Consider the following 57671-nt stretch of genomic DNA (forward strand, 5'->3'; position numbering starts at 1 on the left):
GGTAACTATATCTAACTTTACGGTAAAGGTATAAAAAAGAAAGCCACAATTAAGTGGCTTTTTATGTTATTTATTTCTATTTCTCTTTACTCCATTGTGAATTAAAAATATCGAAACTAATAGGATTAGTAAAGTTATTATAACTTGATGGGGTTTAACTTCCTCTGTTGTCATGATCATAGCGAATAATACAGAACATGATGTTATAGTTAGTGTTATTCCTAACATAACTTGTAGGACTTCCATTATTTGTTGTAAAGAAGAAATGTATTTAACGCTCCTTGATATCCAAAAAGATATAGATTCCATACAACATAAACATCCTTGAAATTGACAACAGATGCAGACAAGGCAATACTTCCATTCTCTTCAATTATGCCTATATTTTCTACCCAAAGTGTTTGAGTGTCATTGCCTGTCTTTATTTCGATTTTGGTATATCCTCCTTGATTTGCTGTATATACAGTTACTTTTGAATTTACATTTTTAAGGTCATGTTGTACATTCCCTTTTTTGTCACCTTTTATGAAATGTTTATATGTTACATCATGTTCTATTTTACTACGAAATTCATTCCCTGATCCATATTGACTGAATAAGGTCTTAATGTATTGTATATTATTCTTATTTTCTTCACTTTGCCCCCACATAAACATAGGACAAAGGAGTATTAGTGTAAGTAATTTTGCTTTCATATAATACTCTCTCTTTTTACTTGGCTTACTTCCAAAATAGATTAATGCTCCACCAATAATCGTGGGCAATAAGAAGTCTGGAACAAAAGATACTTGTCCTCCTGCTGATGTCATAAATGAGCCTAATATTATTAGAACTCCAATGATTACTAATACAATTTTCATAATGAATTTTGTTTTGTTCCATGCAGTCCCGACATGGGTTTATAGAATAGAAAAAGCGTGGAACTTAACTATATTCGTCTTAGAGGTCTTAGGATACCTGTGGCACAAATAAGTAAGCCCACGCCATTAAATATAGCATGAGCATTGGCTACTTACCCTTGTGCCTTGTTGAAAGTTCCTAAGTTTCTAAGACAAGAATAAAAGCTAACGCTTTTTTTAGTTTAATATGTCAATACAAAGCTAATAACATATCGTTAAAACCAAAAGATTTGACGTTAAAATTTGTGCAATAACTTATTTTTCACTATCTTTAAACATCTGCTAATCTTGAGTTTATGATAGGTAAAGACTTCAAATCCATCATCGAAATATTCACAACTTTTCCAACGGAACAGGCTTGTATTGAACATTTAGAAAAAACTATATGGGATGGAAATATTGTATCTCCATTTGATGAAACATCGAAAGTTTATAAGTGTAAAAATAATCGCTATTGGTGTGTTAATACAAGAAAGTATTTCAATGCTAAGACTAATACTATATTTGAAAATACAAAAGTTCCATTAGTAAAATGGTTTGTTGCGATCTATCTTAATGCCACTCATAAAAAAGGTATTTCATCTTTACAATTATCCCAATATATAGATGTTACACAAAAGACAGCTTGGTTCATGCTCCATCGAATAAGAAAGTGTTATGGACAACCACAAGAAGATGCTCAATTACAAGGAGAAGTAGAAATTGACGAAACTTTTGTCGGAGGCAAAAACAAAAACCGACATTGGGATAAGAAGGTAAAAAACTCACAAGGGAGAGCCTTTAAAGACAAAACTCCCGTTTTCGGAATGTTGCAACGTGGAGGAAAAGTAATAGCTAAAGTTGTTTCTGATACCAAAGCGCAAACTTTAAGACCTATTATTGATAAACATATTGTCGAAGAATCTACAGTTTATACAGATGAATGGTTTTATGGTAATTTACATGAAAAATACACCCATAAGCAAGTGTTTCACGTAGCTAAAGTTTACGCAGTTGGCGATGTTTATACGAACACGATAGAGGGTTTTTGGAGTATCTTAAAACGTGGATATATTGGTGTTTATCACTACATATCAAGAAAACATTTACAACGATATGTGGATGAATTTTGTTTCAGATATAATACACGAGATTATTCCCAATATCAAAGATTTAATTTACTTTTGTGTAATACGAAAAATAGGAGATTGAAATACAAAGATCTGATAAATTAAGTTTGTTATTATGCATTATGAAATATTCAAATTTGAATCTGACGAAAATCCATTTAATGAGATAAGAACAATCGAGATAGATGGTAGAATTTTATTTTGTGCATCAGATGTTGCAAAAGCACTTGGGTATAAAAACCCAAATGAGGCTGTTGCAACTCATTGTAAACCAGCCAACATAGAGAATCACTATGTTGCCCACCCCAATGGTATAGGTGGTGTTTTTATGAAGTTTATCCCAGAAGGTCAGATTTATAGATTAACAATTAAATCAGAACTACCTTCTGCTGAAAAATTTGCAGATTGGATTTTTGATGAAGTTATACCTTCTATTCGAGAAAGAGGATATTATGGAAAAATAGATAGATTAGAACTTCCAAACTTTATAAAAAGGTATCAAGATAATTTCCATAAAATAGACAGGGGATATTTTTCTGTAATTAGCGAACTGTTTGTTACATTAGGACAAGAACTTTCAAAATATGGATATGATATCCCTGACAAAGGAATTGATGGTAAAGGATTTTATCCTGATATTTCAGTCGGGAAAATGTTTTCTGATTATCTAAAGAAAATAGAGCATCCTCTTCGTAATTCATATAAGAAATATAAACACTCATTTGTTGATGAGAGGATTGATGTAGATGCAAAAATGTACCCTCTTGACTTATTGCCCGAATTTAGAAGATTTGTCTTTAATATATGGTTGCCGAAAAGAGGTCCTATTTATTTTAGAGAAAAAGATCCTGTAGCTTTAGATTATCTACCTAAACTTTTGGAAAAACCAAGCGATAATGATATTCAAGAAAATGTTTCTGATGTTATAGACAAAGAACTGAAAGTAATAACAAAACATAATCCAAAAACAAAAAGGGATAACTAACTATCCCTTTTATTTTTCAAGTTTTACCGTAAACTAATATATAGTTACCTTAATTTTTAACGCCTTTGCCGCCTGCATGCTTTGTCCGTCGAAGCTAAGGCCGCTCTCAGACAATGCTTCGCAAAAAGGACCGACCTCGCCGTATGTGCGGGGTACCCGCTTAGCGAAGTGAACGCCCGGAACAAAAAGCTGTTTGAGCATAGCCTGACTTAAAAGTCAGCACAATCTTTTGTGCGAGTTATTTTTTGTTCAGTGAACAAGCTAAATGGCGGGTCGCACAGCAGGCGCAGTCTTGATTTTTTGGTTCGTTTTGCATCAAGGCAAAATGAACGAAGGCAAGCATCGGTAAGATGCGCGGCAGTAAATTAATAAGTATAATTTTAACGAACAATAAATCTGTCAGATGTGTCAGGTTTTTATAAAATGTGCCTTTGAAGCATCTTAGAGTAGATGTTAATTCTATCAGAGTGTAATTGTATGCCTCTGCTTAGTTTACAATTGTACATAAACTATGATTAAGCAAAAAACATCATAAATAATACACTTTTTAAATTATTTTCACACAGAAAGCGAACAATAGGACATTTTGGGCGAAAAATGGACTGTAAATATCCGGTAAGTAAACTCCATCTTTGTAATCGAAAAGATTATGAATTCCGATGTTTAGGATCAAGACAGTACATATGGTTATCTTATTTGTAGTGTTTATTATAGCTGCAAATATATGGGAGTTAAGGAAAGACCTGTCTCCGCAGGAAGATTATATCGCCACTTTAAAGGAAATCGATAAAAAAAGCTTCCCTGATAGTATAAAGCATAAATATACATGTGTTTTGTTTTACAATCCGGAAAAAACATCCGATGTAAAAATGGAATCGGAGTTAAGCATGCTCAACAATCCGCCAAATTCCCCTATAAAATACTACAAGATACGAAGTGACGAAGCATCCGAGTTATGTTGTGGTCTTAACATATCGGGTACACCTTCTGTTTTGCTTTTTAAAGACGGTGTAGAAGTTAGTCGCATTATGGGTACAGTGTCTCAAACAAATCTGAAAATGATAATAAAACGATTAGAAAAACAGGTATGAGTATGATTTATCAAAAAACGCTGAAACAAAGTTTCTGTCTCGAAGGAAAAGGTTTGCACACGGGGCTGGTATCAAAGGTTACATTTCATCCTGCCCCCGAAAACCACGGGTATCAAATAAGAAGAATCGACCTGCCGGATATGCCTGTTATAAATGCTGTTGCCGAAAATGTTGTAGAATCGTCGCGCTGCACAATAATCGAAGAAAACGGAGTGTCGATTAGTAGCATCGAGCATGCAATAGCCGCTTTGTATGCCTGCGAAATAGATAACTGCCTGATTGATGTTAGTGCCACCGAATTTCCGGCTTTGGACGGAAGTTCTATCTTATATGTGAGCAAAATAAAAGAAGTAGGCGTCCAGCAACAGGAAGCGCCCCGAAAATATATAGACATCAGCAAAAAGAAAACAAGGGTTATTGACAAAGGCACAGGTGCATCGCTAATTCTTGTTCCCGGCGATAGCTTACAGATTAAAGTGGAGATAACATATAACTCTTTTCTTTTAAGAAAACAAAGTGCCGTTTTAAGCAATATATCCGATTTTGCACGGGAATTTGCTGCATCAAGAACCTTTGTATTTATGAAAGATATAAAGCCATTATTAGACAAAGGTCTTATTAAAGGCGGAAATCTGGATAATGCAATTGTTATACATGATACTCCAATCGACCAGAAAGATTTTGATGAATTGGCTGATTTAACAGGTGCTAAACAACGGGATGCTAAAAAAATAGGATATATAATGAATAAACCATTATTATACCCTAACGAGCCTGCCCGTCACAAATTATTAGATCTTATTGGTGATTTAGCTTTAGCCGGCGGATTCATTAAAGGTACTATTGTGGCCGTTTGCCCCGGACATAAAATTAACAGTGTGTTTGTAAAAGCTATACGCAAAAACTTTCTTGCCGAAACAAGAAAGAAAAACAGCCGACAAACACTGAAAGAAAAAGAAGCTTTAATTATCTGATTATGAGTAAATTTGCTTTATTTCTAAACTTAAACAAGTATGTATTACTTGGGTTGGTTGTCGGGGTAGTTTTAGGCTTTCTGCACTGGTACTTCTTCGGATGCTACTGGGGTGTATACCCAATGTCGTCCGAGTGTTGGTTCAACTGTACAGCAGGCAGTTTGTTTGGTGGATTTATTTTCAGCTTATTCGATAAACGAAATTCAGATTATTAGCGGTTCATAAGATAGGATAAACCATTTTTTCATTGAGAAGAGGTGAGGTTGTTAGCAGCCTTTTCCTCTTCTATTTTTTATCCTTCGGATCTATAATCTTAGTATCCCTCAACTCTACAGGATTCGATTTTTTCTTCAACTTCATATTCAGAAACTCGACTAACAGCGAAAAAGCAATTGCAAAATAAATATACCCTTTAGGTATCTCTCCCACAGTTGACCCGAATATCGAAATATGCGACAAGTGAGCAGCCTCAACAAGAAGCATTACACCTATAAGTATAAGGAATGATAAACCTAAAATTTGTATGGTAGGGTGTGTGTTTACAAAGCGGCTTACAGGCCCCGAAAATAGCATCATAACCATTACCGCAGCAACTACAGCTGTTACCATTATAGCCATTGCTCCTCCATAGCCAAATTCGTTGAAACTGACTAACCCTACAGCCGTAAGTACGCTATCGAACGAAAAAACAATATCCAGCGCAACTATTTGTACAATAACAGAAGCAAATCCGCTTGAAACCTTTCGACCTTCGCCCGATTCTTCTACACCTTCCAGTTTATGATGTATCTCTGTCACACTTTTATATAGTAGGAATAAGCCTCCTAAAAATATAATTACACTTTGCCCCGAAACCGCCCCATCAAACCAAGATGTATCGAAAGAAAATATCGGCTGTGTCAATTTCATGAGCCACGATATGCAGAACAACAATAAAATTCGGAATAGCATAGCAATACCTAAACCCAATCGTCGGGCTTTAGGTTGTTGATGTTCGGGAAGTTTTGATGACATTATCGACAGAAACACGATATTGTCGATACCCAACACTATTTCCAGAAAAGCAAGCGTTAACAAAGCAATCCACGCGCTTGGCAATAAAAAAACTTCAAGAAAATCCATATTTATCAAATTCAATGTACGCCGAAAAATCTCACAAATTTATAAAAAGATATATTGCCAACTTAGTATGTTGTAAAATATCTTTATTTACGTTTAAAAAACAGGCATACTCATTATTGCAAGATATGCCCATTTTGCTTCTGTCTTTTCTAAAGCTACGCTATTGTTATGGTATTGTCTAGATAAACATCCTGAATTGTGTGAAGCAATTCAACTCCATCCTTCATCGGGCGCTGAAAAGCTTTACGTCCGCTTATTAATCCCATACCTCCTGCACGTTTATTTACCACAGCTGTGTATACGGCATCACTCAAATCGGATGTGCCATGAGATTCTCCACCCGAATTTATTAGCCCTACACGCCCCATATAGCCATTAACTACCTGATAGCGGCACAAATCGATTGGGTGATCGGTTGCCAATTCCGAATACATTTTCGGGCTGCTTTTCGCAAAGTTAATAGCAGTAAAACCACCGTTTACTGTCGGCAGTTTTTGTTTCACAATATCTGCTTTTATAGTCACCCCCAAGTGATTAGCCTGAGCAGTAAGGTCGGCCGCCTCGTGATAGTCTACCCCATCTTTTTTAAATGCGGGATTCCGCAAGTAACACCACAATATTGTAGCCATACCTAACTCGTGGGCATATTCGAAGGCTTTGGCTATTTCAGTAATTTGTCGGCGACTCTCTTCCGATCCAAAATAAATAGTTGCTCCCACAGCTACAGCGCCCATATTCCATGCTTCCTTAACAGTACCAAATAGTATCTGATTGTAAGAATTAGGATATGTTAGTAATTCATTATGATTTATCTTTACAATGAAAGGTATTTTATGCGCATACTTACGAGCCACGGAGCCCAATATTCCATAAGTAGAAGCTACTGCATTACAGCCTCCCTCAATGGCCAGTTTCACAATGTTTTCGGGGTCGAAATATATTGGATTAGGAGCAAACGAAGCTCCTGCGGTATGCTCTATATCCTGATCGACAGGTAATATCGAAACATATCCGGTGTTTGCTAAACGTCCGTGTCCTAACAACCGTTGCAAGCTATTAAGCGTTTGCAAGTTTCTATCCGAATCGATCCAAACGTCATCAATTGTCGTTGGCGAAGGCAGATGAATAAGCGATTTGTCGATAGTTTTACTTGTATAATCTAATAAATAACCGGCCTTATCGCCTAATAATTCTATAATTTCTTTAGTTGCCATACTATTAATTTTTTATTTACATATTATTATTTTTAAACATTCTAAATAGGCTTTTGTTTAAGGAAAGCAGGGAATTAAAAGCAATAAAAGATTATTTAACATGAAAAATTTACAAACAGACAACTTTAAGCACTTTTTTTGACAAAAAATATTATTATCTTTGCCAGCCTGTCTAAGTTTGAAATGTAATAATCAAAATTTATTTATATGCTACATGAATTTACTCTGTCTCGAGGAAGGGCAATGATAAATTTCACAATGAAATATTGTGATACGAAGCAAAAACTCCTTAGTAGTTACGGATTTAAAAAGGTAGTCGAAGCTTTTGTCAGAAAATTAAAAACTGACGATTTCATCATTTACAGCCATTATATTGAAGCGTTTAAAACCGAAGAAGATTTAGTTGAAGCATTAATTGAAGCATTCAAACTCCTCACGGTATTCAATACTGAAGAGGTTATTGCGGTTGATAATAAGTATGCTATATTTTTCGATGACAAAGATCTATTTCTGGAAGTAACCGAATTGTTGTTTAAATTCTGGAAAAAACTGGAAAGATACAGTATCGTACGCAATAAAAGACTAGGAGAAGGTTTACAAAACGTTCGTTTCATACAGGCAAACGATATGTTTAACGAGTTAATCCTATCTACCGGACGTCGCATTCAAGAAACTGTTAATGGATATGAACAACGAGTAAACAGACAGGCAACGGCAGGAGCTAATGCAAGTTTAACGCTTAACGACGTAAAATGGAATTGCCCTATCGAGTATAAAGGCTTAACAAATATTCCATTTATCAGTACTGTTGTTATACAGCCTCCTTTTGTTTCGTACACAAAGAAAAATACCCGTGACGGTATTTTTCATGAGCATAACCAAAACCCACTTTCAAACATAATCCTTAATGAGGACGATTGGTTTGTGTACCCTGCAAAAGTAGGAAGTATGCTTACTTTTGTTTATTTCCATAAAGATTTTATGGTTCATGGAGTAGGTTTAGCCAATCTTTTCGAATTAGCAAAAGAAAACGAATACATCGGTAAAAAGCCCGATATTATATATGTATTCGGTTATCCTGACGGCGTGGAAGAAAAACGTACATTCTATTATAAAGATAAAAAGAACGACATACTTATCGGATACGCTAACTACTGCGACGATATAGACTATTTCGGATATATGAAGAAAATGCTTCTTACGCTTCATAACGTGAAGCAAATAGAACAAAACCGCTTACCAATACACGGTGCAATGGTTAACATTGTACTTAAAAACGGTAAAGAATCGAATATCATCATCATGGGTGATAGCGGTGCCGGAAAATCCGAAAGTCTTGAAGCATTCCGTACTTTGAACGAAAATTACATACGTCATATGCGTGTAATATTCGACGATATGGGATTCCTACAAAAAGAAGAAGATGGTACAATAAAAGGATATGGTACCGAAATCGGAGCCTTTGTGCGTATTGATGATCTTGATCCTATGTATGCATACGAGCAGTTAGACCGTGGTATATATACCAACCCCGATAGGGTTAATGCTCGTGTAACTATTCCTATCTCTACGTACGAAGTGATAATGAAAGGTTATGAAGTTGACATCATGCTATATGCTAACAACTACGAAGACACTGATAAAAAGATATTGTTTTACGACGATTTAGGCAAAGCCATACAGGTGTTTGAAGACGGAGCCCGTAAAGCTAAAGGTACAACTACCGAAACAGGATTGGTTAAATCGTATTTTGCAAACCCATTCGGACCAGTACAGGAGAGAGCCGAAACCGAAGTTCTTGTACGCCAATACTTTCAGGATATGCAAAACAACGGGGTAAAAATTGGAGAAATGCATACCTCGCTGGCTATCGACGGCAAAGCAAAGAATGGACCTCGCGAAGCTGCTGAAGAATTATTCTCATTAATTAATGATGCCGATTAAGAGGACAAAAACTCTTTATCATAAAGTAGTAATAATAAAGGTGTCTCTAAAACCAGAGACACCTTTTGCTTTTTACTGAATAGACTATTTCTTCATTTAAATTATATTTCGATAAAAGAAGATACCGATTGCACATGTAAATATTCAAAGATCGACTTCTCGATATATAGATAAAAACTTCAGAAAATAATCCATAAAGCAGCTGGTTATTAGTTCTCAATTTCTTCGTTCATCACTTCTGTGTCTTCGTAATTATCACTTTTTTTGTACCAATCTATTTTTCGCGACACATACATTACTGTGGCCAATGCAATAAACAACCCTATACTACCCAACAGTAACGACATTTCTTCGAGTTGAAGTATTACGTAAAGGAAAACGTATAATCCTGTAAGAAACAGCCCCATTATAACCGTTTGCTTAATGTTTTTGAATACCGATTTTGCGTATGCTGTTATAAGTGCAATAATTGCTATCGCAGAAATAAGAAAAGCAAACCCGAATCGCAGATGCTCTGATAATGCAAGCAACAAACAATAAAATAAAACAAGGGCAAAACTTACCAAAAAGTATTGAATAGGGTGTATACGCTTACGGCTCAGCAATTCTACAATAAAGAACACAAGAAATGTGAGTGCAATAAACATTACTGCATATTTTACCGAACGCATAGTTTTCCGATATTGGTCAATCGGATTTTGTAAGTTTACGCCTATGTCCGATCCTTTAAAACTATTGTTCACACCTGTCCACATTTGAGGATAGCTTCTGTTGTAATCAAAAATATCCCAACTTGCTTCAACACCGTTACTATTATGAGTTTCTTTGGTGGGCATAAAATCGCCGATAAATTCAGCTTGTTTCCAGTCCGATTTCAGCCTGATATGAGTCTGTTTTCCTAAAGGTGTAAAGTTTATCGAATCTGTTCCGTTCAGAACCAAATCAAATTGAAAATCAAAATATTCTTTGGGTGTATCTATTGTTATAGGTGCTTTGACAGATAAGCCGGTCTGAATTACAGGATTGTTTTGATTGGCAGATACTGCTGTCTGATATTTGCCGTTCCATTCGAAATTGAGGTTATTCTTTATCCCTTGTAACGATGGAATTTCGAGCAATAGATAAGCGTCGTCCCACTTTATTTGCTCTATTCTTAGATTAAGTTTCTCGTAATCGGGAAAAGTGAACCTGCCGTCACACTTTATATCCGATTGATAACAAGGAACATTAAACATACCTACCTGTTGATCCTCTACTTTTATATCTCCATCAATATTTAGTACATCGGGTAAAAAATAAGCATACTGTACATTTGCACTGTTATTCGAGTCTTTGTATGGCAATACCAATATTGGGCCTGTCAAATTTTGCGAACCACCCCACTTGAGGCTGATGTCTTTTTTTACAGAGTTTTTTACAGTCTCCCTTTCGTTTATGAGAGATTTAACCATGCTTATAGGTATAAGCATTAATAATACAAGTACAGCAATAAGCACTGCCTTTATTGCCGACGAATCTGTCATTTTTAAAAGATTTGTTTTCATAATGGATAATTAAAAGAACTTTGAAATTCAAAGTTCGTGGATAAAAAAAATTATGTTAAAGGATTGATTAATTTTTCTAACGCATCAATATGTTCTTTGAAAAGCTTTTGCCCTAAGTCTGTTGCCTGATACGATGTATTGGGCTTACGTCCTATAAACTGCTTTTTCACTTCTATAATTTCCTCTTTTTCGAGGGCTTTAAGATGGCTGGCCAGATTTCCGTCAGTCACATCCAGTAATTCCTTCATCGTATTAAAGTCGACACTATCGTTAACTACCAATATCGACATAATACCCAAACGAATGCGACTATCGAATAGTTTATTCAGTCCTGATATTATATCCTTCATAATGCTACGGTTTTATTCGACACCCGATCGTGTTTGAAGTACATAACCACACCATATATGATGTGCAAAACACCAAACCCGATTGACCAAAAAAGTAAACCGTTATATATAAATATGCCGGCCAAAAAGCCCAATATTATTTCGCAAATCCCCAATACCTTCGTTTCCGAGTAGGTACGAGATCCGGCATTTATCAGAGCCAAACCATAAAACACCAGCATAGTAGCTGCAACCATATGGGTGTAATGGTTGTAGATAAGCACAAAGCAGAACAAGCCGCCGGCAATCATTGGTATGGTAGAGTCTATAATAATCTGCCTGGTAGCAGGTAGCCAAAAACGAATTGAATTTTTACGGGCTTTTCTGACAGAGAAGAACACCCCCGAAGCTCCTGCTAATGCAATAACAAGTACTGCGTCAATCAGCAAATCTTGTACCACATTACCTGTTATACTAAAATCGGAATATAATACATAATAGGCCAGCAACGCTCCAAGTAAGGCAAATACCCCTGCCACTATAACAGAAAAACCGCTAAGCGATGTAAATTTGCTCGAACGCTCCATCATCGAGCGGATATGCCTTAAATCTTCAATATTTTTACTCATACATTGTACTTTGAATTACAAAGTAAAGCTTTTAATTTTAAATATCCAACTATACTATCGCTTTTTTATACAATACCTTTTTTTATATTACTTTGTGATGCTTGATTAATTCTGCCTTGATAGAATAAATGCCTGTGCTAAAGTGTCCCAAAAGTATATTTTATAAAAACCTGACATACCTGACAATTTTACGATTAAGTTCAATCCTTTTTTTTGTTAGAATATCGGAGGGGGTAATTTTCATACCCGTTATAGACTATAGATAAAAGTAACGCAGCAATATGATAAACATATTACTGCGTTACAGTTCTGAATAAAACTGATTATCTATTTTTTAATTACCTTCTCTGTTTTTGTTTTTTGCGATTCGTATGTTTTCTTCACAATATAAATGCCTTGTTCTTCGGGCTGAACTTTCACACCTTGCATGTTATAGTACTCAACTTTTACAACGGCATCGTTGCTCTCAATTACTTCTACACCTGTAGGATTAAGAAGAGTAAGGCTGAATCCGGCATAAGGTACTGCGTCTACTCCGGTTGCTTTATTTAGACTAGCGGAGATCAGATAACCATTCGTATCGTTAGTACCTATAGCATAGGTATAAGGTTCTGTACTACCATAACGTGTAAGTGCATAATCGATATCCGAAATTCTTACTTTGTTGTCAGTTATAGTTACTTCATCTATAACAGCATCAACACCGTTGAATTTCAGGTTATATTCGCCATCTGTCATATCTGTTACTTCCTTAGCGAAATTTGCCAAAGGTTCAAATATAATGCGATAATTTAAATCGCGGTTATCAATAAGTGATCCATATAAGATGTTTCCATCGCCCGCTATGCCACTTATTGTTGGGGGTGTACCGCCTCCATATTGAGTAATATAAGCTGTTTTGGAGTCAACTGTTCCGCTCGGATTAAGTTGCATAAATCCGGCTCCGTTACCTACCATTTTATGCTCAATACCTATTTTCGACTGACTGTAGCTGAAAAGACCATATCTTCCGGATACTCCGTTTGGTCTCGATAAATACCAAATCTGATTGTCGCTATTTTCGTTTTCTAAAAATTTGTTTCCATTGCTATATGTTAAATACTCACCTGTCGCAATTTTCACTTTGTACCAACCATACGAAAGATTGCTTACAACGTCGCCTATATAAAATTCACGATTTAGCTTGACAACGCTTTCCAATAGTCCGGTACTGGCTAATACTGTTGCACGATCATCGCCTTCGGTGTACAGATCGCGGGTATATGTGGTACCTACTGCTTTTAGAATATCGATTTTCGAAGCATCGAATTTACCATAGTCTTTATCATTGGCAGCTTTTAGATTGTCTAAATCAGAATCGTATGCCTGCATAATTGTAACCATAGATGCAGCAGCATCGTATGCTGTTTGATATGCGGTTATATCGACAGCGCTGGAACTTCCATAAGGATTATAGAACAGAGGATTAGCTTTAGCTGTTTCTTCATCGGTATCCGATATTTGTAACTTATCCCAAATGCTTCCGCCATTACCGGTATCGCTTGAAGCAGATCCAATTTCGAACGAAACTACATCGCCTTGTTTTGCATAAAAATACATCTGCTGAGATTTTGTTGCGAAATAACCTTCGTTTCCTTCATTATTATAAATAGCGTCGGTTGCTACTTCCAAGTCAAAGCCCATTGAAGATACTATTGTTGAGCCTGATGCAATGAAATTGAAATATGCCCAAACCTGAGCCTTTCTTGTTTGCCAATTACCATTATTGTATTTTTCCCTACGCGCTTCAACATCAGCTACATAATATCCGTCGGCGGGAGCTGTAAACTGAACAGCAGGACGTTCAGCCGAACTCTTCATGTGTACACGTCCTTTAGTGCTTAAATAATACCAATCGCCAACTTTAAAAGCCCACGAACCTTCGGAACCGGCTTTTCCGTTAGCTATATAGCTAAAATCAGTGTATGTTTTTGATACTGAATTAAAGCCTTTATACGCCCAAGGTTCAACTTCGCTGGGGTTTTTTGTTGTGAAATCGGAGAGAGGAGACACTGTTCCTGCTTCAACGAACGGATTGTTATTAAAAACTGTCCATGTGTCTGCATGGCTTACTGCAGGAAACAATAAACATACAGCCATAATTAAAAGAGATAATTTTTTTTTCATAAATGTTTGGTTTAATATGATTTCTATATTAACGATATCTATCGCAAATGAAATTAAAATAGACTATACCAATACGGATAAAGCGTCTCTTTTATTAGGGTATATTGTTGCATTGTTTTATGAAAACATAATTAGAGAGTATGGTAAGAAACAAAAAGCCATGTCTATTGACATGGCTTTTGTTTTTATACATATGTTATTGATTGGCTTATTCAGCTAACAATATTTCCATAATTTGTACGGCAGCTTTGGTAACCGAAGTTCCGGGGCCGAAGATTGCAGCTACGCCTGCTTTATACAAGAAGTCATAATCCTGTGCAGGAATAACCCCTCCGGCGATAACGATGATATCTTCGCGACCTAATTTCTTTAACTCTTCCATTACTTGAGGTACAAGAGTTTTGTGACCTGCCGCCAATGAAGATACACCCAGAACATTAACGTCGTTTTCTACTGCCTGACGGGCAGCTTCTTCCGGAGTTTGGAATAATGGTCCCATATCTACGTCGAATCCGCAGTCAGCGTAACCTGTAGCAACAACTTTAGCACCACGGTCGTGTCCGTCCTGACCCATTTTTGCGATCATGATACGGGGTTGACGACCTTCTTTCTTAGCAAACTCTTCCACAAGCTCTTTGGCTTTCTGGAATGTAGAGTCATTTTTAGTTTCTGATGAGTACACGCCTGATATTGTTCTGATTACTGCTTTATAACGACCTACTACTACTTCGCAGGCATCTGATATTTCACCAAGAGTAGCACGAAGGCGAGCAGCTTCTACTGCAAGTTCGAGCAAGTTTCCTTTTTTCGTTTTCACACATTCTGTGATAGCATCCAATGCTTTTTTAACGGCTGCATTGTCGCGTTTCGATTTCAAATCGTTCAGACGTTCGATTTGCTGACGACGAACTTCTGTGTTATCCACATCCAGAATATCGATCGGATCTTCTTTTTCCAAACGGTATTTGTTTACACCGATAATGGTTTGTTGCCCTGAGTCGATTTTAGCCTGAGTACGTGCAGCAGCTTCTTCGATACGCATTTTTGGAAGACCTGTTTCGATAGCTTTTGCCATACCGCCCAGCTTTTGTACTTCCTGAATGTGTTCCCATGCTTTATGAACAAGTTCGTTTGTTAGTGTTTCCACATAATAAGAACCCGCCCATGGGTCGATTTCTTTCGTAATTTGAGTTTCCTCCTGAATATATATCTGAGTATTACGTGCAATACGAGCAGAGAAATCGGTAGGAAGCGCAATTGCTTCGTCCAAAGCATTGGTGTGAAGTGATTGTGTATGTCCAAGTGCAGAAGCCATTGCTTCGATACAAGTACGTCCTACGTTATTAAAAGGATCTTGCTCAGTCAACGACCATCCCGAAGTTTGAGAGTGAGTACGCAGTGCTAATGATTTAGGATTTTTAGCTCCGAAGCTTTTCACAATTTTCGCCCATAAAAGACGACCTGCACGCATCTTAGCAATTTCCATGAAGTGATTCATACCGATTGCCCAGAAGAAAGAGAGACGTGGAGCGAAAGCATCTACATCGATACCAGCGTCGATACCTGCTTTCAGGTATTCCATACCATCGGCAAGCGTATAAGCCAACTCTATATCGGCAGTTGCACCTGCTTCTTGCATGTGATAACCCGAAATAGAGATAGAGTTAAACTTAGGCATCTTTTGAGATGTATATTCGAAGATGTCAGCGATAATCTTCATCGAAAATTCCGGTGGATAAATATATGTATTACGCACCATGAATTCTTTCAAGATATCATTTTGAATAGTACCTGCCATCTCTTCTAATTTAGCGCCTTGCTCTAAGCCTGCATTGATATAGAAAGCAAGTACAGGAAGAACCGCACCATTCATGGTCATAGATACAGACATTTGGCTCAAAGGAATACCATCGAACAATACTTTCATGTCTTCAACCGAACAGATAGATACACCTGCTTTACCTACATCGCCTACTACACGAGGGTGGTCGGCATCGTATCCACGGTGAGTCGCCAAGTCGAATGCAACAGAAAGACCTTTTTGTCCCGATGCAAGGTTACGGCGGTAAAATGCATTTGATTCGGCAGCAGTAGAGAATCCTGCATACTGACGAATTGTCCAAGGGCGCATGGCGTACATGCCTGAATATGGACCACGAAGGAAAGGGGGTAATCCCGAAGCATAATTGAGATGCTCCATTCCTTCCAAATCTTCTTTTGTATAAACTGATTTTACGGGAATAAGCTCCGGAGTCATCCAGTCAGCTTTAATCTCGTTGTCAGCAGCCCATTTCGCAGCATCAGTTGCAGCAAAACCGGCAGTTTTAATGTCTATATTTTTGAAATTTGGTTTCATTTTTTTTAGCTTTAATTTATTCGATTCCAAGTTTAGCATTGAATGTTCTAAGAGTATCAAGTACATTGCTGCGAACATTGATGAAGTGCTCTATTCCCTGAGCTTTCAATTCATCCATAGAGGCAGGAGCACCGGCAACAACAAAGTGAGCTTTTCCTTGCACTAATTTGTGTGCTTCGGGAGCATAAGTTGCATATTCGTCGTCGCTCGAACAAAGAACAATAATATCAGCTTTAGCATCGAAGGCTGCTTTAACTCCGGCCTCAACTGTTTCGAAACCTAGGTTATCTATCACTTTATATCCTGCACAGCCGAAGAAGTTAGCCGAGAACTGAGAACGCGCCAAGCGCATAGCCAGATTACCGATAGTAAGCATGAATACTTTTGGAGCACCATGTTTTTCGGTCGCAAGGCGGAGTTTTTCGAATTCGGTAGCCAAACGTGTTTTGGGTAGAGCCTTAAATTCAGAACCTTCGCTGTTTCCACAACCACATCCACAAGAACCGCTTTCAACTATTTTACTTGCTGCAACTTCGGTAAAATTAGGGAATTGGTTTGTTCCAAGAAGTACTTCACGACGTGTAGCCAATGCTTTGAAGCGATTGTCTGACGACTCTTGTATTGCTGTTTGAACACTTCCTGCCTTCAAAGCCTCGTAGAATCCTTTTTCGTCTGTTGCCAAGAATAGTTTCCATGCTTCTTCGGCTAACGAGTTGGTAAGGTTTTCAATATAGTATGATCCCGAAGATGGGTCGGTAATTTTATCGAAGTGGCATTCTTCTTTCAACAACAATTGTTGGTTACGGGCAATTCTTTCCGAGAATTCGTCTGACGATTTGAATGGCTCGTCGAAAGGAAGAACTGTAAGTGAGTTTACACCAGCAATAGATGCAGACATTGCTTCGGTTTGAGTGCGAAGCATATTTACATGTGCGTCGTAAACAGTCATGTTATATGTTGAAGTTTGCGCATGTGTGTACATTTTAGCAGCACAGCGGCATAATCCGTCTCCTGTTTTGTTCGGACATTCGTTCGGACATTTCGGACTGTAAGCCATTACAATTTCGGCCCACAACCAGCGTGCAGCACGGAATTTTGCAATCTCCATGAAATAGTTAGAGCCTATACCAAAGTTAAATTTGATTTTTTTAGCAACAAGTGTAGCGTCTAATCCGGCTTCGATAAGTTTGTTAAGTATTTCGTTTCCGCAGGCAAGAGCATATCCTAGTTCCTGATAGCTAAAAGCACCACTGTCGCTTAACATGTGTGCGTTTACGCTTAATACCCTGAACCGGGGAAGTTCTGCCGCAGCTTTAACTATTTCTGCTGCCTGAGCAATCCATTCATTGTTGTCTTTTCCTTTTTTAAGGATTGATTTGAAAGGATCGAAATTTACAGAACCGAAACAATTCATCACGTTAACATTCTTCGCCTTATAGTAATCAACAAGTATTTTTGTTAATTCCAACGACTTTTTATTACATGTGTTGAAATTCAATTCTACAGCTTCCAGGCATACACCATTAAGCAAGGCTTCGATATTTTCGGCTGTAACAGCATCGCTTTTTATACAAAAGCCTACCGAAGTAACACCTTTATTCAGTATGTCAAGGACTTTTGCATTTGCAGCCTTGATGTCAACAACTTTAATATCCTGACGAACATACCAGTCATTGTCTTTCTTCGTTCCACGAACATAAGGGTATTCTCCGGGCAGAGAATCGGTTGTTTTCATCCCCTCGGTATTCTCGCTTCTGTAGAAAGGGTTTACTTTGAAACCTTCGTTTGTTTTCCAAACAAGTTTCTTCTCAAAATCGGCACCTTTCAGGTCGGCAGTGATTTTTGCCATCCATTCCTCGGTGGTTACCGAAGGAAATTCCGTGAAAAGCTTTTCTTTTTGATTAGCCATAATTGTTGAATGAATAGTTATATTTTAAAGTTAAATTATAAGTCTTTTTATTCCGTTATGAATCAAACGGTTATATCCGTTCTTTTTGTGGACGGTAAAGTTGGTTGTTCTTTTTATGTATCTATGCTGTTAATCATACATTTGCATCCTTTCGGGAAAACCCTACAAAAGTAAAATAATTTGTTTGGTTGGTAAAGTTTTTTAGGTATATTTTGATAAAAGCTATTCTTTTCGTGCGTATTGAGATATGTGGTTGGCAATACTGTGATTTTTTTTTCAGTATTGGCTGAAACGTGAAAATTAGAATGTTCTTATTGTGATGAAAACGGATTAAATTTTCTATTTTTACGCAACTTTTTATATTTTAAGTTCATGCAAAATTCAGACTATTATTCGTTTCAACGTGAAGAGCTATATCCGTTTATACCTCTAAATATCAAAAGGACATTAGATATTGGGTGTGCAAGTGGTATTTTTTCTGAAAATCTGAAAAAGGAGAAAAACGTAGAGACGTGGGGTATTGAGATGGTTGCAGAAGTTGCCGATATAGCCCGCACAAAATTGGATAGGGTTCTGACGGGGGCGTTCGACGATGTAAATGAGGAACTTCCTGCCGGCTATTTCGATTGTGTGTTTTTTAACGATGTACTTGAGCATATGGTATATCCCGAAGATTGCCTGAAGAGAATAAAGGCTAATATCGCACCTGAAGGCTGTGTAATAGCTTCTATACCTAATGTTCGGTTTATTGAAGTGTTAATAGGGCTTTTATTGAAAAAAGATTGGAAATATAAAAATTCGGGAGTTATGGATAAAACTCATTTGCGTTTTTTTACAAAAAAGAGTATCCTGAGAATGTTTGACGAATGTGGTTATGAGGTTAAATCTATAAAAGGAATTAATTCGGTAGGAGCTTTCAGTCTTACTTCTATAATTAATGTTCTGGCATTTAATCGATTCGAGGATGTTAAGTATCAACAGTTTGTTGTTGTTGCATATCCTAAATAATACATTTACTTTCTTTTTGAGTTTATGTAATTTTTATATCTGTCGAAAGCATTCTTTATTATCTGCTTTTTTAGCTTCCAGTATTCCTGTTTACTCTTTCGCCTCAATATAAGATATATAATTGTGGCAAAATTAACTTTTAGCATATGAGTATTGTATACCAGTCTTGTTTTTGAAGAGCCTTTTCTCTTTGAAAAATATATGAATTTGCTGTACCAGTGCTCTTGATACGACCATTTGTTCAAATCCTCGCCTTTGTTTTCGGCTGAAGCACCCTGTAAGTGAATTATTTGCGCATCGGGAACAGAGGTTATTTTATATCCCGTTTTTCTTACTCTGTCGCAAAGTTCAACCTCCTCAAAATACATGAAGAAGTCTTTGTCGAATCCTTTAACCTGTTCAAATACAGATTTTCTTATAAAAAGATCGGCTCCTACAATAACGTTTACATCTAATGGGTTACCTGTGTGATTGAATCCTATAAGCCACTTTCTGTTGAATATAATATTGTATTCCAAGGTTAGAAAATCAGTAGTGTAATAGGATGAGTTAGGACTCATGTCTGCTTTGTACAAATTACCTCCGCAAACGCCAACGCCGGGGTGCTCGTGCATGTATTTGAAGAGTATTGAAACGGCATCATTCAGTAAAATAGTATCGGGGTTTAAGAAGAATAAATATTCACCTTTTGCAATGCAAGCTCCGATGTTATTTGCCGCTCCAAAACCGAGGTTCTTGTCGGATAGTTTAAAATTTACTTTTGGAAACGATTCGATAACAGACAATAAAGAACCTTTTTTTGAGTTATTATCTACAACTATGATCTCAAATTCAATGTCTTTTGTGTGCGAGTAAATAGATTTCAAGCAATCAGATAAAAGCTTCTCTGTGTTATAATTTACTATAATAATACTTACCTGATTTTTCATTGATAGAGATTATTTGACCGTAAAATTAGGATATTTTTATTCAAAAGAAAAGATAGGACAATCATTACTTTACGCCTAAATAAATAAAGGTAGATTCAATCTGCTGAGTCTTAGTATGTTGTTTGTGACTGTAGAATGGGAGGGCAGATTTTTTAATCCGACAATTGATTTAAATAGCTAATAAGTTTGTTTGGTGTAAATCTATTCAAGGCGGTTTTGGTCGTTTTGAAAATTCGGCTAAAAAAGTTATCTTTGAAGCTTGTTCAAAAGAGCAATAGAAAAGAAAAACAACATATAAATGTATGCTTCCTGAGGATATAATTGACGATATTGAAAATACAGAAGAACCACAGTTGCCGGAAGACGAAAATCCGGATAACCCGAAAGATCATTCGGGTTACAAGGTGCCTTTGAAAGAGGGGGAAAACCAGTTGCATCTGTCGGGGATGTACCAAAACTGGTTTCTCGATTATGCTTCGTATGTTATACTCGAACGTGCCGTTCCGCACATAAGTGACGGGCTGAAACCTGTGCAACGCCGTATTCTCCATTCAATGAAACGGATGGATGACGGGCGTTATAATAAGGTTGCTAACGTAATCGGGCATACCATGCAGTTCCATCCGCACGGAGATGCATCTATCGGGGATGCATTGGTGCAGTTGGGACAAAAAGATTTATTGGTAGATTGTCAGGGTAACTGGGGTAATGTTCTTACGGGAGACGGAGCAGCAGCTCCCCGTTATATTGAGGCACGTCTTTCGAAGTTTGCCCTTGAGGTATTATTCAATCCTAAGACAACCGAATGGAAGCCTTCGTATGACGGACGTAATAAAGAACCGATAACGCTGCCTGTTAAATTTCCTCTGTTGCTTACTCAGGGAGTAGAGGGTATTGCTGTTGGGTTGTCGTCAAAAATATTACCACATAACTTTAATGAGGTTTGCGATGCTTCAATATCTCATCTGAGAGGAGAAGAGTTTACGTTATACCCCGATTTTCAGACGGGAGGTTATATCGATGTCAGTCGTTATAACGATGGCGAACGGGGAGGGGCCGTTAAGGTGCGTGCCAAAATAAGCAAGCTTGACAATAAAACGCTTGTAATAACCGATACGCCTTTTGGACGAACAACTTCGTCGTTGGTCGAATCTATACTGAAAGCGAACGATAAGGGTAAGATAAAAATTAAAAAAGTTGATGATATCACGGCTCAGAATGTTGAAATTCAAATACATTTGGCAGCGGGAGTGTCGTCCGATAAAACAATCGATGCCCTTTACGCTTTTACCGATTGCGAAATAAGTATTTCTCCAAACTGCTGTGTTATCGAGGATAATAAACCTCATTTCATAACCGTAAGCGAAGTATTGCGCTATACAACCGATAATACATTGCTTTTGCTGCGTAAGGAGCTTGAAATACAAAAAAACGAATTAGAAGAAAGTCTTCATTTTGCTTCACTCGAAAAAATATTTATTGAAGAACGCATTTATAAAGATAAAGGTTTTGAGAATGCCGAAAATATGGATGCTGCTGTTGAGCACATCGATAAACGTTTAATACCATTCAGTAAGCTCTTTTTTCGCGAAGTTACAAAAGATGATATACTGAGGCTGATGGAGATTAAAATGGGGCGCATCCTTAAATTTAACTCCGATAAAGCAAACGATTTAATAGCACGCTATAAAGCCGACATAGAAGAAATAGAGCATAATATAGAGAATATTGTAGATTATACTATTTCGTGGTTTGTAATGTTGAAAGACAAATACGGAAAAAATTATCAGCGAATGACTGAAATCCGTAGTTTCGATACAATTGAAGCTACGAAAGTGGTAGAGGCTAACGAAAAATTATATATCAATAGGGAAGAAGGCTTTATCGGGACATCGCTCAAAAAAGATGAATTTGTTTGTAACTGTTCCGATATTGACGATATTATCCTCTTTTTCAAGGATGGTAAGTATAAGATTGTAAAAGTGTCGGAGAAAATGTTTGTTGGTAAAAACGTATTATATCTTAATGTGTTTAAGCGCAACGACAATCGCACAATTTACAATGTTGTATATCGTAATGGAAAAGCGGGTCTTCATTATATAAAACGTTTTGCAGTAAAGGGTATAACACGCGATAAAGAATATGATGTAACCCAAGGCGATGCAGGCTCTCGTATTGTATATTTTACGGCAAACCCGAATGGAGAAGCTGAAACTATAAGGGTGATTTTAAAGCCTAAGCCTCGCCAGAAGATACTTGTATTCGAAAAAGACTTCAGTGATATTGCCATAAAAGGGCGTCAGTCGATGGGTAATTTACTGACTAAGGCAGAAGTGCATAAAATATCGTTGAAGCAGAAAGGCGGATCAACTTTGGGAGGACGTAAAGTTTGGTTCGATCCGGATGTCCTGCGTTTGAATTACGATGGACGGGGAAATTATCTGGGCGAATTTCATAGCGACGACCTTATTCTTGTTGTTACAGAAGCAGGCGATTTTTATACAACGAATTTCGATTCGAGCAATCACTATGAAAGTGGTATTGTTCGTATAGAAAAGTTTAAGGCTAACAAAAACTGGACAGCCATTCTGTTCGATGCCGATCAAGGGTATGTGTATTTAAAACGCTTTGAACTTGAGTCGTCTGTTAAGAAACAAAGCATTTTAGGAGAAAATTCCGATTCGAAATTACTATTGCTAACCGATACGGTTTATCCTCGCATAAAAGTAACCTTTGGTGGGCATGATAGCTTTCGCGAGGCAATAGATATCGACGCTGACAGCTTTATAGCGGTTAAAGGCTTTAAGGCTAAGGGGAAACGTCTTTCGACATACGAAATAAAAGAGGTGGAGGAACTGGAGCCTTTGCGTTTTCCTGATCCTGAACCAGAAGAAGAAAATGCAAACGATGATAGTGCTGATATTGTTGACGACAGAACTGATACTGATATTATAGATGAAATTACCGGTCAGCAAAAATTGGATTTCGATTAATTTTCGAATAAAAATGTTTACTTTGCATGGCAGTCGAAACCGATAGCTTATTTTTATAATGGCAAATTTACGGCAAAGGGTTTTAGTTTTGTTATCTGTATTATTTTGCAGTACGGTGTCTTTTGCTCAAAATTCAGGAACCGAAGAGGAACAAATGCCCCGGCCTACCAATAATGCTACATCTATTGCTATAGGGTCGTCTAATCTTTACGATACTTATTTATCTCCTCTCGAATATAAGGGCACATCCTTACGTTTTTTAAACGAGCGGATGAAACAAATCGGTTGGTTTAACAATCGATTTATCCGTCAGCAATTGTTTGAAGTAGAGGTGGCAAGGGCTGAGAATCCAGCAAAGAATGCACGTGAATATTGGCTTTTGTTCGGTTATAACTGGGGTGGTCATTATAAGCTTTATAAGGCTCATAATTTAAGACTTTTAGCAGGAGGTTTTGTTAGCGGGTCGTTAGGAGTTCTTTACAATGAACGAAACTCTAACAATCCGGCATCGGCAAGAGCATATGCAAATTTTAATCTTTCGGTTCAGGCTTTCTATAAATTACATTTTGCGACTTTCAGGTGGCAAGTAAGTTCTCCTGTAGCTGGGGTGCTATTCTCTCCTCATTTTGGGCAATCGTACTACGAAATATCGCTAGGGAATACTGTTGGCGTCGCAAACTTTGCTTCATTGCATAATCAGCGAGCATTACGTAATTATATAACAGTCGATCTTCCTACCAACTGGGCTACGTTCAGGTTGGGTTATTTAGGGTCGTATTATCAAACTAAGGTTAACGATTTGCAAACACACACCTATTCTCATAGTGTTGTTTTAGGAGTTGTTTATGAATCCATAAACGTAGGTGGTCGCAAGATGCAAAACAAGGATTTGATAAGAAGCAGTTACTATTTTGAATAAAGAATAGATACAATTATTTTCATAAAAACATAAAACTATGAGCGAATTAAAGATTGTGGCAACGGTTATTGTCAAAAAAGAATTTCAGGACGAATTAGAAAAGGCGTTTAAAGCTGTAGTTGATGGAACACGTAAAGAGGCGGGTAATATATCGTACGATCTGCATCAGGATGCAAACAACCCTCTTAAATATGTGATATTAGAAGTGTGGAAATCACAGGATGCTATCGACTCACATAATGTTAGCGACCATTTCGAAACATTTAAGAATGCTATTGACGGAAAAATAGAAAGCTTGACAATAGACGTTATAAAGAAAGTATACTAGCCTTAATGTATGTTTAGGGAAATAAGACGGAAAAACAGAGAGTTGACCGGTGAGCGTATTTATGAATTGCTCGAAACTTCGGAGTACGGATTTTTATCATTAGGCGTATCTGATAATGGATACGCCTATGGTGTCCCGATGAGCTATGTATACGATAAGGATGCAAATTTCTTATATTTCCATTGTGCCTCTGACGGACAGAAACTGGACGAAATTAAGCGAAACAGTAAAGTCTCGTTCTGTGTAGTAGGTAAAACACAACCCGTCGCCGATAAGTTTACAACATTATACGAGAGTGTTATTGCTTTTGGCGAAGCTGTAATTATAGAATCGGATGAAGAAAAGCGAAAGGCTTTAAGGCTTTTGGTGAAGAAGTATTCGAATGGGTTTGAAGACTTAGGGGAAACATACATGGCGAAATCGTGGGATCGTACAACAGCGTTTAAAATTTTAGTACAACATGTAACTGCCAAAGCAAAATATTAAGATAAGTATTTAAAATATAATAAGTAGTATTACGTACGCATTCACATTTATATTATCTTTGCAGTGTTATCATTTAAAGTAAATTATGTTATTTAACATTCTTATTACTCTCTTATTCGTATTCTTAAACGGTTTTTTTGTTGCAGCTGAGTTTGCCATTGTAAAAGTGCGAAGCTCGCAATTGGAAATAAAGGCTCAGGAGGGTAATCGTTTTGCTATTCTGGCAAAGCAAATAGTATCGCATCTCGATGCTTATCTGGCTGCCACACAGTTGGGTATTACTCTTTCGAGTTTGGCTTTAGGATGGATTGGTGAGCCTGTGGTTTCGAAAATGATTATAAATTTTATGGAACTGCTGAATGTATCCATCAGCCCCGATCTTGCACACAAAATAGCACTGCCACTAGCATTTATCATTATTACCATACTTCATATTGTGTTTGGCGAACTTGCTCCAAAATCGTTGGCTATACAACGTTCGGAGCAAACAACGTTATTTATTGCTTACCCTCTCAGAACATTCTATTGGATATGTCGTCCTTTTATTTGGACACTGAATGGGATAGCTAATCTTATTCTGAAAATGATAGGATTGCATACTGTTTCGGAATCAGAAACTTACAGTAGCGACGAACTGAAGTATCTTGTTGAACAAGTGAAAGAAAGTGGTGATATTGAAGACGCTAACTACGATATAATAAAGAACGCATTCGACTTTTCGGAGCGTACAGCCCGTCAGGTTATGGTGCCAAGAACACAAGTATTGGCTATTGATGTAAATGACTATGACGATGCAACTCTCGAAACAGTAATAGAAGATGGATTCTCGCGTATACCATGTTATGAGGATAGTATCGATAACATAATAGGGGTTGTCCATTTGAAAGATATTCTGAAAAAGATGCGGGAAAAAGATAGTACTGTTAATATTAGGTCTATCATACGTCCTGTGTCGTTTGTTCCCGAAACTAAACGTATAGGGCAGCTTCTGAAAGAGTTTCAGGTAAAACATCAACAAATAGCAATGGTGCTGAACGAATACGGAGGGGTTGAGGGTATTGTTACTATGGAAGACATCTTGGAAGAAATAGTGGGCGAAATACAGGATGAGTACGACAATGAAATTCCGTTTGTTGAGCAAACAGGCGATAATTTATATTCTGTTATAGCTACCGCTGCTATCAGCGATATTAATAATCAATTGCCCCGACCAATAGATAAAGCCAAACAATACGATACACTAGCCGGATACATGATCGATAAATTCGGGCGAATACCTAATGCTCATGAAAAGCTTGAGGATGAAGGTTATGAATTTACAGTTTTGAAAAAGAACAAAACATCGATTATGTTAGTGCAGATGAAAGATTTGGAATATGTGCAAGAGGAAAACTCTGATAAGTCCAAATAAAAAATTTCTGATTAATCAATGAATTTCGAATTACAATATACCGATAGTCAATCCAATGCCCGGGCAGGATTGATAACAACCGATCACGGACAGATAGAAACGCCTATATTTATGCCCGTAGGCACACAGGGGGCAGTGAAAGCTGTTCATATGACCGAACTGCAAACCGATATACAGGCCCAGATAATATTAGGCAATACATACCATCTCTATCTTCGTCCGGGGCTCGATATATTGAGACAAGCCGGAGGCTTACATAAATTTAATAGCTGGGATAAGCCTATATTAACCGATAGTGGAGGCTTTCAGGTGTTCTCGTTAGCCGAGAACCGCAAGCTAACCGAAGAGGGAGCAATATTTCGTTCGCATATCGATGGCTCGAAACACATGTTTAGCCCTGAATCGGTAATGGATATAGAACGAACTATTGGTGCCGATATTATTATGGCATTTGATGAATGTACTCCGGGCGATGCAGACTATGGGTATGCAAAAAAATCGTTGGAGTTAACAGAGCGTTGGCTCGATCGTTGTATAACTCGTTTTAACGAAACCGAGTGCGAATACGGCTACAAACAGAGCCTCTTTCCAATTGTTCAAGGCTGTGTATACCCCGATTTGAGAAAAAAGGCAGCCGAAAATGTTGCATCGAAAGAAGCAGATGGTAATGCCATAGGAGGGTTGGCGGTTGGCGAGCCTACCGAAAAAATGTATGAAATGATAGAGGTTGTAAATGAAATACTGCCTCAAAACAAACCTCGCTATTTGATGGGGGTAGGAACTCCCGCCAATATACTGGAAGCCATTGAACGGGGTGTTGATATGTTTGATTGTATTATGCCAACCCGTAATGGACGAAACGGACAGATATTTACCAAAAACGGAATAATAAATATGCGTAATGCCAAATGGGCTAACGACTTTTCGCCTATCGAAGAAGATGGCGCTTCGTTTGTCGATACACTTTACACAAAGGCATATTTACGTCATTTATTTATTGTTAATGAAATTTTAGCTTTACAAATAGCGTCAATTCATAATCTTGCCTTTTATTTGTGGTTGGTTAAAGAAGCCCGTAAACACATATTGAACGGCGACTTTAAACAATGGAAAAACGGTATGGTCGAAAACGTGTCGAGAAGGATTTAGAATGATATCAATTTTAGATAAATACATAATGAAAAAGTTTTTGGGAACTTATTTGTTCTCAATACTTCTCATTATATCCATATCGGTAGTTTTCGACTTGAACGAACAATCGGACAAGTTTATAAAGAACGATGCGCCTTGGCAAGCCATTGTGTTTAAATATTACCTGAACTTTATACCGTATTACGCAAATCTATTTAGCGCATTATTCGTTTTTATAGCCGTTATATTCTTTACTTCGAAGCTTGCCGATAATTCGGAGATTATAGCTATGCTCTCCACCGGAATGAGTTTTAAACGCCTGATGAAGCCTTATATGCTGTCGGCTGGTATTATTGCTATAGTTTCGTTTATTTTAACGAGTTTTATTATACCTCCGGCCAATGTAATAAGGATAGATTTTCAGAATAAGTACATAAAAAACAAAAAAACCGACTATGCCGACCGTATACAATTACAGGTCGAACCGGGAGTTATATTATACATCGGATCATTTTCGGATAAGGACAAGAAAGGCAGTAATGTGTCGCTCGATAAGTTTGAAGGAAAAGAGCTTGTTTCGCGTTTAACCGCAAAACGTATACAATACGATTCGGCATATCAATGGACTTTACACGATTATTCTATCCGTACTTTTGACGGGCGTAGAGAATATATAACAGTGGGCGATAAAATTGATACCACATTAACCATTATGCCGCGTGATTTCCTTATATCGGTTAACGATTTTGAGCAAATGCCTACTCCTCGATTATATAATTATGTTGAACGCCAGAAGGATAGGGGGATAGGGCAAATACAATCGTTCGAAATAGAATTTCACAAACGTTTTGCATCCATTGCTTCGGCTTTTATTCTTACTATAATCGGGGCATCTTTGTCGTCGCGGAAGGTTAAAGGCGGCATGGGGCTTAATATAGGTATAGGGTTGTTGCTAAGTGTGTCTTATATCTTGTTTATGACAATAAGCTCAACGTTTGCAGTGTCGGGTATGGTTAGCCCTTTTATTGCCGCATGGATTCCGAATGTTGTGTTTGCTCTTATCGCAGCCTATTTATACACGAAAGCTCCTAACTAAATAATCAGTTCCGTTTGATAACAATAATGCAAGCTGCTCGTTTTCTGTAGCCAGTTTGTTTATTAATATGTCTTGATTTTCGCCTAAAGCTTCAGGTATAAATATAAGAATACCCGAGTGAAATTCTGTGTTTGCAATTTCTTTGTCGAAAGGGAAGTATCTTTCGATAAAGCCATCTTCATTTAGCTCAAATACAGTTTTTTCAAGAAGAGTATTGGGATAAATAAAAGTATAATGTGAGTAATATCTTTTCAAATCGAAAATGTTTATTGGGCAAGGCTCTTATCTTTAACTTCCTTTAGTTCATTAACATCTTTCAGCCTTATTGTGTTTTCATCCCTTTTATCTTTGGATTGGGGTTGAGGTATCTGACGCTCTTTAAAGTTATTTCTGCGCCTGTTTGCCGAATTGTCAATTCTATCGTTGCTTATAGGAGTGTCAGTATTTATAAGTCGTTTTTCGTTAACAACAGGAGTTGTTCTTGTAATGGAATCAGAGCTAATACGATGTGTTATTTTTTGCAGGGGTTCTTCTTTCGTTTCATCTACCGATATACGTGTTGAATCGTATTTCAATGTTATATTATATAATAATACTCTTGATTTTATATCCAATGAGTCTGCATAAACATAACCCGATATGTAATTTAATGCCCTGTCGTTAAGGAGCGTATTGGATATGGAATAAAACGAAGAATCGTTTAAAGAGTGTGATACTATAATATTAGTATCGGCATACTCAAATAGCATCGATAAATTTACTTTCGAACTATCCGGTACTCCTAATATATTAAAATCGATAGAAAATACAGATGGATTTTCTTTTCTTATAGCAAAAGAATCGATGTTGAAGGCTACAAATGGCCTGTCTTTACTTAGATAAGTGTAAGATGGTAAAATACCGCTACTTTTCGAATCTCTGGCGTCCGAACTTCTTCTGTATATCTTATCTACGTCTAAATGTTGTCTTCTTAGGCGAGCTGTAACAGAATCATTTACACGTACATACATTTCGATATGATCGGCATACCAAACGAGAGACGAATCGAGCACCTCTTTTGTTATCTTATGTTTTTGAAATATGTCGTTTAGTAGAGCTTCTTTTTGTTGGTCTGTATTAAACACCCCCGCTTTGTTTTGCATAAGAGCCTGCGCTAATTGCAGGTCGTATAATACATCTTCCATTTTGCCTCTCGACATAACATATTCGTTGTTGTTACACGATTGTAGGCCGGCAAACAGGCAGAAGCCCAAAATATAATATAAAACCTTATTTCTTTTCATCAGGTTTTTGAGTTTGCATCGACTCGCTCAGAGTATTTCTGTAAAAAATGAGCAATAGTACTATTCCTACCGATATAGCTGAATCGGCTATATTGAAGATAGGACTAAAGAATATAAACTGATCGCCTCCCACCACAGGAAACCACGATGGATAAGTGCCATTGAATAATGGGAAATACAGCATATCTACCACTCTGCCATGCATCCAGTCGCCATATCCTTCGCCAATAGAAACAAATGATGCAATGTGGGATGGTGTGCTTGCCGAGAATATTTCGCCGTAGAATACACAATCGATAATGTTACCGAAAGCGCCGGCTAATATAAGAGCAATACAAGCTATAAAACCGTTTTTGTAGCCTTTTTTTACCAATAAGAATAAGTAGTAGGATATAAATATAACTGCAATTATCCGGAATAATGTAAGGAATAATTTGCCCCCGATTTCGAGCCCAAAAGCCATTCCGGGATTTTCTACAAAACAGATTTTAAACCAACTGGCGATTTCTATCGATTCGCCATAAAACATATTGGTTTTTACCCATATTTTAGATGCTTGATCAATTATTATAACTAAGAATACAACAATAAAAGCTACAGTTCCCTTTGATAATTTAGGCATTTTTATCTGTGTTATTTTGCGCTGAAGATAGTACTTGTAAAATGTTAATTAACCCAAAGGCAACTCCCGTGTAGGAATTGCCTTCAGATTAAATACTTTGTTCTCTGTTACTTAATGCCACTATTTTTAGCTTCGATGCTTAGTGTGGCATGAGGAACAGCTCTTAGGCGTTCCTTTGGTATAAGTTTGCCTGTTTCGCGGCATATTCCGTATGTTTTGTTCTCGATACGTATAAGAGCCGATTGCAAGTTCTGAATAAACTTCATTTGGCGTTGCGCCAATCGTCCAGCTTCTTCTTTCGACAATGTAGATGCACCCTCTTCCAATACTTTGAATGTTGGAGATGTATCCGTTACGTCGTTTCCGTCCGAGTTCATAATGGTAGCCTTCAACATATCATATTCCTCTTTTGCTTTTTGTAGCTTATCGAGAATAATGGCACGGAATTCGTCTAACTCCAAATCCGAATATCTTGTTTTTTCAGCCATAATATAACCCTCCTGTTCGTTTAGTTAATACTGTGTGTTTTTAAGCTTTTTCGACTACAATGTTTAGTTTGTAATCGTCAATTTCTATTTCTGTTCCTTGCAGTTCTGTTGCCATTTCTATTTTATCTGCCAGAACCTGTATTGCAATATAATCATAAAATTGCTGAACTGCGCTATTTATTTCTTCTATTTCTGTAATTTTTACAAAAATTCGGTCTGTAATATCAAAACCGTTCGATTTTCGCAGATTTTGTATGCGGTTCACCAGTTCGCGCGCGATACCTTCTTTTCTTAAATCGTCTGTTACAGTTATATCTAGAGCTACAGTCAGGCGCCCTTCGTTTGCTACTAACCATCCGGGAATATCTTCCGATATAATTTCTACATCGTTAAGTTCGATAGTCGCAAGTTGTCCTTCGATGTCGAACCCGAATGAGTCTTTTTGTTCAAATTCAATTATTGCTTCCTGAGGCATATCTTGAATTGCAGCAGCTAACTGTTTCATGATTTTTCCGTAACGGGGACCAAGTTTTTTAAAATCGGGTTTGATTTTCTTTACAAGTATTCCGGCCGCATTGTCTACGTAGTTAAGCTCTTTAACGTTAACTTCGTTCAATACTAAATCCCTTACAGCCTCGATTGCTTTCTGCTGATGCCCGTCGATAACAGGAACCATTATTTGAGCTAAAGGTTGGCGCACTTTTATGTTTACTTTCCGGCGAAGAGCTAATACCATCGATGATATATCCTGAGCTATCTTCATCCGTTCTTCCAAGTCTTTATCTATTACATTTTCGTTGAAAGCAGGAAAGTCTACTAAATGCACCGATTGAACTTTACCGCCGGTAAGATCGCAATATAGTTTGTCTGCATAGAAAGGCGAAATCGGAGCCATTAGGCGGGCAACAGTTTCGAGACAACAATATAATGTTTGGTAAGCCGAAAGCTTATCTTGAGTCATTTCGCCACCCCAGAAACGTTTGCGATTCAAACGTACATACCAATTGCTCAAATTGTCGTTCACAAAATCGGATATAGCACGTCCGGCTTTCGTCGGTTCGTAACTGTTGTAATATTCATCAACCTCTTTTATCAGTGTATTGAGTAATGATATAACCCAACGGTCTATCTCTGGTCGTTCCGAGACTGGGATTAATTCGCTGTTGCAGTCGAAATTATCGACATTGGCATATAAAGCGAAAAACGAATATGTATTATATAATGTTCCGAAGAATTTCCGACGCACTTCTTCCACACCGGTAATGTCGAATTTTAGATTATCCCATGGCGAGGCGTTTGTTATCATGTACCAGCGTAATGGGTCGGAACCGTATTTCTCGATTGCCTCGAACGGATCAACTGCATTACCCAAACGTTTCGACATTTTGTTTCCGTTTTTATCTAACACCAATCCGTTTGATATGACATTTTTAAACGAAATACTGTCTTTCACCATTGTTGATATTGCGTGTAATGTAAAAAACCATCCGCGGGTTTGATCTACACCTTCGGCAATAAAATCGGCCGGATATATCTTAACAAAATCTTCGGCCTTTATGTTCGGGTAAAATACTTGAGCAAAAGGCATCGCTCCCGAGTCGAACCACACATCTATAAGGTCAGTCTCGCGCTTCATTGGTTTACCCGATGGCGATACTAATATTATGTTATCGACATACGGACGGTGCAAATCTATCTTATTATAATTGTCGAGCGATAAATTTCCGAGATTAAAATCAGTCCATGGAATTTCTTTCATAAATCCGGCATCAACCGATTTTTTCATTTCTTTATACAGGTCTTTTAACGAACCTATACACAGTTCTTCTTTCCCGTCTTCTGTTCGCCATATTGGAAGTGGCGTTCCCCAATAGCGGCTACGGCTAAGGTTCCAATCTTGTAGATTTTCGAGCCATTTGCCGAAGCGTCCCGATCCTGTCGACTGGGGTTTCCAGTTTATAGTGTTGTTTAGTTCAATTAACCTGTCTTTACAAGCGGTAGTACGTATAAACCAACTGTCGAGCGGATAATACAATACAGGCTTATCGGTGCGCCAACAGTGCGGATAATTATGCACATGTCTTTCGATACGGAATGCCTTGTCCTCTTTTTTTAGCATAAGACAAATATCGAGGTCGAGCGACGAGTCTTTTTCTGTTAAAGTATCGTCGTATTCATTTTTTACATAGCGCCCTGCAAACTCGTTGTATAAATCTGTATTTATGTTTGCTTTCACATAGTTGGCATCAAGGTCTTCCACCTTAAAATATTTACCTGTAAGGTCTACCATCGGACGTTGGTTGCCATCTTTATCGAGTAGCATTAATGCAGGAACATTGTTTGCTTTGGCAACTTTTGCGTCGTCGGCTCCAAAAGTTGGAGCTATGTGAACAATACCTGTTCCGTCTTCGGTAGTTACAAAATCGCCAACAATAACTTTAAATGCATTCTCGCCCGGATTTACCCATGGTATCAATTGTTCGTATTCGATACCTTCCAGATCCGAACCTTTCCACTCGGCAACTACTTTATAAGGAACAAGTTTATCTCCTTCCTTATAATCCTCAAGGGCAATGCCTTCGGCTTTTGGATTAAACAAACTGTGAAGCAATGCTTTTGCAGCAACAACGGTCATTGGGTTGCCTGTGTATGGATTGTACGATTGTACGGCAACATACGCAATATCGCCACCTATGGCAAGAGCCGTGTTAGATGGTAATGTCCAAGGGGTTGTTGTCCATGCAAGGAAATAAGGTGTTCCGAATCCTGTCATTTCGGGTTTCGGAGTTTTTATCTTAAATTGAGCTATACAAGTTACATCTTTAACATCGCGGTATGCTCCGGGCTGATTAAGTTCGTGTGTACTTAGTCCGGTACCGGCTGCAGGCGAATATGGTTGTATTGTGTAGCCTTTGTATAAATATCCTTTATCGTATAACTGTTTAAGCAAATACCAAAGAGTTTCGATGTAGCGGTTGTCGTATGTTACATACGGATCGCTCATATCGACCCAATAACCGATTTTGCGGGTAAGATCTTCCCACTCGCGTGTATATTTCATTACCTCCTTACGGCAGGCATTGTTATAATCGTCAACCGATATTTTTTTTCCTATATCTTCTTTTGTTATACCAAGAGCTTTTTCGACAGCCAGCTCTACGGGTAATCCGTGTGTGTCCCATCCCGCTTTACGATTTACCAGATAACCCTTCATGGTTTTGTAACGACAGAAAATATCTTTTATGGCACGGGCCATCACGTGATGAATACCCGGCATACCATTTGCAGAAGGAGGACCTTCGTAAAAAACAAAAGTGGGCGACCCTGAACGAATGTCAAGGCTTTTTTGGAATATATCTTGTTCCTCCCACTTTGTCAGAATTTCCTTGTTTACTTCTGACAAGTCAAATTTATTGTATTCCGCAAATTTTTTGCTCATAACTGGTCTTTTTCTGTTAACTTAAAAATTGGCGCAAATATAATAAAATTGAGTGTATTTATTTATGTTTTTAGACATAATTATAGCCGGTTATTCTTATTGCTCAAAATTAGTTAAGGCAAACTTTTATTTTTTATTACATTTGTAAATTAAGTTATTTATGCACATTGCACGTATGTTATAGTTTTAGACCAATAAACACTTAAAACAAGATTTATGTTTAAGTATAAAAATATATTCTGCTTTTTGTTTGGTTGTTTAGCCGTTTTATCGGCTAAGGCTGAAGGAAATGATACTATTACAATATCAACAGTAGACGAAACTGTTTCTGTCTCTGGTATCGGGTATAGCATTAATAGTCTAATCAAAGTAAAAGCAACGTCTGCCGGTGTTTTTTCTGATGGCGATTACTCTCCATTTTGGCTGACAAATAATAATCACGGAATAGCATCGGATAAATCAAATAATCAGTATGTAAGAGGCGAGGTGTATTATGCTACGAAACTATTAAAAAGTAAAGACCTTAGCATAACTGTAGGTTTAGACATGATAGCCGCTCGTAATTTGCAATCGGATATATATGTACAACAGGCGTTTGCCGATTTAAATTATAAAGTATTAGGTTTGTCGGTAGGGATGAAGGAGCGACGCGATCACTACAAAAATATGCTGCTTAGTACGGGTGGAATGGCTTTGTCGCAAAATGCTCGTCCTATACCTCAGGTGGAGTTAGGTTTTCCCAAATATGTAACTGTGCCTTATACTAATAATTTGTTACATGTGTTAGGAGGCGTTTCGTATGGTAAATTTCTTGACGACGACTTTAAGAAAAGATATGCCGGCGATGGCACTTATGCGAGCGATGTACTTTATCATCGTAAATATATTTTTGCAACATTGGATAAACGAAGAGCTTTTAATTTTACTCTCGGTATGGAAATGAATACTCAATGGGGTGGGCATTTTTACCAAAAAGGAGAATATAAATTCAGCAGTCCCGCCAAATTGTCTGACATGTTCAAAGTTTTTGTTCCGATGAAAGGAGGAGGTGATTCAAATCCGACAGACGAATCGAACATACAAGGCAATGTGTTTGGAAGCTGGCATTTTATAGGGAATTACAAGCAAGAAAACTACTCGATAAAAGCATATTACGAACACTTTTTCGAGGATCATTCGGGCCTGTTTTTTAAGAATATGCCCGATGGATTATATGGCATTGAATTGAATTTGCATAAATTTGCTCCTGTGTCGACTATATTGTTCGAATATATACATACAAAAGATCAATCGAGTCCTTTCCTCTGGGACGAATATAACGATGATTATCGTGTCCCCATACAGGTTAGTGGAAACGACAATTATTATAATCAATGCGATTATATATCGTTATCTAATTATGGTATGGTACTCGGGAATCCGTTATTAACATCTCCCATTTATAATAATGGACGCACATTGCAGGTGTTAAATAATCGCATATCGGCTTTTCATGGAGCAATTGCCGGTAAAATAACTTCCAATTTATCGTATCGTGCTATGGTTACATACTCGCGTAGCTGGGGAACGTATATACTTCCTGCCCGAAGCATAAGAAATCAATTTTCGTCTATGATGGAGTTGTCTTATTCCGATTGGCGATTGTGGGGAGGCGGCTGGTTGTTTTCGGGTGCTTTAGCATATGATAATTCTTCGACAATGGTTGGCGATAACTTAGGTTTCCGTTTAAAAGTTTCGAAAAGTTTCTTGCTCAGATAATGGATGATACTTTTAAAACAATAACAGATGTGTCGGAAGGTATTTTTACCGAAAAAAAGAGCAAGTTTATTGCTTTTGCTGTACCTGTAACTACAGTGGAAGAGGTAAAAATTGTTGTCGAAAAATATCGTAAGGAGTATTATGACGCCCGCCATGTTTGTTGGGCTTATATGTTAGGGTGCGAGCGTAAGGATTTCAGGGCGAATGACGACGGAGAACCTTCGGGCACGGCCGGAAAACCCATATTAGGACAGATAAATTCGAACGAACTGACCGATATAATAGTATTGGTTGTTCGCTATTTTGGTGGAATAAAATTGGGGACAAGCGGTTTAATTACAGCCTATAAAGCGGCTGCTGTAGAAGCTTTAGCTAATGCCGAAGTTATAGAAAAAACTGTAGATGTGGATATTTCTTTCGTATTTGAATATCCGTTTATGAATGATGTAATGAAGATTGTGAAGGATATGGCTCCTCAAATCATTGCACAGCATTTCGATATGAATTGTTCGATGGCTTTACGAATAAGAAAAAGTTTATATACACAACTTACCGAACGATTGGATAAAGTTGAAAGTTTATATTTCCCCGATCAGGAATAATTATTATTGCCTTTTTTTATCTATATAACAGGACTCCGTCCATAACCCTTTTGGCATATTAGTGAAAATGCAAAAAGTGTAAGATGTGTCAGGTTTTGATTGAATTGTGTGCCTGATGGTGTTGTTATGGGTGGGTAATTCTATCTGTGTAGAGTAAAGGGCTGGAAGTTTTTTTGCGGCAAGGATAAACAGTTGTTGAGTTTTAGTTGTTATCATCTTAATATATTTCATGTAATACTTATCGGTTTTATCGGTTTTTTTTAGTATATTGGCTATATATAAAGGAAATCAAATGCGCTTTATTACTGTTGTGTTTTGAGTCGCGGATGGAATAATAGGACATTTTGCAGGTGTTTTTGAACATCATTTATTACATCAAAAATCGGAACTTTGGATAACTAAAAAAAATAATATGGATAACAATTTAATAACATTAGCAATTCATACAAACCTTAAGGCTCAGATTTTGAAACAAGTTCTTCTGGATAACGGCATTAGGGTTGTTTTGGAGGATATCAGCACCCCCGATTCATCGAGGTTTTCGGTAAAAATAAATGAATCTGATTTGAACAAAGCTTTGATGGTGGCAGAAGCAAATAATCTTTTTAATTATACGAATGCTCAAACCCACAAAATAGACGATGGGAAAAGGCGTATTTTAGTGGCTGTCGACTTTTCTTCATATTCGTTTAAAGCTTGTCAGATTGCTTTTAATATAGCTGCGGCAATTGATGCGAAAGTGAAAATCCTGCATGTTTTGCACAACGTATATTTTCCGTCAACAATACCTTTTGCCGATACAGTGAGAGGTGATAAGAGTAATGAGCAACTGAACAAGATAAGAAAACAAATGCTCGACTTATGTTGCGAGATCGACAAGAGAATATCGGATGGAGAATTTCCCTCGGTTAATTATTCGTATTCGATACGCGAAAGCATATCGGTTGAAGAAGGTATAGATACATTTATAGAAGAGTATATGCCATCGTTACTTGTGTTGGGGACAAAAGGCAAAGATGCGAGTAATAGTAAGGTTTTAGGGAATGTTACGGCAGATATAATAGAGACAACCAGTGTTCCTATTATTGCAGTGCCCGAAAATTCGCCGATAAACAGCCTTAAGGATATTCATCATATCGCTTTTCTTACAAATTTTCAAGAGCGTGACTTGTATTCTTTCGATTTTCTGGTTAATACGCTGAAGCCGTTTAGTGAAGTTAAGATAACTTTAGTGCATCTGAATCTGATAAATAAAAAAGGGGACCGGTGGCCGGAGACCGAATTACATGGGATGAAAGAGTATTTTGAGAAGAATTACCCTCAGGTAAATGTGGGCTATAAGCTTATTGATACACCGGATATGATTGAAGCAATCAATAATTTTCTGACCGGAGAAAAAGTTAATATCGTTTGCCTGAATACACAAAAGAGGAATCTTTTTGGACGAATGTTTGTCCCGAGTGTTTCTCGAAAAGTATTATTGAATACATCTTCTGATGTTGCTTTATTAATATTGAGGGGCTAAGCCCTGTATTGCTAAAAAATGGGGGTTCGGACGGGAACCCCATTTTTTATAAAACTAGTCATCATTTTATTGTTTAGGTTGTTTACCTTTTACTATAGTGTTTAAATGCTAAAGTTTACATTCGTCATGAAGGTCTAGGGGGCGTCCTTCTGTTTGTATGGTTATATGTTTAATTCCGGATTCTTTATTGATTAAAAAAATAGCTTTTTCCAGAATGTTGTCGCGATCCACATCTTTACCAACCACCAGATGAACAGTAAGTGATGTAAAATCTGATGTAATCATCCATATGTGAAGATCGTGCACATCAACAACACCTCCTATTCCTCTTAATTGCAGTAATATGCTTTCGCTGTTAACATTTGCCGGTTTACCCTCCATTAATATATTTACCGATTCTTTTATAATGTGCCATCCACTGTAAAGAACTAAAACCGATACAATTATACTGGCTATCGGGTCGGCTATGTTCCATCCGAAGAATATGATAAGAAGTGCTGCTATAATTGCACCAACAGATCCTAACAGATCTCCAATTACGTGCAAAAAAGCGCTTCTTACATTCAAATTGTCTTTAGCTTCGCCTCGCGATAATATCCATGCAACAATGAGATTTATAATAAGCCCGATTGTAGAGATAATTATCATTCCTTCGCCAACAACCGATTCGGGTTGCGAAAAGCGTGCTATTGCTTCCTTGCAAATAAATATGGCTATAATAACAAGGATGAGCCCGTTAAGAAGTGCAGCTAGTATCTCGAATCGTTTATAACCAAATGTTTTATTGGTAGTTGCGGCACGCTGCCCGAAGAGTAGAGCGCTTAGGCTTAGGCCGAGCGCAAAAGAGTCGCTTAACATATGACCAGCGTCGGACAGTAAAGCTAAACTGTTTGTGATATACCCACCAACAAATTCAACTATCATATATAAAGAAATAAGAATAAAGCTTACGGTAAGAGCTTTTTTGTTGGCGTTATGGCTGTGCGAATGCGAGTGTCCGTTGTGAGAGTGATTGTGTGACATATCGAATGTATTTAATATAGATAAAAACGCAGGATAAAGATACAATTCTTTTCCTGCGTTTTGTTTCAATATCTTTCAAAAAATAACTTAATCGTTCATCGATATAAGGAATTCTTCGTTATTGTATGTTTTCTTCATTCTGTTCTCAAGAAATTGCATTGCTTCTACCGAGTTCATATCTGATAAGAAATTGCGAAGCACCCACATGCGGTTCAATGTGTCCGGATCGAGAAGAAGATCGTCGCGGCGAGTACTTGAAGCAATTGTATCCACTGCAGGGAATATGCGTTTGTTCGACAACTTGCGGTCGAGTTGAAGTTCCATGTTTCCTGTACCTTTAAACTCTTCGAAGATAACGTCATCCATTTTCGATCCGGTTTCGGTAAGAGCCGTTGCGATAATTGTAAGCGAACCTCCGTTTTCTATATTACGGGCTGCCCCGAAAAATCTTTTGGGCTTGTGCAATGCATTTGCGTCAACACCTCCGGTAAGTACTTTTCCCGAAGCAGGTTGCACAGTATTATATGCACGGGCAAGACGGGTTATAGAGTCGAGCAGAATAACAACATCGTGTCCGCATTCTACAAGGCGTTTCGATTTGTTCAGTACAATTTCTGCTATTTTTACATGCCTGTCGGCAGGTTCGTCAAAAGTAGAAGCAATAACTTCGGCGTTTACGCTCCGCTCCATGTCGGTAACCTCTTCCGGACGTTCATCTATAAGTAGAACAATCATATATACTTCGGGATGGTTTGCCGCAATAGCATTGGCTATATCTTTAAGCAGAACTGTTTTACCTGTTTTGGGTTGAGCTACGATAAGTCCGCGCTGCCCTTTACCTATAGGCGAAAATAAGTCGACAACCCTACACGAAAAGTTATCGTTACGTCCGGTTGTTAACCGAAATTTTTCGTTAGGGAACAATGGCTTTAAATGGTCGAAAGGAACACGGTCGCGAACTTCTTCCGGTAGTCGTCCATTTATTTTGTCGACTTTAACCAAAGGGAAAAATTTCTCTCCTTCTTTAGGAGGACGTATAGGTCCTTCTACTATATCACCTGTTTTTAATCCAAATAACCGTATTTGCGATTGAGAAATATAGATGTCGTCAGGAGAAGACATATAATTATAATCCGATGAACGTAAGAATCCATATCCTTCTGACATGATTTCTAAAACACCGGAAGCCGACAATATGCCATCAAACTCAAATGGTTTTTCTTGTGACTGAGCGTTATTATTTTGTTTTTGTTTGTTGTTGTTATTTCCGTTGCCGTTGTTATTGTTGTTGTTATTTTGCGGATGCTGAGGCTTTGCAATAAATTCGGCTATGGGGCTACTGGCAGGGGCTTCGAATTCTTCTTCAACAGCTGTTAAAGGTGGTAAACTTGGTACAGGTTCAGCAGATTCGGCTTCTCTTTGTTTTCTCGATTTGAAAACCAATTGCATCGGCTTTTGTTGTGCAGCTTTGGGCTGATCTTGCTTCGTTTCCTGTTTTTCCTGTGTGTTTTTTACTTGTTCAGGTTTATCCGTTTTTTCAGGTTCTTTTTTTACCTGTGTTTTTTTTGCTTCCTGTTCCGTATTTTTTTCTGTTTTTGCAGCTTCAATAGCTTTTGTTTCTTTTTTACTTTCGTCTTTAGCCTTTTCCTGTTTTTGTGCAGGTTTAACATTCTGCTTTGTGTTTACAGGAGCTTCCGTTTTTGTTTGCTTTAAGTCTGTATCTTTTGTTTTTTCAACAGGAGTTTCGGCCTTGGGTGTTTTGGTTTTTTTTGCTGGAGTTTTTTTTCGTTCCGATATTTTGCTTTCAGTCTGATAGCTCTCCGAGTTTTTGTTTCGAGACTCTAATATAGCCTGTTGATCTAATATTTTATAGATGAGGTCATCTTTTTTATAAGCGTCGGGGCGCTTTATTCCTAGTTCTTTAGCAAGAACACGAAGATCGGTAGTAAGCTTTTCGTTAAGCTCAAGAATGTTGTATATACGCATGTATTGTATTATGTGTTATATTTATTTATTAATCCCAAAAATAATTAGAGAATGTATTAAGATCATGATAAGAACGTATTACTTATATGTATAATGTATGGGAATATAATGCCTTATACTTTAAGTAAGAAAAAAAATATATTTGTTGATAGATAAAAACGCAGACTTTTGTCTTTTTCAAAACCGATGCAAATATATGGAAAAGTTTTTTATATATAATACTTTTCGTGCTTGTTTTTTTATTTGTATTGCCATTATAATATGTTTATTTAGGGGTGAAAACAGCTTGCTGTTTAATCTTTTTTATTTATTAACCTCTACTTATAGATAATTGTTGGACATTTTTAAACAGTTTTACTACCTTTGCAGTGCTAAATTATAGCTCTTTTTTAATGATACGTATTAAGCGTTTATATCTATATATACTACAGGCATTTATACCAATGTTTTTAATGACATTTGCTATCTGCCTGTTTATTGTATTGATGCAATTCTTGTGGAAATACGTTGAAGATTTTGTAGGAAAGGGGCTTAGTCCTATTGTGTTGGGCGAAATGTTTCTTTATGCAGCACTTTCGCTTGTGCCTATGGCGTTGCCTTTAGCTATCTTATTAGCGTCGTTAATGACTTTTGGTAATTTGGGCGAACGCCTTGAGTTGCTAGCCATTAAAGCGGCCGGTATATCGTTGTTTAAAGCCATGCGTCCGCTTATCATTTTTATAACATTAGTGTGTGTGGGAGCATTCTTTTTTCAGAACGAAGCTATGCCTCGCATAAATGTTAAATTTAAATCGTTGCTTATATCAATAAAGCAAAAGTCTCTGGAAATAGATATTCCCGAAGGTGCATTTTATAGCGAGATTACAAATTATAACCTATACGTAAAGGAGAAAGATAAGGAAACCGGTTTGCTGAAAGATGTGAAAATATATGACTTGTCGAAAGGCTTTGAACAAATGGCGGTTATAGTTTGCGATTCGGGACGAATGCGAATGTCTTCTAATAAGAAGTATGTGTTGTTAAACTTATACCATGGGCAGCAGTTTTCGAACTTTCAAACTCCGGGAAATACAAGAAGCACTCGTAATAACAAGTTTGTTCCATATAGCCGCGAGAATTTCAGAGAAAAGGAGATTATGATACCTTTTAACGCCGATTTTAATCGGATGGACGAATCGTCGTTGCAAAGTACGCAAATTGCTAAAAATATAGCAGAACTGCAGGCGTCGATAGACTCGATACGTTACGAGGTTGACAGCATGAATACGATTGATCGTAAAGTTATAAGAGGCCATTATAGAAGAATAACAGAAGTTATTGACATAAAGAATAATGAACCTGATAAAACAATAGCAAGGCAAGGTGAGGATTCTGTAAAAGTTGAATTACCTGTATCGGTGGCAAGAATAGATATGGACTCGATGATAAATAAATTGAGTCTTCAGGATAAAGTAAGTATGTATTCGGCAGCGATGGCTAATAGCGAGGCTAACAAAAATGATTTACTTTTCAGGTCGATGCCTAAAATCGATGCGGCCAAAAAAATACGTTATCACGAAGTAGAATTGCATCGTAAATTTGTGTTGTCGTTTGCTTGCCTTATATTTTTCTTCATTGGTGCTCCCTTAGGTGCGATAATAAGAAAAGGAGGAATGGGTATGCCTGTTGTTATTTCCGTAATACTCTTTATCGTATATTATATTATTGATAACGTAGGGTTTAAAATGGCACGCGATGGTGTGCTTGAAATATGGCAGGGTGTATGGTTAAGTTCGTTTGTTTTATTCCCTCTAGGTGTTTTCCTTACTTATAAGGCAATGAACGATTCGGAATTATTCAAACCCGAAGCTTACGGCAGATTTATCCGCAAAATATTGTTTATAAAATCTCCACAAAAAATGGATTTGGAAGAACGGAAAGAAATTGTAAAAAAAATTCCGCCACTATCTCAAATCCGGATAGAACAATCCATGTTAGATGGTTTAATAGCTATGGATAATCTGAAATTGATGGATGTTGTATTAAACTATAAAAAATATGAATATAGTGAAGATGTACAAATGGCTGCTTTAGCTATACTCAAAGAACGCGATGCCGATATACAGACTATTATAGATAAACAGGATTATAAATTTGCGGATTCGAGTTTTGCGCATTTCGAGTCGAGTGGCAAATTAACAATAGTAGGGTATCTGTTATTTGTGTTCTTTGTGTTGGTTAGTTGGACTGGTTTCTTCAATATAGTAGAAATATCTTACTTGGCTTTATGGTTTCGGTCGATGAATTATTACTTCTTATTCTATAAAAATGCCGAAAAGAAATCGAAAATATATCATATCGTAATAACTCTTTTATTATTAGTCGCTTTTCCGATAGTCTATTTTTATGTGAAGAGACAGATGGAAAAAGATTTAAAGAATATAAAAGTAACAAAGCTTATTTAGTTTAGTGAGATCAAGGAGGATTAAACAATGGATAAAATAAAGTTAGATTCTATCGATGATGCGATAGCTGAGATAAAGAAAGGCAACTTTGTTATAGTTGTGGATGATGAAGACCGAGAAAACGAGGGAGATCTTATTATGGCTGCCGAAGCCGTTACTCCCGAAAAGGTCAATTTTATGGAAACGCATGCACGGGGGCTGATATGCACACCAATAACCGCAGAGCGTTGCGACGAACTGGATCTGCCAATGATGGTAACAAGCAATACGTCTACACACGCTACACCTTTTACCGTGTCGGTCGATTTATTAGGTAATGGTTGTACAACCGGCATATCGGCATTAGATAGGGCTAAAACAATACAGGCAATAGCTAATAAAGAAACTAAACCCGAAGATTTAGGGCGTCCGGGGCATATATTCCCATTGAAGGCAAAAGATAAAGGTGTGCTGAGCCGCATTGGACATACCGAGGCAGCTGTCGATTTGGCAAAACTGGCAGGGATGTATCCAGCCGGAGTGCTTATCGAGATAAAGAAAGAGGATGGAGAAATGGCTCGTCTGCCCGAACTTATTAAGTTTGGCAAAGAGTATGATATTAAAGTTATATCAATAGCCGATCTTGTAAAATACCGTCTTGAACGCGAATCGTTAATAGAAAAAGGTGTAGAGGTAAAAATGCCAACCGAATACGGAGACTTTCGCCTGATACCTTTTAAGCAAAAATCGAACGGACTTGAGCATATAGCCCTTATAAAAGGAACATGGCATAAGGACGAACCTATACTTGTGCGAGTGCATTCGTCGTGTATGACAGGCGATATATTCGGGTCGAAACGTTGCGAGTGTGGCGAACAGTTGCATAAATCGATGGAAATGGTGCAAGAAGAAGGCAAAGGCGTTGTTGTATACCTAAACCAAGAAGGTCGGGGAATTGGCTTAATGGCGAAGATACAAGCCTACAAACTGCAGGAAGAAGGATACGATACAGTAGATGCAAATTTGCATCTCGGTTTTAATGCCGACGAACGTAATTATGGCGTAGGAGCAGCAATATTACGCGAGTTAGGGGTAACAAAAATGCGTTTAATGACCAATAACCCGATTAAAAGAGTGGGATTGGAATCGTTCGGTTTGGAAGTTGTAGAAAATGTTCCTATCGAGATTAAACCGAATTCGTACAATGAATTTTATATGAAAACTAAAAAGGATAAAATGGGGCACGACCTGCATGAAATCTGAAAACAACAAACAAACACTTAATTATGGACTTAAGATCAACATCACAAACTTCGAATTACCAAACATCCGATTTTGTAAGTAAATCGGTACAAGCCACATTATTTCGCAATGTTTATTTGTGGATGACACTGGCTCTTATACTCACAGCTATAACGGCTGTTTTAGTAGCAAACTCGCCCAATATGATTGGTGCTATATTGGCGAACAATATACTATTTTATGGATTGCTAATAGGCGAATTAGCTATTGTATTTATCCTGTCGGCACGTATAAACAAGTTCTCGTTTCAAACGGCAACACTTTTGTTTGTTCTCTATTCCGTACTCAATGGGGTAACAATGTCTATTATATTCATTGCCTTCACTGCAGAATCTATCGGGTTAACCTTCTTTGTTACTGCCGGAACATTTGGAGCAATGGCATTATTCGGAACTATAACAAAGAAAGACCTTTCATCGTGGGGTAATATACTGTTCATGGCTTTGATAGGGCTTATAATTGCATCTGTTGCAAATTGGTTTTTAAAGAGCGAAACGTTTTACTGGATTGTAACCTATGCAGGTGTCCTTATATTTGTAGGATTAACCGCTTACGATGCTCAAAAAATAAAGGTAATGATTCGTCAACATGGGCACGAAATAAACGAAACTACTCAGAAGTTAGCTCTGATGGGTGCTTTATCACTATATCTCGACTTTATAAACCTATTCTTATATCTTCTCAGAATATTTGGTCGCAGAAACTAATAAATAACAATATATTAAATGTAATCATGACACTAGTATCTAATCGTATTGCAAACCTTTCGGCGTCGGAGACTTTAGCAATGTCTCAAAAAAGTGCCGAGTTAAAAGCTCAAGGTATCGATGTTATTAACCTGAGTGTGGGTGAACCCGATTTTTTTACACCACAGCATGTTAAAGATGCTGCAAAAATGGCTATAGAAGATAATTTCTCATTCTATTCGCCTGTTCCGGGTTATTTGCCTCTGAGAAAGGCTATTTGCGATAAATTGAAGAAAGAGAACAATCTGGAGTTTAAGCCCGAACAAATTGTTTGTTCGAACGGGGCAAAACAATCGGTGTGTAACGTTGTACTAAGTGTTGTTAATCCGGGCGACGAGGTAATAATACCTGCTCCGTATTGGGTGAGTTACATTGAAATGGTAAAACTTGCCGAAGGTAAGAGTGTTATTGTTACAGCCGGTATAGAACAGAACTTTAAGATTACATCTGCACAACTCGAAGCGGCAATAACCGATAAAACGAAAGCTATTATATTATGTTCGCCTTCAAATCCAACGGGTAGTGTTTATTCGAAGCAGGAACTTGAAGCGTTGGCTAATGTATTGGCAAAACATCCGCAGATTATTATTATAGCCGACGAAATATACGAGTATATAAACTATGTTGGAAAACATGAGAGTATTGCTCAGTTTGAGAATGTAAGAGACCGCGTGGTTATTATAAACGGAGTATCGAAAGGATATGCTATGACCGGGTGGCGTTTGGGGTGGATTGCTGCACCTCAGTGGCTTGCTTCGGCATGTAATAAGCTACAGGGGCAATATACTTCGGGTCCTTCTTCAATTGCACAAAAAGCTGCGGAAGCTGCATACACCGGCGATCAGTCGTGTGTAGGGGTTATGCGTGTAGCTTTTGAGCGTCGTCGTAACCTTATAGTAAAGCTTGCGAAAGAAATTGAAGGGTTCAAAGTGAACGAGCCGGAGGGCGCATTCTATTTGTTCCCCGACTGTAGCTCTTATTTTGGCAAATCGTACGGAGACAGGAGGATTGAAACATCGGCAGATTTGGCTATGTTCTTACTTGAAGAGGGGCATGTGGCATGTGTTGGCGGTATGGCATTCGGTGCGCCAAATTGCATCCGTTTTTCGTATGCTACTTCCGATGAGAACATTATAGAAGCTATGAGCCGCTTAAAAAACACATTGGCAAAGCTTAGTTAATAACCCTATCTATTATAATATAAGCAGGATATATTTAATAAGTATATCCTGTTTTTTGTTTAGTGGTATTAATTCAATAATTTTACTATTTTTGTATTTAGTGTTAATTAAAATAAAAGGAATTATGGGACTTTCGGATTTCGAAAATGAAAAACAAACAAAACAACAATTGGAAATGAATGCTGCTGCAATGGCATTTCTAAAAGAAACTGCAAAATGGGCTAAAATATTGTCAATAATCGGGTTTGTCGGATTATCGTTTTTAGCGCTTATTGCGGTAATTTCGGGTTTAGCCTTGTCTTCGATGGCTTATGGCGGAGCAACGGGAACAATGCAGATGGTTATAATACTTATAATGGTTGCTATCTATTTTGTTCCGGTATATTATTTGTATCAGTTTGCAACAAAAACGCTTGATGCATTCAGATACGAAGACTCGGAGTCGTTGACGCAGGGACTTAAGAATTTGAAGAGTCATTACATGTTTATCGGTATATTTACTATTATCGTATTATCAATATATTTGCTTATATTTATAGCTGCAGCTATAGGCGCAGCAGCTTTTTAATCTGACATTACATAAATAAAGATAAAACTGTATTTCGGAGAATTCCGGGATACAGTTTTTTATTTTCTTATAGCTTTATCGGGTAAATGTAAAACATAATTTGTTTATTTGAACTGTGTTTACCCTGTAACTCATATAACTATGTATATAGATAATTTGAAGAAAATAAAACGGACGGCTAAATTGGTCAGCATACTTTCGAAGTATGGCTTCGAAACACTTGTTACCCAAACCGGAATAAAGAATCTTATCCCTGATAGTTATATTGAGGCTAACGAAAAGCGGAAAGAAGTTTTTTCCCTCACTTTGTATGAACGTATACGGATGGTGCTCGAAGAATTGGGGCCTGCGTATGTGAAGCTTGGGCAGTTGCTGAGTAACCGAAGCGATATTCTCCCCGAGGAATTGGTTTGCGAGCTTCAAAAACTACAGGACAGGGTACAATCTGTTGATATAGATGTATACGCTTTTCTGAAAGAGGAACTGGACATAGAACCTTCGGCTTTTTTCGAAGATATAAGTGAAAAGCCTATTGCAGCGGCTTCGCTTTCGCAAGTATATACGGCAATATTAAAAGAAAACGGGCAAAAAGTTGTTCTTAAAATAAAGAGAAAAGGGGTACGCGATATTATAGAAGCCGATATTCTGATAATAAAGGACTTTGCTTATTTATTGGAAGAGTATTACGATGCTGCCCGTAAAATAAACCTGCTTAATATTGTCAGAACATTTGAGCAAGCTTTGTATTCCGAATTGTCGTTTACTTTGGAGTTGAGCAATATGGAGCGGTTCAGACGAAACTTTGCCAACGACAAAACAATATATGTTCCGGTAACATATAAAGAGTTTTCGAATACGAATATCCTTTGCATGGAGCACGTCGATGGCATAAAAATATCGGACAAAGAAGCATTGATAAATGAAGGTCTGGAACTGAAGGATATTGCAGCTAAAGCTGTTGACTGCTACATGAAGCAGATTATCGATCATGGTTTTTTTCATGCCGATCCCCATTCGGGTAATCTCTTTGTTTTGACAGACGGGCGTATTGTATTTCTGGATTTTGGAATGGTGGGTAAAATGCTTCCGAAGGATATGGATTATCTGGGCCGCTTTGTTATTCATGCTCTACAAAAAGATACACAACGGCTAATAAAGGTTATAAAACGTATTGCTGTAAAATGCAGTATCCCTAACGAAAACCGTTTTGAGAGGGAATTGTATGATTTTTTGGATATTATTCATGCCGATACAATAAAAGAGCTGGATTTGGCCGATTTGGTAAGACGTTTTAATCGGATGTTGAACGAGAATAGCATAATGTTGCCCGAATATATATACTTACTTGCCAGAGGAATAATATTATTAGAGGGTATAGGCTTGGAACTGGGTTTAGATACCAATGTAATACAAAATATAGAACCTTATGTGAAAAAGCTTATCCGCCAGCGGATGGATCCTCGTTACATTGCAAAACGGGTGTTTAATAAGTTGTATGCATGGGGCGATCGTTTTGAGGAATTACCTGACGATATTCATTCGTTGATACAAAAAATGAACAACGATGAAATAAAAATGACACATACACTGAACGGAATGGAGGGACTCAAAAATTCGATGAACCGTTTAGTTGTTGCAATGTTGGCTTCGTCGTTAGGGGTAGGTTCTGCAATATTGGTTTTGGCAAATGTGCCTCCAATTTTATTCGGAGTGCCTATTATTGGCTATTTTGGCTTTTTATTTGCGGGAATACTAGCTATTATATTAATAATTGCCGTCATAAGAAATAAGTAACTTACCTTACAGATTGATTAACTACAAATAAAAGCGTTCTATTAATGTAGAATAAGTATAGGGCTGTAATATGTCTGATGCGTGTTTATTTAAAAACCTGACACATCTGACAGATTTATTGTTCTTTAAAATTATACTTATTTACTGTCGCGCATCTTATCGATGCTTGCCTTCGTTCATTTTGCCTTGATGCAAAACGAACCAAAAAATCAAGACTGCGCCTGCTGTGCGACCCGCCATTTAGCTTGTTCACTGAACAAAAAATAACTCGCACAAAAGATTGTGCAGACTTTTAAGTCAGGCTATGCTCAAACAGCTTTTTGTTCCGGGCGTTCACTTCGCTAAGCGGGAACCCCGCACATACGGCGAGGTCGGTCCTTTTTGCGAAGCATTTTCTGAGAGCGGCCTTAGCTTCGACGGACAAGGCATGCAGGCGGCAAAGGCGTTAAAAATTAAAAGCTGTTTGAGCAGCTTTAGCTGCGAGTTATTTTTAATTTAGCCTTTACGGCTGCAATGCTGTCCCAAAGAAGGTATAGCTGCAAAATGCCTTTTTGATTCCTTTTGCGGCATAGGGCAAAAGGAATGCAAGTGATCTTCGATCACGCGCAGTAGCGGCAGTAAATTAATAAGTATAATTTTAAAGAACAATTATTCTATTAATGTAGAATTATGTACCCTCTACAATGTAATAAAAGTATACAATAGCAAAGAACCTGACAATTCTTACACATTTCGTTGTTTTTTCAAATCAATAGTTTTTCTTATTCGTATTGACTTTACTGTATAAAAGAACGTTGTAAGGTTTGTTTGTAACTATCCCATATTATATAGATAAACAAGAATCTTATTTCATGTAAAAAAAAGTAAGTTCGGACGATTAAACAAATAATGTGAGTTGATATTTTCTTATTTGTTGTTTAATTCGCTAATTTCGTTGGCTAATAATTGTAATTTCGGGTCGAAAGAAAAGCTATCCGGATAAAATAAATAGATAAAAGTGATTTCAGTTGATAAGTTGACAGTAGAGTTTGGAGGACGGGCTCTCTTCGAAGATATATCGTTTGTTGTTAATAAAAAAGATAGAATAGCTCTTGTCGGAAAAAATGGGGCGGGCAAATCTACGATGCTCAAAATATTTGCAGGTTTACAAGAACCTACAAAAGGTGGAATATCGATGCCCAAAGATTTAACTATTGGGTATCTGCCGCAACAAATGCAATTGGTTGATGGTAATACAGTAATGGAAGAGGCTTCTCTGGCGTTCGATCATGTGCAAAAGTTAGAGAAGGATCTGGAATTAATTAATCGGCAATTGTTGGAACGAACCGACTATGAATCGGCAGAGTATCATGATCTGATTGAAAAGTCTTCTTATCTGAATGAACAATATATGATGTCGGGAGGCGGTAATTTTCTGGCAGAGGTTGAAAAAACATTATTCGGTCTTGGTTTTAAACGTTCAGACTTTGCAAGGCAAACCAGCGAATTTAGTGGTGGCTGGCGTATGCGTATCGAGTTGGCGAAACTATTGCTTAAACGGCCCGATGTACTTCTGTTGGACGAGCCTACCAACCACCTCGATATTGAATCGATACAATGGCTCGAAAGTTTTTTATCTACACGGGCTAATGCAGTGGTGCTTGTGTCGCACGACAGGGCGTTTCTTGATGCAGTAACACAGCGGACAATAGAAATTTCGCTCGGGCGGATTTACGATTATAAAGTGAGTTATTCGAAATACGTCGAATTAAGAAAAGAACGGCGCGAACAGCAACTCAGGGCATACGAGAATCAGCAAAAGCAAATTCAGGATACGGAAGATTTTATCGAAAGGTTTCGTTATAAAGCCACAAAGGCAGTGCAAGTGCAGTCGCGTATAAAGCAACTTGAGAAAATTGATCGGATTGAAGTTGATGAGGAAGATAATTCATCTCTGAATCTTAAATTTCCGCCTGCTCCACGTTCAGGTTCTTACCCAGTGATAGTGGAAAACCTTGCAAAAAGTTACGGCGATCATCTTGTGTTTTCTGATGTTACTTTTACAATAAACAGGGGCGATAAAGTTGCATTTGTCGGAAAAAACGGCGAAGGAAAGTCTACTTTGGTAAAATGTATTATGGACGAAATTTCGTTCGACGGAAAACTCGTACTCGGGCATAATGTAAAAATAGGGTATTTTGCTCAAAACCAAGCCCAACTTCTTGATGGAGAACGAACAGTGTTCGAAACTATCGATTATGTAGCTACAGGAGACATACGTACAAAAATACGCGATATATTAGGAGCATTTATGTTTGGAGGTGAAGCTTCGGATAAGAAAGTGAAAGTATTGTCGGGTGGAGAACGTAGCCGCTTAGCAATGATCCGCTTGTTGCTCGAACCTGTTAATTTATTAATTCTGGATGAGCCTACCAACCATTTGGATATGAAATCGAAAGACGTACTGAAAGATGCTATTAAAGATTTTGATGGTACTGTAATTGTTGTGTCGCACGATCGTGAGTTTCTTGACGGATTGGTCGATAAAGTATACGAGTTTGGTGGCGGACGCGTAAAAGAACATCTTGGAGGGATTTATGAATTTCTTGAACGGAAAAAAATGGATAGCCTTCACGAATTGGAACTAAAGCAGGTTGAAACTAAGGCTAATATACAGGTAGAAGAAACGGTTTCGGATAATAAACTTTCGTACGAAGAGCGTAAAGAAAGGTCGCGCATTATAAAACGTGTGGAAAAACAAGTAGCTGAGGCCGAATTGAATATCGAAAAAATGGAACAGGAGGTAGCAGAAATAGAAACTCTTCTTGCAAAGCCCGAAAATGTGTCCGATACAGCGTTATATGAAAAACATGGCAGTATTAAAAAACAATTGGAACATGAAATGATCCGTTGGGAAGAACTTTCGTCCGAACTGGAAGGATTGCAGAATACGATGTAGGTTCGTGTATAAACGCTTGTTTTTATTGTATTTTACGTTATATTTGCATATTGTTTGAGTTTTTAACAATCGTGTGTAGCATAACGTACTATGAGGAAATACATTAACTTAATTATTATTTCTTTGGTGGTTCTATTCGCATTATCTTCTTGCGGAGAGGGCGACCCTGTGAATTTTCAGGTAAAAATAGAGGATGGCAATAGTATACTGAAGCAAAATACTAAAATATACCTTTCTAAGTATCAATGTCCGGACAATATTATTCCTGTAATATATACTACTGAGTCCGTTAACGAGAAACAGCTAATATCGTTTACTGATAGCATATTCGAACATTATACAGACCTGATTGATGGGTTTGACGATATGGGTATGCTGATTATAGTTAGCCGAAACCCACAGTTGGTGCAAATGAGACTGGGAAGTTACTATTCGCTTGCAGCACGAACAAATGGCTTGTGCCCCGGAAAAGAATATTACGAAACACAGCAACAAGTGTCGGACAAGGGACTCGATTATGTAACCATTCGTATGTTCGATTTGGGAATAAGAAGTCTTCATCATAAAAAAGCACAAGGGTTTAATAATACACAAATATCGGATATAGAAACATATATCAATAAGTTTTTTACGTCGTCGGTTACGCCCAAAGATAAATGGACTTTTAAACTGTTTTTCAAAATACCGACTATAATAGCATATAGCCTTTTAAAACTTATCGGGTCGTTACAATGGACATTGTTGGTTGTGGCTATTTTAGTTGTAATAATAAAAATGAGCGTCAGGACTTTCTTTTACCGTAAAATAAAGAACGAACAAACTAAGGCCGGCGCATACGTTTTGGTTAACTTTTTTATAATAAACCCGCTCTTAATAACTGTAATAACCTCGGCTATATTTTTTGTAGGAGTACCCAGCATGGAAAACATGCTTAGTATTTCTGCCTATAATTTAGGCAATGTAGGCTATCTCGACAAGGTATATCTGACCTACGAAATGCAGTCGAGTTTTTGGTTAGGCCTTTTGTTTATTAGTTTGTATGTAATACGCAGTGTGCTGAAACTAATGACAAAGGAACTGATTCGGGTGGCAAATAAAACGGAAGAAGAATCTGATATTCAGAATACATCCGAAGCATTGGGGCAGTTTGTGGGAACGGTAGGCTTATTTGCTATTTTATTTATGCCTGTAACAATGATATATATGTTTATTGCTATTTTAACACCGTTTGTTATAAGTAATGCAGTTACATATTTTTACATTGCTAAAAAGCTCCATAGTTACGGGCATTGGAAACAATCGTTATCTATTTTAATTCTGGTTCCGATATTTTGCATGTTGGGGTTAGGCGGAAGTTATTTTTTTCACAGGTATAAGTTCGACGAGGAAGCTAAAATCCGTGCCGAGAAAGTATCAGCTCCTCTAGGTGCTTCGTTAATAACCGGCAACTATGTGGCAACTGTGTATAAATCTAATTATACAGAACTGAAGCATCAGGCTTCAATTGTTCCCGACCGCCTTGTTGAAGGAAAATATCAGCTTGTGGTACCAAGGCAACTGCGCAACGATTTTTATTTAGACTCGCTTTCGCTTGCTATAAATTTCGAATCGGCAGGAGATGCAGATGTTTATCTGGTTGATAACGACATATTCATCGAAATGCAACATAAGGGCGAACGCTGGTTGTTTGCCAAAGATGGAACCAATACTTCGCTACCTGTTGCAAAACAACAGGAAACAAAGAAAACAGAGATACAAGATATTGAGAGTAAAAGTAGCAGTAGCTCAACTCGTACAGCAGTAACGTCTCCGAATAGGGAAGTGCCCCCCAAAAATGTAAAAACGCCTCGACCAGCTGTTCGCCCTGAAACACAATCTAATTCTCAGCCGAAACCTGCAGTAAATTCATCATTGCCTCCAAAACAAGAGCCTCCACAGAGACGAGAACCGGGGTATACGGTAGAAGTATACGGAAACGGGAACAGATATTCGGGTTATGTAAACGAGTATAACCAGCGCCATGGAAAAGGTACTTATGAGTGGGCTAACGGAAATAAATATACCGGAAACTGGATAAACGGAAAAGGAACAGGTCAGGGTATTTATTACTCAAGGGAAGGCTGGCGATTCGAAGGCTCGTTTGTTGACCTGAAATTTCATGGTAATGGCATTTATTATCATAAAAATGGTAAAGCCCAGAAAGGTGTATGGAGTAATGGAGTCTTACAAAATCTGGTAAAATAGCCGATTCAAATTAACTGGTACATCCCTCCGGGTTGAGGTTTTATGAGCCCCGCCATTTCCATTTCCAACAGAATAAAAAACAGTTGAGAAACAGGGATTTCTGTTTCGACCGATAATAGGTTCACATGTGTTGAGTCGGATTGTTGCAGAACATCATATATTTTCTGTTGTTCTTCGGTTAAGTTAAGGAATAATTCTTTCTGTTTCGGTACTGTTTTGGTTGTGGTGTTGCTCCAATTCATATTATCCATAAAATCATCGGCCGATAAAATAACTCCCGCTTTATTGTCTAGTATCAATTTATTGCAGCCTCGCGAATAAGGGTCGGAAATTCGTCCCGGCAAGGAGAATATCTGCTTGTTATATGAGTTGGCAATGTCGGCTGTGATTAGTGAACCTCCTTTCATATCCGATTCAACAACTATAACAGCATCGGCCATTCCGGCAACAATACGGTTACGCCGAACAAAGTTGTGCTTGTCGGGTTCGGTATTGCTGGGGAATTCGGTTAACAATCCACCTTGTTCAAGCATATCTACGGCTGTTTTCCGATGAACAGACGGATATATTCTGTCGAGCCCGTGAGCAAGCACACCTACTGTGGGAAGCCCTGCTTTTAGTGCCGATCTGTGGGCTTGTATATCAATTCCATAAGCTAAGCCGCTAACAATTAATACATCAGGATGTTTTAATGCTAAATCTTGTAAAAAAGTTTCGCAAAAACTGTTACCGTAGTTTGTCGATTTACGTGTACCGACTATGCTCACTATTTTCTGGTTATTTAAATCCGCATTTCCTTTGTAATAGAGTAAGATAGGGGCATCGGTGCAGTCTTTTAAGCGTAAAGGATAGTTGTTGTCTTTTATAAAGTATGTTTTTAGTTTGTTTTTCTCCACAAACTTCATTTCTTTTTCTGCCAAGCGAAAGACTTCGGGATCGAGAATGGCATCAACTATTTTAGCCGATATATTGTGTATAGCCATCAAGGCTTTACGCCCCGATTTAAAAACTGCTTCTTCACTGCCCATTATATCAAGAAGGTTACGGGCTATAATGTCGCCCACTCCTTTTATTTGAGTGAGGGCTATCTGATAGAATAACTGCGATTGTTGGTTCATTATAGCAAATATAGATTTTTGGAAAATAAAAACGAAATTTCGGACTTATTATAATTATCTTTGAATACTAAATAGGGCGTTTTATGGATATATATAGATATATGAAGAAGTTTAACCAGATAGATAATGTCAGGTTAAAGCTTTTGGCATTGTGGGCAATGCATGTTACAGGAAGGCGATATATCGGGGTGTTCTTCGATCCGGTTTTAGCGTGTAATCTTCGATGCAAGATGTGCTATTTCAGCGATGAGAAGAAGCGTAAGGAACTGAAAGGAATAATGACTGCCCAGCAGGTAAAACATGTTAGCGAGGCCTTTTTTAGCCGAGCCGTGAAGGTGCAAATAGGTTGCGGTGCCGAACCTACCTTGTATAAGGCTGTTCCAGATATAATAAAAGAGGCTAAAAAACAAAAGGTTCCGTATGTATCGATAACAACCAATGCCAATTTATTGACAGAGGAATTAGTGAAAAGCTATCTTGAAGCCGGGCTTGATGAATTTACAATATCGATGCATGGGGTTACAAAGGATATATATGAGTATTTTATGACCAATGCCGATTACGACACCTTTTGCCGTGTGTTAAACCTAATATCGGAAGCAAAAAGAAAATATAATTTTAAACTGAGGATAAACTATACTATAAATGAAAAAAATCTGGAAGATTTGAATAATCTGTTCAATGTATTCGGAGATATTAATATAGATATACTGCAATTGCGCCCTATTGAGAATATAGGGGATGCCGAGTATAATAATTACGACCGTTCGGCTCTTGTTGACAGGTATGACGATGTTATTGACAAAGTAAAGCAAGAAGCTATTTCTCGGAATATAACCTGTTTGGCTCCGTCTATGCAGCAAGTAATGTCGCCAAAACAAACAAAAGGTAGTTCTATAATATCAGCTTTGGCATATTGCTATGTTTCTCCCGAATTTTATTGGAAATCGGATTTTAATAAAGAATCGGATACATTTGCTACTTATAGTAAACGTACTGGTTTAGCTAAACAAATTTTTAAGATGATTTTTAAAAGTACAGAAAAACTAGACGAATATAGCAAACATCTTAATTACGAAATAAACTAACAATAGCATAATGGAACTAAAAAAACTGACCGATCAGGTCTGCGAAGTAGCTGTAAAAGCCGGAAAGTATTTAGAAGAACAGCGTTTGAATTTTGACGCAGATAAAATTGAAGAAAAGCAGGAACATGATTATGTTTCGTATGTGGATCAACAAACCGAAAAACTTTTGCTTGACGAATTGTCGGCATTGCTGCCACAGGCAGGGTTTGTAACCGAAGAGGGATTTGGTGTATTTAACGATGAAGAATACTGCTGGGTTATTGATCCATTGGACGGAACAACAAATTTTATAAACGATTTTGCTCCATATTGCGTTAGTATTGCACTAAAGAATAAAGAAGAACTGCTTATAGGCGTTGTTTATGAGGTTTGCCGTAAAGAGTGTTTTTCGGCATATAAAGGAGGAGGGGCGTATTTAGATGGTAAACAAATCAAGGTTTCCGATATAAAAGATATGGGTAAATCTCTGATAGGGTTGGAATTGCCTTATAATGTGTCGTTTAAGCCGGCTCTTATCCACCTGATAAATGATTTATATGGTAAGGCCAGTAGTCTGCGTATTAATGGCTCGGCGGCAATGTCGCTTTGTTATGTTGCTTGTGGCAGATATGGAGCATGGTTAGAGGCTTACCTGAAAACATGGGACTACTCGGCGGGTGTGTTAATTGTAGAAGAGGCAGGCGGTACAGTAACTAACCTCTCGGGAGGAAATCTTAAATGGGGCGAACATAATCTGATTGCCAGTAATGGGCACTTCCATACGTATTTGGTCGATTTGTTAAAACCTTTGGTCTCCGATTTAAAATAAAATATTATGAAGTTAGAACGAAAAGTTATTACTCCATATTTAACGTTTTTATTTGTGGTTGTCGCTATTTCGGGCATGCTTATGCTTTTTCATATTTTTGACGATTACACAAAGGTGGTTCACGAATTATTGGGGGCGGTATTTGTTTTGTTTTCCATTTTTC

46 protein-coding genes (1 of these 46 cut by a window edge) are annotated in these 57671 nt (G+C 37.6%); 28 read left to right on the forward strand and 18 right to left on the reverse strand.

Annotated elements, in window-relative coordinates:
* Positions 1–245 precede the first annotated feature (245 nt).
* The gene (locus D0T53_RS01380; protein WP_163264307.1) at positions 246–860 is read right to left on the reverse strand and encodes a hypothetical protein; all 615 of its coding nucleotides are present in this window, start codon (positions 858–860) and stop codon (positions 246–248) included.
* Positions 861–1195: 335 nt separating this feature from the next.
* On the opposite strand from D0T53_RS01380, the gene D0T53_RS01385 reads away from it, so the two are divergent.
* The 5 genes from D0T53_RS01385 to D0T53_RS01405 all read left to right on the forward strand — a co-directional run bounded on the left by D0T53_RS01385 (position 1196) and on the right by D0T53_RS01405 (position 5273).
* Positions 1196–2113: an IS1595 family transposase gene (locus D0T53_RS01385; RefSeq protein ID WP_163264309.1), complete on the forward strand. Its 918-nt coding sequence runs from the start codon at positions 1196–1198 to the stop codon at positions 2111–2113.
* A 10-nt stretch (positions 2114–2123) separates the two neighbouring features.
* Complete coding sequence (locus tag D0T53_RS01390) at positions 2124–2993, forward strand: BRO family protein (RefSeq protein WP_163264311.1); 870 nt, start codon at positions 2124–2126, stop codon at positions 2991–2993.
* 683 nt (positions 2994–3676) lie between these two features.
* Entirely contained in the window at positions 3677–4084 is a 408-nt protein-coding gene (locus D0T53_RS01395; protein ID WP_163264313.1) for a thioredoxin family protein, read from the forward strand.
* Positions 4085–4086: 2 nt separating this feature from the next.
* Complete coding sequence (locus tag D0T53_RS01400) at positions 4087–5058, forward strand: UDP-3-O-acyl-N-acetylglucosamine deacetylase (RefSeq protein WP_163264315.1); 972 nt, start codon at positions 4087–4089, stop codon at positions 5056–5058.
* 2 nt (positions 5059–5060) lie between these two features.
* Entirely contained in the window at positions 5061–5273 is a 213-nt protein-coding gene (locus D0T53_RS01405; RefSeq protein WP_163264317.1) for a hypothetical protein, read from the forward strand.
* A gap of 70 nt (positions 5274–5343) precedes the next feature.
* On the opposite strand, the gene D0T53_RS01410 is transcribed toward D0T53_RS01405, so the two are convergent.
* Positions 5344–6180, reverse strand: coding sequence for a TerC family protein (locus D0T53_RS01410; protein ID WP_163264319.1), 837 nt, complete (start codon positions 6178–6180; stop codon positions 5344–5346).
* 155 nt (positions 6181–6335) lie between these two features.
* A complete protein-coding gene (locus D0T53_RS01415; RefSeq protein WP_163264321.1) occupies positions 6336–7394 on the reverse strand; it encodes a class I fructose-bisphosphate aldolase in 1059 nt (352 codons plus the stop codon).
* Between the two features lie 207 nt (positions 7395–7601).
* On the opposite strand from D0T53_RS01415, the gene D0T53_RS01420 reads away from it, so the two are divergent.
* On the forward strand, positions 7602–9338 hold the full coding sequence (locus tag D0T53_RS01420) for a phosphoenolpyruvate carboxykinase (RefSeq protein ID WP_163264323.1): 1737 nt from the start codon (positions 7602–7604) through the stop codon (positions 9336–9338).
* Between the two features lie 209 nt (positions 9339–9547).
* Here D0T53_RS01420 and creD read toward each other — a convergent pair whose 3' ends face one another.
* The 6 genes from creD to mutA form a co-directional block, all read right to left on the reverse strand.
* On the reverse strand, positions 9548–10882 hold the full coding sequence (gene creD / locus D0T53_RS01425) for a cell envelope integrity protein CreD (RefSeq protein WP_163264325.1): 1335 nt from the start codon (positions 10880–10882) through the stop codon (positions 9548–9550).
* 50 nt (positions 10883–10932) lie between these two features.
* Positions 10933–11232 carry a transcriptional regulator gene (locus D0T53_RS01430; protein WP_163264327.1) on the reverse strand — a complete coding sequence of 100 codons (300 nt, stop codon included), beginning with the start codon at positions 11230–11232 and terminating at the stop codon, positions 10933–10935.
* Positions 11229–11840 carry a hypothetical protein gene (locus D0T53_RS01435; protein WP_163264329.1) on the reverse strand — a complete coding sequence of 204 codons (612 nt, stop codon included), beginning with the start codon at positions 11838–11840 and terminating at the stop codon, positions 11229–11231. Before D0T53_RS01435 ends, D0T53_RS01430 begins: the two co-directional genes overlap by 4 nt.
* A gap of 327 nt (positions 11841–12167) precedes the next feature.
* On the reverse strand, positions 12168–14006 hold the full coding sequence (locus D0T53_RS01440; protein ID WP_163264331.1) for a hypothetical protein: 1839 nt from the start codon (positions 14004–14006) through the stop codon (positions 12168–12170).
* A 208-nt stretch (positions 14007–14214) separates the two neighbouring features.
* Positions 14215–16362, reverse strand: a complete 2148-nt coding sequence (gene scpA, locus D0T53_RS01445) for a methylmalonyl-CoA mutase (protein ID WP_163264333.1) — start codon at positions 16360–16362, stop codon at positions 14215–14217.
* Between the two features lie 16 nt (positions 16363–16378).
* Positions 16379–18271: a methylmalonyl-CoA mutase small subunit gene (gene mutA / locus D0T53_RS01450; protein ID WP_163264335.1), complete on the reverse strand. Its 1893-nt coding sequence runs from the start codon at positions 18269–18271 to the stop codon at positions 16379–16381.
* A gap of 372 nt (positions 18272–18643) precedes the next feature.
* On the opposite strand from mutA, the gene D0T53_RS01455 reads away from it, so the two are divergent.
* Positions 18644–19279 carry a bifunctional 2-polyprenyl-6-hydroxyphenol methylase/3-demethylubiquinol 3-O-methyltransferase UbiG gene (locus D0T53_RS01455; RefSeq protein ID WP_163264337.1) on the forward strand — a complete coding sequence of 212 codons (636 nt, stop codon included), beginning with the start codon at positions 18644–18646 and terminating at the stop codon, positions 19277–19279.
* 5 nt (positions 19280–19284) lie between these two features.
* Here the strand turns inward: D0T53_RS01455 and D0T53_RS01460 are convergent, their stop codons facing one another.
* Positions 19285–20208: a glycosyltransferase family 2 protein gene (locus tag D0T53_RS01460; RefSeq protein WP_163264339.1), complete on the reverse strand. Its 924-nt coding sequence runs from the start codon at positions 20206–20208 to the stop codon at positions 19285–19287.
* Between the two features lie 302 nt (positions 20209–20510).
* Here D0T53_RS01460 and D0T53_RS01465 point away from each other — a divergent pair, with 302 nt between their 5' ends.
* The 7 genes from D0T53_RS01465 (at position 20511) to D0T53_RS01495 (ending at position 28572) form a co-directional block, all read left to right on the forward strand.
* The gene (locus D0T53_RS01465; protein WP_163264341.1) at positions 20511–23201 is read left to right on the forward strand and encodes a DNA gyrase/topoisomerase IV subunit A; all 2691 of its coding nucleotides are present in this window, start codon (positions 20511–20513) and stop codon (positions 23199–23201) included.
* A gap of 58 nt (positions 23202–23259) precedes the next feature.
* On the forward strand, positions 23260–24120 hold the full coding sequence (locus D0T53_RS01470; protein WP_163264342.1) for a DUF3316 domain-containing protein: 861 nt from the start codon (positions 23260–23262) through the stop codon (positions 24118–24120).
* 37 nt (positions 24121–24157) lie between these two features.
* Positions 24158–24448 (forward strand): putative quinol monooxygenase, encoded by a 291-nt coding sequence (locus tag D0T53_RS01475; protein WP_163264343.1) that lies wholly within the window; start codon positions 24158–24160, stop codon positions 24446–24448.
* Between the two features lie 9 nt (positions 24449–24457).
* On the forward strand, positions 24458–24934 hold the full coding sequence (locus D0T53_RS01480; protein ID WP_163264344.1) for a pyridoxamine 5'-phosphate oxidase family protein: 477 nt from the start codon (positions 24458–24460) through the stop codon (positions 24932–24934).
* 85 nt (positions 24935–25019) lie between these two features.
* A complete protein-coding gene (locus D0T53_RS01485) occupies positions 25020–26345 on the forward strand; it encodes a hemolysin family protein (RefSeq protein ID WP_163264345.1) in 1326 nt (441 codons plus the stop codon).
* Between the two features lie 18 nt (positions 26346–26363).
* Positions 26364–27494, forward strand: coding sequence for a tRNA guanosine(34) transglycosylase Tgt (tgt, locus tag D0T53_RS01490; RefSeq protein ID WP_163264346.1), 1131 nt, complete (start codon positions 26364–26366; stop codon positions 27492–27494).
* Position 27495: 1 nt separating this feature from the next.
* Positions 27496–28572, forward strand: a complete 1077-nt coding sequence (locus tag D0T53_RS01495) for an LptF/LptG family permease (protein ID WP_163264347.1) — start codon at positions 27496–27498, stop codon at positions 28570–28572.
* Here D0T53_RS01495 and D0T53_RS01500 read toward each other — a convergent pair.
* The 5 genes from D0T53_RS01500 to ileS all read right to left on the reverse strand — a co-directional run bounded on the left by D0T53_RS01500 (position 28549) and on the right by ileS (position 34404).
* Entirely contained in the window at positions 28549–28827 is a 279-nt protein-coding gene (locus D0T53_RS01500) for a hypothetical protein (RefSeq protein WP_163264348.1), read from the reverse strand. The two genes, D0T53_RS01495 and D0T53_RS01500, sit on opposite strands and share 24 nt — an antisense overlap.
* Before the next feature lie 11 nt (positions 28828–28838).
* Positions 28839–29855: a DUF4296 domain-containing protein gene (locus D0T53_RS01505; protein ID WP_163264349.1), complete on the reverse strand. Its 1017-nt coding sequence runs from the start codon at positions 29853–29855 to the stop codon at positions 28839–28841.
* Positions 29842–30477 carry a lipoprotein signal peptidase gene (locus D0T53_RS01510; protein ID WP_163264350.1) on the reverse strand — a complete coding sequence of 212 codons (636 nt, stop codon included), beginning with the start codon at positions 30475–30477 and terminating at the stop codon, positions 29842–29844. The genes D0T53_RS01505 and D0T53_RS01510 overlap by 14 nt, the downstream gene beginning before the upstream one ends.
* Positions 30478–30584: 107 nt before the next feature.
* Positions 30585–30965, reverse strand: a complete 381-nt coding sequence (locus D0T53_RS01515; RefSeq protein WP_163264351.1) for a TraR/DksA C4-type zinc finger protein — start codon at positions 30963–30965, stop codon at positions 30585–30587.
* Positions 30966–31005: 40 nt separating this feature from the next.
* Entirely contained in the window at positions 31006–34404 is a 3399-nt protein-coding gene (gene ileS / locus D0T53_RS01520) for an isoleucine--tRNA ligase (RefSeq protein WP_163264352.1), read from the reverse strand.
* Between the two features lie 216 nt (positions 34405–34620).
* Here ileS and D0T53_RS01525 point away from each other — a divergent pair, with 216 nt between their 5' ends.
* The 3 genes from D0T53_RS01525 to D0T53_RS01535 all read left to right on the forward strand — a co-directional run bounded on the left by D0T53_RS01525 (position 34621) and on the right by D0T53_RS01535 (position 38289).
* Positions 34621–36162: a capsule assembly Wzi family protein gene (locus D0T53_RS01525; protein WP_163264354.1), complete on the forward strand. Its 1542-nt coding sequence runs from the start codon at positions 34621–34623 to the stop codon at positions 36160–36162.
* On the forward strand, positions 36159–36764 hold the full coding sequence (locus tag D0T53_RS01530; protein ID WP_185152961.1) for a YigZ family protein: 606 nt from the start codon (positions 36159–36161) through the stop codon (positions 36762–36764). Before D0T53_RS01525 ends, D0T53_RS01530 begins: the two co-directional genes overlap by 4 nt.
* Before the next feature lie 412 nt (positions 36765–37176).
* On the forward strand, positions 37177–38289 hold the full coding sequence (locus tag D0T53_RS01535) for a universal stress protein (RefSeq protein ID WP_163264357.1): 1113 nt from the start codon (positions 37177–37179) through the stop codon (positions 38287–38289).
* Between the two features lie 108 nt (positions 38290–38397).
* Here the strand turns inward: D0T53_RS01535 and D0T53_RS01540 are convergent, their stop codons facing one another.
* Both D0T53_RS01540 and rho read right to left on the reverse strand, forming a co-directional pair.
* A complete protein-coding gene (locus D0T53_RS01540; RefSeq protein WP_163264359.1) occupies positions 38398–39312 on the reverse strand; it encodes a cation diffusion facilitator family transporter in 915 nt (304 codons plus the stop codon).
* Positions 39313–39399: 87 nt separating this feature from the next.
* Entirely contained in the window at positions 39400–41298 is a 1899-nt protein-coding gene (gene rho / locus D0T53_RS01545) for a transcription termination factor Rho (protein WP_163264361.1), read from the reverse strand.
* Positions 41299–41750: 452 nt separating this feature from the next.
* Between rho and D0T53_RS01550 the strand changes: the two genes are divergently transcribed.
* The 8 genes from D0T53_RS01550 (at position 41751) to D0T53_RS01585 (ending at position 54494) form a co-directional block, all read left to right on the forward strand.
* Positions 41751–43742, forward strand: a complete 1992-nt coding sequence (locus tag D0T53_RS01550) for an LptF/LptG family permease (RefSeq protein ID WP_370457768.1) — start codon at positions 41751–41753, stop codon at positions 43740–43742.
* A 27-nt stretch (positions 43743–43769) separates the two neighbouring features.
* A complete protein-coding gene (locus D0T53_RS01555; RefSeq protein ID WP_163264365.1) occupies positions 43770–44984 on the forward strand; it encodes a bifunctional 3,4-dihydroxy-2-butanone-4-phosphate synthase/GTP cyclohydrolase II in 1215 nt (404 codons plus the stop codon).
* 23 nt (positions 44985–45007) lie between these two features.
* Complete coding sequence (locus D0T53_RS01560; protein WP_163264367.1) at positions 45008–45730, forward strand: Bax inhibitor-1/YccA family protein; 723 nt, start codon at positions 45008–45010, stop codon at positions 45728–45730.
* A 26-nt stretch (positions 45731–45756) separates the two neighbouring features.
* Complete coding sequence (locus D0T53_RS01565) at positions 45757–46950, forward strand: pyridoxal phosphate-dependent aminotransferase (protein WP_163264369.1); 1194 nt, start codon at positions 45757–45759, stop codon at positions 46948–46950.
* 124 nt (positions 46951–47074) lie between these two features.
* Positions 47075–47518: a hypothetical protein gene (locus D0T53_RS01570; protein WP_163264372.1), complete on the forward strand. Its 444-nt coding sequence runs from the start codon at positions 47075–47077 to the stop codon at positions 47516–47518.
* Positions 47519–47659: 141 nt separating this feature from the next.
* Positions 47660–49312, forward strand: a complete 1653-nt coding sequence (locus tag D0T53_RS01575; RefSeq protein WP_163264374.1) for an AarF/ABC1/UbiB kinase family protein — start codon at positions 47660–47662, stop codon at positions 49310–49312.
* A gap of 997 nt (positions 49313–50309) precedes the next feature.
* Entirely contained in the window at positions 50310–52250 is a 1941-nt protein-coding gene (locus D0T53_RS01580; protein ID WP_163264376.1) for an ABC-F family ATP-binding cassette domain-containing protein, read from the forward strand.
* 90 nt (positions 52251–52340) lie between these two features.
* On the forward strand, positions 52341–54494 hold the full coding sequence (locus D0T53_RS01585) for an MORN repeat-containing protein (RefSeq protein ID WP_163264378.1): 2154 nt from the start codon (positions 52341–52343) through the stop codon (positions 54492–54494).
* Between the two features lie 5 nt (positions 54495–54499).
* Here the strand turns inward: D0T53_RS01585 and dprA are convergent, their stop codons facing one another.
* Complete coding sequence (gene dprA, locus D0T53_RS01590) at positions 54500–55615, reverse strand: DNA-processing protein DprA (protein ID WP_370457770.1); 1116 nt, start codon at positions 55613–55615, stop codon at positions 54500–54502.
* A gap of 80 nt (positions 55616–55695) precedes the next feature.
* Here dprA and D0T53_RS01595 point away from each other — a divergent pair, with 80 nt between their 5' ends.
* The 3 genes in view from D0T53_RS01595 to D0T53_RS01605 are tightly spaced (at most 10 nt apart) and all read left to right on the forward strand, a layout consistent with a single transcriptional unit that may run on beyond the window.
* Positions 55696–56700 (forward strand): radical SAM protein, encoded by a 1005-nt coding sequence (locus D0T53_RS01595; protein ID WP_163264382.1) that lies wholly within the window; start codon positions 55696–55698, stop codon positions 56698–56700.
* Between the two features lie 10 nt (positions 56701–56710).
* Positions 56711–57508: an inositol monophosphatase family protein gene (locus D0T53_RS01600; protein WP_163264384.1), complete on the forward strand. Its 798-nt coding sequence runs from the start codon at positions 56711–56713 to the stop codon at positions 57506–57508.
* Positions 57509–57514: 6 nt separating this feature from the next.
* A protein-coding gene (locus tag D0T53_RS01605) for a DUF4405 domain-containing protein (RefSeq protein ID WP_163264386.1) crosses the window boundary here: on the forward strand, positions 57515–57671 show its beginning. It continues 320 nt past the right edge of the window; 157 of the gene's 477 nt are visible here — the first part of the coding sequence; its start codon is at positions 57515–57517; its stop codon lies beyond the right edge, outside the window.

The organism is Dysgonomonas sp. 216, from assembly GCF_010501065.1.
Lineage (GTDB): Bacteria > Bacteroidota > Bacteroidia > Bacteroidales > Dysgonomonadaceae > QVMM01.

Coding starts and splice junctions, on each gene's coding strand:
- ileS (WP_163264352.1), bottom strand. CDS start 34,404: ATGAGCAAAAAATTTGCGGAATACAATAAATTTGACTTGTCAGAAGTA.
- D0T53_RS01595 (WP_163264382.1), top strand. CDS start 55,696: ATGGATATATATAGATATATGAAGAAGTTTAACCAGATAGATAATGTC.
- D0T53_RS01460 (WP_163264339.1), bottom strand. CDS start 20,208: ATGAAAAATCAGGTAAGTATTATTATAGTAAATTATAACACAGAGAAG.
- D0T53_RS01555 (WP_163264365.1), top strand. CDS start 43,770: ATGGATAAAATAAAGTTAGATTCTATCGATGATGCGATAGCTGAGATA.
- rho (WP_163264361.1), bottom strand. CDS start 41,298: ATGCGTATATACAACATTCTTGAGCTTAACGAAAAGCTTACTACCGAT.
- D0T53_RS01585 (WP_163264378.1), top strand. CDS start 52,341: ATGAGGAAATACATTAACTTAATTATTATTTCTTTGGTGGTTCTATTC.
- D0T53_RS01395 (WP_163264313.1), top strand. CDS start 3,677: ATGGTTATCTTATTTGTAGTGTTTATTATAGCTGCAAATATATGGGAG.
- D0T53_RS01455 (WP_163264337.1), top strand. CDS start 18,644: ATGCAAAATTCAGACTATTATTCGTTTCAACGTGAAGAGCTATATCCG.
- D0T53_RS01540 (WP_163264359.1), bottom strand. CDS start 39,312: ATGTCACACAATCACTCTCACAACGGACACTCGCATTCGCACAGCCAT.
- tgt (WP_163264346.1), top strand. CDS start 26,364: ATGAATTTCGAATTACAATATACCGATAGTCAATCCAATGCCCGGGCA.
- D0T53_RS01415 (WP_163264321.1), bottom strand. CDS start 7,394: ATGGCAACTAAAGAAATTATAGAATTATTAGGCGATAAGGCCGGTTAT.
- D0T53_RS01600 (WP_163264384.1), top strand. CDS start 56,711: ATGGAACTAAAAAAACTGACCGATCAGGTCTGCGAAGTAGCTGTAAAA.
- D0T53_RS01575 (WP_163264374.1), top strand. CDS start 47,660: ATGTATATAGATAATTTGAAGAAAATAAAACGGACGGCTAAATTGGTC.
- D0T53_RS01380 (WP_163264307.1), bottom strand. CDS start 860: ATGAAAATTGTATTAGTAATCATTGGAGTTCTAATAATATTAGGCTCA.
- D0T53_RS01435 (WP_163264329.1), bottom strand. CDS start 11,840: ATGAGTAAAAATATTGAAGATTTAAGGCATATCCGCTCGATGATGGAG.
- scpA (WP_163264333.1), bottom strand. CDS start 16,362: ATGAAACCAAATTTCAAAAATATAGACATTAAAACTGCCGGTTTTGCT.
- D0T53_RS01440 (WP_163264331.1), bottom strand. CDS start 14,006: ATGAAAAAAAAATTATCTCTTTTAATTATGGCTGTATGTTTATTGTTT.
- D0T53_RS01470 (WP_163264342.1), top strand. CDS start 23,260: ATGGCAAATTTACGGCAAAGGGTTTTAGTTTTGTTATCTGTATTATTT.
- D0T53_RS01515 (WP_163264351.1), bottom strand. CDS start 30,965: ATGGCTGAAAAAACAAGATATTCGGATTTGGAGTTAGACGAATTCCGT.
- D0T53_RS01405 (WP_163264317.1), top strand. CDS start 5,061: ATGAGTAAATTTGCTTTATTTCTAAACTTAAACAAGTATGTATTACTT.
- D0T53_RS01400 (WP_163264315.1), top strand. CDS start 4,087: ATGATTTATCAAAAAACGCTGAAACAAAGTTTCTGTCTCGAAGGAAAA.
- D0T53_RS01430 (WP_163264327.1), bottom strand. CDS start 11,232: ATGAAGGATATAATATCAGGACTGAATAAACTATTCGATAGTCGCATT.
- D0T53_RS01505 (WP_163264349.1), bottom strand. CDS start 29,855: ATGAAAAGAAATAAGGTTTTATATTATATTTTGGGCTTCTGCCTGTTT.
- D0T53_RS01465 (WP_163264341.1), top strand. CDS start 20,511: ATGCTTCCTGAGGATATAATTGACGATATTGAAAATACAGAAGAACCA.
- D0T53_RS01570 (WP_163264372.1), top strand. CDS start 47,075: ATGGGACTTTCGGATTTCGAAAATGAAAAACAAACAAAACAACAATTG.
- D0T53_RS01550 (WP_370457768.1), top strand. CDS start 41,751: ATGACATTTGCTATCTGCCTGTTTATTGTATTGATGCAATTCTTGTGG.
- D0T53_RS01485 (WP_163264345.1), top strand. CDS start 25,020: ATGTTATTTAACATTCTTATTACTCTCTTATTCGTATTCTTAAACGGT.
- D0T53_RS01565 (WP_163264369.1), top strand. CDS start 45,757: ATGACACTAGTATCTAATCGTATTGCAAACCTTTCGGCGTCGGAGACT.
- D0T53_RS01535 (WP_163264357.1), top strand. CDS start 37,177: ATGGATAACAATTTAATAACATTAGCAATTCATACAAACCTTAAGGCT.
- D0T53_RS01390 (WP_163264311.1), top strand. CDS start 2,124: ATGCATTATGAAATATTCAAATTTGAATCTGACGAAAATCCATTTAAT.
- D0T53_RS01475 (WP_163264343.1), top strand. CDS start 24,158: ATGAGCGAATTAAAGATTGTGGCAACGGTTATTGTCAAAAAAGAATTT.
- D0T53_RS01510 (WP_163264350.1), bottom strand. CDS start 30,477: ATGCCTAAATTATCAAAGGGAACTGTAGCTTTTATTGTTGTATTCTTA.
- D0T53_RS01525 (WP_163264354.1), top strand. CDS start 34,621: ATGTTTAAGTATAAAAATATATTCTGCTTTTTGTTTGGTTGTTTAGCC.
- D0T53_RS01385 (WP_163264309.1), top strand. CDS start 1,196: ATGATAGGTAAAGACTTCAAATCCATCATCGAAATATTCACAACTTTT.
- D0T53_RS01410 (WP_163264319.1), bottom strand. CDS start 6,180: ATGGATTTTCTTGAAGTTTTTTTATTGCCAAGCGCGTGGATTGCTTTG.
- D0T53_RS01495 (WP_163264347.1), top strand. CDS start 27,496: ATGATATCAATTTTAGATAAATACATAATGAAAAAGTTTTTGGGAACT.
- creD (WP_163264325.1), bottom strand. CDS start 10,882: ATGAAAACAAATCTTTTAAAAATGACAGATTCGTCGGCAATAAAGGCA.
- mutA (WP_163264335.1), bottom strand. CDS start 18,271: ATGGCTAATCAAAAAGAAAAGCTTTTCACGGAATTTCCTTCGGTAACC.
- D0T53_RS01560 (WP_163264367.1), top strand. CDS start 45,008: ATGGACTTAAGATCAACATCACAAACTTCGAATTACCAAACATCCGAT.
- D0T53_RS01480 (WP_163264344.1), top strand. CDS start 24,458: ATGTTTAGGGAAATAAGACGGAAAAACAGAGAGTTGACCGGTGAGCGT.
- D0T53_RS01420 (WP_163264323.1), top strand. CDS start 7,602: ATGCTACATGAATTTACTCTGTCTCGAGGAAGGGCAATGATAAATTTC.